A 57,671-nucleotide genomic window follows, 5' to 3' on the forward strand; every position below is an offset into this window, starting at 1 on the left:
ATTCAATATTGAATTAGTTTTCGGATGAATCATATTCCTCACGAGGTCTATTTGATACTAACTTTTGCAACCAGTAGCCATCATGCTTTTCAAAAATATTTAGCCCTTCTCTTGTGTTCACTAAAATATTATTACCAACAGTCGTGTAATAAAGCGGGTTTGGGTCAATCGATATTAATGCGTGCACTATACCAATCAAGTCATCAGAAAGGTGTTTTTCCAAAGCGTTCACATCTTTGATGCCCATTGTGATGTAATCATAAAGTTGCTTCGCTGTTATATCAGACTTTAATTTATGTACAGATGCGTCTGCTACACCTACGCACTTATCATAAAAGTCCATACCTAGCATAGTTTGCTTATCCTCACACAAAGATAAATCTGAAAACTGTGCAAAGCATGTACTTGGTAATAATAAAACTAAAAACTTTTTCATTGTGCCACCTGATAACGCTCTGCGATATTCCAGCTTCTCCAATCGGCGAATAACTTTTCAAACTGCACTGGGCTTTGCGCAAAGCTACTTTCAATCGCCTGTATATCCCACATGGTTTTAATTTGAATACCTGCACTTAATGCATTCAAAACAGCTGCTGTTTTAAATGCAGGTATACCAGTTTTTAATTCTAAAGTCTCGCCAGCGGCATCAGCTGATGCTTCGGACATAAAAGCTACTTTAGATAAATCTGAAGTTGGATCTGCAGCAGATAATAATTTGGGTATAGCTTTCTCTGTTATTAATCTAGTTAAATCTTTATATAAAGCGATTTTGATTAAATTACATCGCTGAGGGCTATTAACAATATGACTGTATTGTGACTTAGATAGTTTTGCACCAGATAACATATCCGCGCTCGTTGCAATCGCAACACAGCCCATAACGGTTTTTGTATCTGCATTTCTGATTTTATCGCGCAATACACCTATATTTCGTTCGATCATTTTTTCAGTTGACATAACATTCCCTCGTTAATAAAAGAAAAAGGGTACATCAATTTTTGATTGCTTTCTATACTTGAATGTTCTTGTTGGTCAAAAGCAAATACAGCTCGTAAATTATTTTAAAAATAGTTTGGGTAGTTTCTGTTAGTAGGTGTTTACTTGGAAAGCTTGTAAAAATGGTGGCCCCTCCCAGACTTGAACTGGGGACCTAACGATTATGAGTCGTGTGCTCTAACCAACTGAGCTAAGGGGCCATGCTATTAGCGAAAGCTAATTTTTTAGATGCGTTTGTAGACATAAGTCTCTAAAGCGGGTTGCAGTATAAAAACTTTTTTTAGCCTTGTCACTAGCAAAACTCTTTATTTTAACAATCAATACTCTAACTGCTCAAATAGTAAACTTATCTATTTTTCAATTACCTCTGCTATGCTGGCTAGTTTGTAGGCGTTGATATTGTCCTAGATCAAATAGCAGAATGAGTAAACTCGTTAAAATGGTCACTCTATTAATTGCGGAGTGCTGACTGTGATAAATTTACCAAGCTGGGATCAATCTTTGATCAACAAATACAATATTTCTGGGCCTAGATACACTTCTTACCCCACCGCATTGTCTTTAGCTGATGGTTATAAACAACAAGATATGATCAATGCGATTGCGGCCTCGAAGAGCCGTTCTTTATCTTTGTATATCCATATCCCATTTTGCAGTCAGCTTTGTTATTACTGCGGTTGTAATAAAGTGATCACTCGTCATCAATCGAAAGCCGATTTATACCTGGATAACTTGGCGCTTGAGATTGCTGAGCAGGCAACGCTATTTGCTGATTATAGCGTTGAACAACTGCATTTAGGGGGGAACACCAACCTTTCTATCGGCAGAGCAAATGAGCCGTTTAATGGCATTGGTTGAGCAGCACTTTAATTTTGCTGATGATGCCGAGCGCGGTATTGAAATTGACCCTCGTTCTTTAGCTGATGACATGCTAGTACACCTGCGCAAGCTTGGCTTCAATCGTGTCTCGTTTGGTATTCAAGATTTCAATGATGCTGTACAGCTGGCAGTTAATCGCCCGCAAAGCGTGCAGTCAGTAAAAGGTTTAATCAGTGAGGCTCGTGAGCTTGGCTTCAAATCAATTAATGCAGATATGATTTACGGTTTGCCACTACAAACTCCAGAGAGCTTTAAAGAGACGATTGCGCAGTTAATTGAATTAAACCCAGATCGCGTCTCGGTATTTAACTATGCTCATTTACCAGATAGATTTGCAGCGCAGCGTAAAATTAAGGATGCCGACTTACCGTCTGCTAGTGACAAGCTCACAATGTTTAAAAATACGCTTGAGCAGATGTTAGCTGCAGGCTATCAGTTTATCGGTATGGATCACTTTGCCCGTAAAGATAATGAGCTCGCTATTGCACAAAACGAAGGTCAGTTACACCGCAACTTCCAAGGCTACACCACACATGGTCAATGTGATTTATTAGGCTTAGGTGTGTCGTCAATTTCGCAAATTGGCAATGCCATTTTACAAAATGAAAAAGAGCTTAAGCACTATTATAAAGCTGTGCAAGAAGGTTTTGGCAGCGCGGTATGTAAAGGTGTTTTACTCAGTGATGACGATACCTTGCGTGCAGCTGTAATAAAACAACTGATTTGTCAGTTTGAGCTTGATATTCCTGTAATCGAGCAGCAGTTTAAAATTAACTTTACAAGCTATTTCAGTGAAGCTCTACTCGCTCTCGAGCCATTACGTGCTGATGGTTTAGTGTCAGTTAGCCAAGATAAAATCACGGTCACTGCACGTGGTAACTTATTTATTCGTATTATTTGTATGTGCTTTGATGCGCACTTACAACAACAAATCAAACAAACACGTTTTTCACGGGTTATTTGATATTTTCACGCCCAAACTAAAAAGCAGAGCAATAAAATGCTCTGCTTTTTTATAACGGCTTTACCAACCCGCTTAATTGAATACGACGTTTTCACTGCCAGGTGCAGCTTTAAATTCTTCGATCAAACGTGCACAATCTGCTTTTATCTCATCGCTATGTTGCTCTTCTGCACGCCAACGAGTTGTATCCATCTTGAAAACCTCTTTTTTAGAGTATTTTTTACGGGCATCGTGAGTTGGCATATCTTTGACCACTTCGTACATTTTAAAAATGCCAGGATAGCGCTCACTCAACTCGAACTCTTCAGCAAAGCTGTATTGAGACATCAATACCCAGATACGTAAGCAGCCTTCTGAAAATTCACACTGCTCTTCATTCATAGCACGCGCTATCAAGTGAATGCTATCAGCCAATTTGGCGTTACGTTTCATTTTTGATGCTGCAAGCTGCTGCTCATGCTCAGCCTGCTTCTTGGCGATCAGCTTATTTTGCTCTTTTAATTTATACAGAAGTTGTCCTGCATAAAACGCAAGCCCTGCGATAATTGCCGCACCAATTACTATGGCAATAATCAAGGTTATGCTCATCGCTCATCCTCATCGTCTTCATCAAACCACTCATTCGCTAAATCATCTGATAGGTACTTATCAAAATCAGACTCACCTTCAGCGTCAAAGTCATCTTCAAAGTCGTCTTCGTAATCATCATCTTCATCTTCAATACCTAAAAGCTCACAGAGCGCTTGGTGACGCGCAATACGGCTGTTAAAGTATTTGGCATCTTTGCCTGTTAGTAACTCGCCACGTTCATGACGCTCAACAAGCTTAAGCAGGCGCTCGTCACTTTCAAGTGCTTCTAACTCTTGCTCTGGCGTTAACTCAGGCTCATTCACCTTTTTGAGCTCAACCATTGGTTTTAAGTTACGTTTCATTTCAACTTTTGGTTCAGCTTTTGGTGCCACCAATGAAACAGGCTTTTTACTGCCCGTTCGCTTATCTTTAGGCTGACTGTTTGTTGTCGCTTTATCATCTTTTAAAGCATCAGGTGCATTGCGAGTACCGGCTTTTGCCCCTTTTGTTTTCTTTACTCGCTGCTCTTTTAATGCGCGCATTTCTCTAAGCTTTTCTTTACTTAGACGTACTGGACCATTCGATGGAATTTTACGCGACTTTTTCTTTCTACTCATATCTTGATCGTCTCACTTAAGAGGTTGTGCACAACGCCTCTAGGCATTGTAATGCTGGCATAACCAGAAGAATTTGGTGTGTGCGGATGATATTGGTCAACACGATAACCTGCGCACTTTTTATACTTATCGTATAAACGGGGGCTATTGTAACAGGACAAATAAAAAAGGCGGTAGAGAAAACATCTCTACCGCCTACTAATCTGAGCGCCAGTTATCTGGACACTTCTCCCTTCGACTTTTTTAGTCTTTATTATTTTTATTATTATTGTTTTCCATTTTGTTATTATTTTTACCTTCCGTGTAGCATTCCATTTTGTTTTTATTATTAAACTTCCATGAGCTTTTATTATTCTCGGTCAATCCTGACACTTTTTTGTTATTTCCTTTAGGACACCTAACCAGTGTCTACCCCTAAAGATTCGCCGCAATGACTTTCCTTATTAACATTGTCCATGTTGTTTTATTGTTTCAGCGACAGTGGTTAATTTACTTATTAATAATTTTGTTACAACTAATTTATATAACTTTTCTTACATTGAAGATATTGAAACGAGCTCATTTCATTCAATAACAATAAGTTACATTTAAAGATAAAATAAAAATAAGACTTAGCTCACACCAAGGTATGGTCAATGTCTCACACAAGAGTAGGATATTTCGACACAGGATAAAGATAAAAAAAGCAGCTTACGCTGCTTTTTCCAAACTAAATAAATTTTAGTGCGAAGCAATACAGCTCGCAATCAGACTTTAGTGTAAGCCACCTAAGTATTTTGAAAGCACTTCGATGTCTTTATCTGTTAGTTTTTTAGCGATGTCTTGCATCATACCGTTTAAGTCGTTATTACGCGTGCCATCACGGAACTTTTCAAGTTGCGACTTAATATATTCAGGATGTTGAAACGAAACTTTCGGGAATTTAGCAAGTGACGTGCCGTTACCACGAGGACCGTGACACGCCGCACATGCTGGAATGCCACGCTCAGCATCGCCTGCTTTATAAAGCTGTTGACCCACTTCGACTACATCTTTAGGTGTTGTACCTTCAGACATATTTAAAGAAGAGAAGTAAGCTGCTAGATCTTTCATGTCTTGATCGCTAAGTGGCATTGCCATGCCACTCATGACTGGATCCATACGACCTTCTTTGCCACCAGATGTCATACCTAATTTAAACTCTTGTAATTGTTTATAGATATAATCTGCGTGTTGGCCTGCAATTTTAGGGTAGATAGTAACCGGTGCATTACCGTCTGGGCCGTGACAAGCCGCACACGTTGCCGATTTCTCTTTACCTGCGTTTACATCGCCATCAAATGCTGTTGCGTTGCTTGCTGACAACGTACCAAGCAATATAGTTAAAGATAGTGCTATTTTTTTCATGGTGAATTCTCTGTTTCCGACCCTGTATCATCTACAATATGGATGTTGTGATTTCTATATTCTACACGATAATAAATTCTCTGGCACGTTTTCTGCCCACATTAAGCTCATAATTTATAGGGATTTGACTTAGATTAAGTTTCTACCTAGAAATTTTCCTCATTCAAAGCCAGCTTAGCACTCTTAAATACGCTTTTGAATGCTGCTTTAATAGTATAAAATACGAGCCTTGAGTGGATTTAGGCCACTGACAACCATTATTTTTAAAAGACTAGGAGAGCCTGTGCTCAAATCTCGTATCAAATATAATACTGCGTCCTTTGTTACTAGCGCACCTGATATCTCACGCTTACCTGCTGATACGGGGATTGAAGTCGCGTTTGCTGGTCGTTCGAATGCGGGTAAATCAAGTGCCCTTAATACCTTAACAGATCAAAAATTAGCACGTACTTCTAAAACACCAGGTCGTACTCAGTTGATCAATACCTTTGAACTTGATGCCGATAAACGCCTTATCGACTTACCGGGTTACGGTTTCGCTAAAGTTCCTATCGAAATGAAGAAAAAATGGCAAAAGTCGCTAGGTGAATACTTACAAAAGCGTCAAAGCTTAAAAGGTATCGTTGTTTTAATGGATATTCGCCATCCGTTAAAAGATTTAGACCGTGACTTAATCGACTGGGCTGTGGGCAGTGAAATTCCAGTGCTGGCACTATTAACCAAGTGCGACAAACTCAAACAAGGCGCACGCAAAGCGCAAGTTTTACACGTTCGCCGTGAGTTAAGTAGCTTAGAGGGTGATATTACAGTTCATGCCTTCTCTTCACTAAAAGGCACAGGCTTACCTGAAGTTGCTAAAAAGCTAGATGAGTGGTTTTTAGGACCAATTGAAGCTCAAGCACCTGAGTCTGAAGAACAACCAGAAGCGTAACCAATCAGGCTAAGTAATAACGCTTGGCTAATGATGCTATGTAATAGCCCTGCTCGTCTGAGCAGGCTATTTCCGCCCACTGATAATACACCTTTCTCGATACCCTTGCAGCCAAGCCATGGGCCAATTGTAAGTAAGGTACACTCACCCCAGCAAATTCACGTAGCTCTAATGGCTGTTTTTCTGATACCAACCAGTTGCGCTGTAAATTATCAACACAGCAAAGCGCACGACCTTGTTCAGTCTCTTCAAAACGCCAATCAACAATAATAAAGGGGACATCATCGACTGTGATAGCCATTTTCTCAACAGGCGTTTTTAAAAAATAGCTGTCAGCTTCTTGGCAAAGCACGGAGGCAAAGAGTTTAACCATTGCCTCGCGTTTTATTTCACTGCCGGCATAAAACCACCGCCCTTGCGCATCAATCGTTATTGGCAATTGCCCACAACTTTGTGGCTGCCATTGATCAAACGGTTTATCGGGTGTCTGAAGGGCGGCTTCTAACTCAGCAAGCGATTGCATTACTTTTCTTTATCAAGCGTGAGCGAAAAAGTAACAGGGACAGCTGTTGCAATGGATGGTAAACCCGCTAGCTTTTGTAATTCGCTGATGCCTTCTGTTACTTTGAAATCACTTGCATTAATAATAACTGGCGTAAGAGATGATACGGTTACATCGCCTTTCGGTGACATATTAGCAAGTACATCAATCGTTAACTCTTTCTTATTACCATGAAAGTCTAATTCAGCCTTTAAACCTTTTAGTACATGTTGGCCTGGTTTAAGGGTTGCAAGTGTTTTACTGAGATCTGCCGTCAAAATTGCGTTTGGAAATTCATGTGTTTCAAACAGTAATTTAGTCATACGCTCGTTACGAATTGGAATAAGAGTTTCCACAGACGTCAAATCAATCATTAATTTTAATTGACCTTGCTCGTTCAAGCCTCCTGATAGCTTTTTAAAATGGTGTGCTTCAGCGATTGAATTCTTCTTGATAGAGACAAAGCTCACTTTGCTTTGCTCATTATTAACTTGCCAGTTTGCGCTGGCTAAAGGGGCAACTAATAAACTCGATAATGAAAAGGCAGCAATTGCCATAGATTTAAACATAACGCATTCCTTCGAAAGTAAATAAGAATCACTTTTGATGGTATCATCTAGGTTAATTTGTGCAATGAATTGTATGATAAGACAAAGAAAAAGCGACTCACTCAACAAGGAGTGAGTCGGTATAGCAAACTGGGGAGAAGCTATCAATACGTTGCATCTTTTCAGATGCATCATCAACAGGATGTCCTACAGGATGAGGACGGCGCGGACTTTAGCAAATACTCAGTTAAAAATAAATTAAATCTGCTACTAAAAAACACGAATTGATAAACATATAACGAAACGATAAAACGGTCTTTTCTTGTTAACTTTAATTTTACAATAAAAGCCGTTTTACATTATCGGTTATTCAACGTGTGGCGTAAGTAACTTTTCCTTTATAAGGAGTCGTTTTGCCGTGAAGTACTTAATCATTTACGTGAGTAATCTTGTGGCTGTAAGTCGGCCAAACTGGAAGGAGTGATTGTATATCGCGAAATCTATAAAAGTGAAAGCGCGGGATAAACCCGCGACTACATTTTAATCCTGCAGAGCCACTTGTATTTTATACTCGCGGCTCCTAATTCAGCGATTAGTGAGCTTGTTGCCAGTTGTCACCACTGTCGGCTTCAACAATCAGTGGTACATCAAGCGTGGCGGCTTCAGACATTAGCTTACAAATTTCTGCTTTATAATCGTCCACAGATTCTTCTTTAATTTCGAACACTAATTCATCGTGTACTTGCATAAGTAATTTAACAGAACCTTCAGCTTGTGCGTTTACCCACTGGTGAACTTTCAGCATCGCTTTTTTGATGATATCAGCAGCGGTGCCTTGCATTGGTGCATTGATAGCAGCCCGTTCTGCCGCTTTACGACGAGCCCCGTTTCTTGCGTTGATTTCTGGTAAATGTAATCGGCGACCAAAAATAGTCTCTACATAGCCTTTATCAGCTGCTTTTTCACGGGTTGTTTCCATGTACTCAAGCACACCTGGGAAACGCTCAAAGTATTTATCAATATAATGCTGTGCTTCATGACGTGGTACATCTAATTGACGTGATAAGCCAAACGCCGACATACCGTAAATTAAACCAAAGTTAACAGCCTTTGCTTTACGGCGCATATCGCTGGTTACGTCTTCAAGATTTACCCCAAAGACTTCTGCGGCCGTTGCACTGTGTACGTCTAAACCATTAGCAAACGCGGTAAGTAGACCTTTATCTTGTGATAAATGCGCCATGATACGTAATTCAATTTGGCTGTAATCCGCAGCCACTATCTTATGCCCCTTTGCAGCAACAAAGGCTTCACGAATACGACGTCCCTCTTCCGAACGAATTGGAATATTCTGCAAGTTAGGATCCGTTGAGCTTAAGCGCCCTGTTGCTGTTACTGCTTGATGGTAAGAGGTATGTACTCGCTTTGTCCGTTCATTAACCATTAGCGGTAGTTTATCTGTGTACGTTGATTTTAGTTTAGATAAACCACGGTGTTCGATAATCACCTTAGGTAACGGATAGTCATGAGCCAGCTCTTGCAATACTTCTTCAGCTGTTGAAGGTGCGCCTTTTGGTGTTTTCTTAATAACGGGAAGTGCTAGCTTTTCAAACAAAATTGCTTGCAGCTGCTTAGGCGAGCCTAAGTTAAACTTTTCACCAGCCATATCATAAGCTTCTTGCTCAAGCTCTAACAGGCGTTCGCCTAAGCGTTGGCTATGAGCAGCAAGCATATTACTATCAATCGCTACACCGGTACGTTCAATATCAGACAGCACAGAAACGAGTGGTAACTCAATGTCTTCGAAGACTGATTTTAATTGGCTGTCAGCATCAATTTTTGGCCATAGCACTTGGTGAAGACGAAGTGTTATATCAGCATCTTCTGCGGCATACGGCGCCGCTTTTTCTAGCTCAATTTGATTAAACGTTAACTGTTTTTTACCTTTGCCTGCGATATCTTCAAAGCTGATATTTTTATGGCCTAGGTATTTAAGTGCCAACGAGTCCATATCATGACGGCTACCCACACTATTAAAAACATACGACTCCAACATAGTGTCGAACTTAATACCGTTTAATTCAAAGCCGGCGTTAGCTAATACGCTTTTATCGTACTTAAGATTTTGTCCGACTTTGGCTTTGTTTTCATCCGCGAGGATTGGGCCAATTTTTGCCATAACGGTTTCTAAGCTTAATTGCTCAGGCGCATCAGGGTAATCGTGAGCAACTGGAATGTACGCTGCTTCACCCGCTTTAACCGCAAAGCTCATGCCAACCAATTGCGCCTGCATATAGTCAAGGCTGGTTGTTTCAGTATCAAAAGCAAAAAGTTCAGCGTCATTTAATTGCTTTACTAAAGTATCAAGTTGCTCTTCAGTTAAAATAGTTTCGTAGTGTGCATCAGCGACTTTTGGTAGTTCGTTAGCTTCTGTTGGCACATCCAAGTGTGTGTCAGCGTCTTTAGGGTTATCCAGTAGTTCTGCCAACCAACGGCGGAATTCACATTCGCCGTAGAGTGCAATCAGTTCATCACGATTAGGCTCTTGTAGTTTGAAATTTTCAAGCTCCGATTCAACCTCAACATCACATTTAATCGTCGCTAGTTCATAGCTAAGTGGTAGATGATCAAGTGCTGCAGCAAGCTTTTCACCAATCTTGCCTTTGATTTCACTAGCATGATCAATCACCCCTTGTAATGATCCATATTTTTGTAGCCATTTCACCGCCGTTTTTGGACCACAACCATCAACACCAGGAATGTTATCGACTTTGTCGCCCATTAAGGCAAGGTAATCAATGATCAGCTCAGGCCCCACGCCAAACTTCTCAACCACGGTTTCTGGATCTGAAATGCTATCGGTCATCGTGTTAATAAGCGTTACGTGTTCATTAACAAGCTGCGCCATGTCTTTATCGCCCGTGGAGATCAGCACATGACGTTGTTGTTCAGAGGCAATACGTGCAAAGGTACCAATCACATCATCCGCTTCAACACCTTCAATACTAATAAGTGGAAAACCCATTGCTTTAATAATGTTATGCAGTGGTGCGATCTGTGTGCGTAAGTCATCCGGCATTGGTGGGCGGTTGGCTTTATATTCGCTGTACATGTCATTTCTAAAGGTTTTACCTTTGGCATCGAACACTACCACCATGTGTGATGGATCATATTGTTTGATCAAACTTTTCAGCATATTAACTACGCCATAGATTGCGCCTGTCGCTTCACCTTTTGAGTTAGTAAGGTGTGGTGGCGAATGATATGCACGGAATAAATAAGAAGAACCATCAACAAGAACAAGTGGATTTTCAGGGATCTGAGCCATGGTGAAATTGGATCCTAATTGAATAACATTAAATTGTCTGTAAGCATGCCATAAGGCTATGAAGAAAACGACTGTGAATTATTAACCAATAACGGTTTCTATAATAGCAAGCTGTGGATAACTTTGTAGATAAAACCCACAAGCAATCCTCCCGAAGAAGATTTACACTTAGGAATTTTATGTAAGTTTATGTTTTTATTTAAAAAAGATAATACGAGGTTCTTTTTTTATTATTTTACCCAATGTGGAAAACGGTTTTATCTATTCACTTCCTGTGTCTATTCGACAACGAATATAACGTCCCTTTCCATAACCGGAGGAGTATTCTAGCACAATGGATCAAAGATCATAGCGATCCTTTATACTTTTTTTAACGTTAGTATTTTATGAAAAGGCATAAACAGCGATTCATCGTATGTTGCGAGCATTTTAACGACAAAATTATTTTATTTTGTGGTCTTACTTAGATACTTGCTACACTAAACCCAGTTGCATTAAGGAGAGATATCAAATGAAAAAAGTGGCTGTTATTTTAGCAGGTTGCGGTGTTTACGATGGCGCAGAGATTAACGAAGCAGTACTTACCCTGTTGCACATTGCAAAAGCAGGTGCGTCTTATCAATGCTTTGCACCCGATATTGACCAACTACACACAATCAATCATTTAACCGGTGAAGAAATGGCGCCTAATCGTAATGTGTTAGTAGAAGCTGCTCGCATAGCTCGTGGTGATATAAAAGCAATTACAGAGTTAAAGGTAAATGAATTTGATGCGTTAATTGTCCCAGGTGGCTTTGGTGCCGCTAAAAATCTATCTGACTTTGCAGTAAAAGGCCCTGCAGCTCAGGTGCAAAATGACGTACTAAAAGCCTGTACAGATTTTGTTAAAGCTAATAAAGCCGCAGGTTATATGTGTATTGCGCCCGCTATGCTACCTCTTATTTACGGTCAAGGTGTTAAAACAACCATTGGTAATGATACAGACACAGCCTCTGCCATCGAAAAGCTAGGCGGCGATCACCAAGCGTGTGCTGTTGACGATATTGTTATTGATGAGCAACATAAAGTCGTCACCACACCCGCCTATATGTTAGCGCAGAGTTTATTAGATGCTGATGCAGGGATTCAAAAACTCGTTAAAAAAGTACTCGAATTGGCATAGTGCGCTATTTAAGCAGCTAATTTTTATTGCGCTAACGCAAAAAATGACGCTTTTTATAAAGAAAAAGCCTTTCAGATCATTTTATAAATTGTGGCTTAGCGTTATAATCGTTCTAATTTCCGTCATATATATCGTGATTGATCACGTTCAAATCGAAGTGAGCAAGGCAAAATGAAAAAACTATCAGCTGCATTATTACTGCTAGCAACAACGGCATATGCGCAAGCATATGACAACTCTTTGACTGAAGATGCCATTAAAAAGCGTCTAGCGCCAATTGGTTCTGTATATCTAGAAGGTGATAAAGCGGCTGCTGCTGCTGAGCCAACAGGTCCACGTTCTGGTGAACAAGTTTATCAAGCCGCATGTTTTGCATGTCACGGCACAGGTGCTCTTGGCGCACCTAAATCAGCAGATGACTGGGCTCCTCGAATTGCGAAAGGTAAAGATACCTTATTAGATCACGCAATCAATGGTTTCAATGCCATGCCGCCGAAAGGGACGTGTATGGACTGTTCTGATGAAGAAATCAGTGCAGCAATCGACTTTATGACTAGCAAATAATTGCTAAATAAATAACGACGAAGGGCTTAACTCTGTTAAGCCCTTTTTTTTGCTCTTTAACTCCTCTCAAACCCAAGCAATTCGTACCTATAATCGCATATCTTCACTACTAATAGAGACCATCATCTACTTGACGATCTACGAAAAAAGTGGAACTATAGAGAACAATAAATAAACAAAAATAATAACTGGTTCTAAATCATTGGAAGATTCAGCAACACACATTGAAAAGCTAGCCCATAAAAATGCTCGCTTAAAATCGCTTATAAAGAAATATAAGCAATCACATCACTTGCAGCATGCTCTACTACAACTTTCAGAGCAAGCAAGTACTGTTGCCGAATTAACCCTGCTCTACCCTGCTATTCATAATATTCTTCAAGACTTTATACCCAGTAAAAGCTTTTATGTCGTACTAAATAACCCTGTTACAGATAACCTTGAACTTTCTTATTTTGCCGATGAAAAAGATGGCCTGTCTGTCCCTCTAAAATATGAACATTTCTTCAAAGATGGTTTAACTGGGTACGTATTTAAGCACGGCAAAACAAGCTATTTTTCTAAACAGCAAACACAAGAAGCCGTTGAGAAGGGGTTGTTTAAAGCATACGGCACGCCAGCAGAGCATTGGGTAGGCGTACCCGTTTACCGTGAGAAAGCCATCATTGGTGTCATGGTCGCGCAAAGTTATGACAAGGCACAAAACTATACAGAGCAGCAAATAGAACTACTAGAAGTCATGTCGCTTTACCTTGCAACAGCAATCGAACGGGTGAAAAAACGCGAGTTACTTGAGTCTGAAGTAAAAATTCGCACCCGTGCACTGACGCAAAGTAACCAAGCTTTAAATGATGAAATTTTACAACGTAAAAAAGCACTCGATCGCCAACAAATTTTATTCAAAATCTCAGAGCTGGCAACTTTGAGTAAAAACGTTGAAGACGTCTATGCCCATGTGCATGAAATTATTAAAACCATCACCTATGCCGATAACCTATACATTGCCTTGTATGATCAAACAACTAATTGGTTAAGCTTCCCCTATTGCGTCGATGAATTTAATGACAACGCAAAACCTAGGCCTTTCGCCAAAGGCTACAGTGAATTAGTACTTAGTACAGAAAAGTGCCAAGTGATAGATGAGCAAAGAGCAAAAGATTTAATAAAACTAGGCGTCATTGAACGCCCTATCGATGTCCCACCACAAAGAAGAGCAACCAGTTGGTTAGGCGCACCACTAAAAACGTCACAAGGGGTCATTGGTCTTATTGTTTGCCAAGCTTATTGTAATAAACATGAATTTAGCCAAGATGATTGCGAATTAATTACTTTTGTATCACATCAAATAGCAAGCGTAATTCAGGCTCATTTAGCAAGCCAAGAGTTAAAGCTGAGCCACCAAAAACTTGAGCAACGGGTTACAGAAAAAACGAAAGAACTCCGCCAAGCAAATATGCATTTACAAATGCAAATTGAAGAGCGTAAAAAAATAGAACAACAGCTATATCATGATGCACATCATGACTCACTAACCAGCTTGCCCAATCGTAGCTTATTCTTAACTCAACTTGAAAAAACATTACAACATTATCAACGTTATCCTGAGCAACAATTTGCGGTTTTATTTATTGATTTAGATAAATTTAAAGATATAAATGATCAACTTGGTCACCAAGCAGGGGATCAATTTTTAATTGGTGTTGCCGAGTCTTTCTCACATTGTATAAGAGAGCACGACTTATTAGCTCGCCTAGGCGGTGATGAGTTTGTGGTACTGTTAAATCATTTAACCGAAAGACAGCAAGCAGAAGATGTTGCAAAACGTATTATTGAGATAATGAAAAAACCTTTCTGCATGAAAGGTCAGTGCGTTCAAAGTGGCGCAAGTATTGGCATTACTTACTCAAAAGCAAGTTATAAACATACCGATGAAATTATTCGTGATGCAGATGCTGCGATGTATTATGCAAAAAATGCAGGGCGTAACCGTTTTGAGTGCTTCCACCCTTTATTGAATACAACCACTTCTCAACATGAAACCGAGAGTATGCATCATCTTGATGATCTGCCAATGCATTTTAGAAGCGCAGAAATCATCACACTCAATGAGGAATCTAGAGCTGAGTCATTATTGGAAGCATTTGGTGAACACCCCGTGCTTGGCAGTACCAGTTTTGAGGTATTGAAAAAGTTTGCAACCGATAAAGTTCAACATTTCGAAGTGGAGCTTAGCTTATTAAAACAAGCTTTCGAATTAGCCCATAATGCTAACTTACAAAAAGTACTCTTCCCCTGTTCAGGCTTAGTGTTAGAACGTATTAATTTTCAATCGTTACGCCAATTATTAAATGCACACAACGCACAGAGAATGTGTTTGTTATTTAATGAGCAAGAAATACGTTATGCATCTGCGGTACAAATTGAAAACTTAAAAAGCTTAATTGAACAAGGGTTTTCGGTAGGACTAAACGAGTTCGCAAAAGACAGATGTGAGCTTAATTTACTGACTGAGTTTAACTTTGATTACTTACTACTTAGTTCTACTTTCAGTAAACGTGTGCTCCAACAAGATAATTATCACCTACAATTGCAAGGCGTGTTGGCCATTACGAATATCCAAAATATTCAGGTAATCGCCAAGGGGCCATCGATTTTTAACTACCGCACCTTGTTAGATAAGCACGGTTTATCCTTGTTTATAGGCAAACAACACGCCCTAGCCCCTTTTAGTCCTTTTTCACAAACAGTACAAAGTATTACTTCTTAAGCATGGCTCTTAGATTAGCGACTCGTGCTTGGCCTTTCTCCATACGCTCAGCCTGTGAAGACGGTGGTTTCTTCGCTTCAAAGGCTAGATCATCTTGTGGTAATTCTTGCACAAAGCGACTCAGCTCTGTGTCTGAGGTTTCACCAAATTGACGGCGTAACTTAGCATAGGTCATGACCAGCTCTTGCTGAGCACGCGTGATCCCTACATAAGCAAGACGACGCTCTTCTTCAACGTTATCTTCATCAATACTCACTTGGTGCGGTAATAAGCCCTCTTCCATGCCTACCATGAACACATACGGATACTCCAAACCTTTTGAAGCATGCAGAGTCAGCAATTGTACCGCATCAGATTCATCTTCTTCTTCGTTACGCTCAAGCATATCGCGTAAGGTCAGTTTACTAACCACCTCGGCAAGGTTCAGTGGTGGATTGTCTGCGTCCCCTGTTAACATATCGGTGATCCAACGATAAAGCTCAGAGACGTTTTTCATGCGCATTTCAGCGGCTTTTGCACTCGGTGACGACTCATATAGGTATGCTTCGTAATTAATTTGCCTAACTAACTCTTTTACAGCTTCAAGGGTATCGCCCCGTACCGCATTATCAGAAAGCTCAACCACCCAGCGGGCAAAGCCAGCTAAGGCATTAAAGCCACGCCCTTTTAATCGGTGCGCAAGCTCAGGTTCAAAACAGGCAGCAAATAAACTAATGTGTTTTTCATTAGCTAGGGTGCCTAACTTTTCCAGTGTCACCGTACCAATCTCACGGCGAGGCGTATTTACAATACGTAAAAAGGCATTGTCGTCATCTTGGTTCACTAACAAACGTAAATACGCCATGATGTCTTTGATTTCTGAACGAGAGAAAAACGACATGCCGCCGCTGATCTTATAAGGAATGCGGTTGCTCATGAGTGCTTTTTCAAACACACGCGCTTGATGGTTACCACGGTATAAAATCGCGTAATCTTTATAGCTAGTGCGCTTCATAAATTTATGTGAAATGATCTCAGCGACCACTCGTTCAGATTCATGCTCTTCATCACGACAGCCAATCACTTTAATAGGCTCACCATAACCTAGCTCACTGAATAGCTTTTTATCAAACTCATGAGGATTATTGGCAATCAAAATATTCGCCGCTTTAAGAATTCGCCCAGCACTTCGGTAATTTTGTTCAAGCTTAATTAAACGCAAGCCCGGAAAGTCTTTACTCAATAGCACAAGGTTTTGTGGCTTAGCACCACGCCAAGAGTAAATAGACTGGTCGTCATCGCCTACCACGGTAAAACGAGCGCGTTCACCCACCAATAGCTTAACCAGTTGATACTGACTGGTATTAGTATCTTGATACTCATCCACCAGCAAGTAACGAAAACGCTGTTGCCAACGTTCACGTGCCGTAGCATTTTGGCCTAACAATAAGGTGGGGATCATGATCAGATCATCAAAATCAAGGGCGTTGTAAGCACGCAATTGATTTTGATAACGCGCATACAGCTGAGCAAACAACGCTTTTTGTGGCTCACGGGCTTCTCGAATAGCACGCTCAGGTAGAATCAATTCGTTCTTCCAGCTACCTATTTGCATCTTCAGAAGGTTGAGTAGATCTTTGTCTTTTTTAAGCTCTTCTTCGGTCAGTTCAGCTAATAGCTGGTTGGTATCTTGATCATCAAATAATGAGAACCCAGGTTTAAAACCTAACGTCGTTAACTCTTTTTTGATGATCTCAAGCCCAAGGGTATGAAACGTTGAAACCCATAAGCCTTTCGACTCCTGCTTGCCAAGTGTTTGCGTTACACGCTCACGCATTTCTTTCGCCGCTTTATTGGTAAAGGTTACCGCAGCAATATTGCGTGCTTGATACTCACACTTTTGCACCAAGTAAGCGATTTTATTAGTAATAACACGCGTTTTACCTGAGCCCGCACCGGCTAATACTAAGCACGGCCCACTAATATACTTTACCGCTTCATCTTGTTTTGGGTTGAGTTTCATAAGCCCCTAAAGAAATTATCCAAAGACAGGACGGGCAATTTTACCGTAATCACTACACTACGCCTAGCCAATAAGGTAAGATTGTTTTTTTACGTGACTCAAAGGACGAAGATGATCAACCCAGCAAAACTTGAAGAAATCGCTAAGCAAATCACCGATAACATGCCGCAAGGCGTGAAAAACCTTGCCGAAACAGTCGAAGGTAAAACCAAGCAAGCTATTCAAAACAAACTTGCTGAGATGGACTTTGTAAGCCGTGATGAATTTGATATTCAAAGCCAAGTACTTATTCGTACTCGTGAAAAACTCACTGAGCTTGAAGAAAAAGTGGCTTTATTAGAGCAACAACTTGCTAGCAAACAAGACGAACAATAAAAAAGGAGAGCGAATTCGCTCTCCTTTTTTCTATCTAGCTAGTTTTGCTTATTAGCTTTTTTCAGCAACACGTTCAAAAACGCGCTTTACTGCAATGCCATAGGTATCACTGGCTTCTTCAGCACAGGTTACGACCGACTCTAGGTCGTTCAAATGACCATTTGCTAAACCATACACCCAACCATGAATTGTTAACTCTTGGCCTTTCGCCCAAGCATCTTGCACAATATTAGTACGGCATACGTTACGCACTTGTTCGATAACGTTTAGTTCGATCAAGCTATTTAAACGCTCTTGCTCTGGTAATGCATTGAGTTGTTCGATATGTTTTTCTTTTACATCACCCACATGGCGTAGCCAGTTATCGATTAAGCCAAAACGTGCTTCGTTTAATACCGCTTGTACACCACCACAGCCATAGTGACCTACTACCATGATGTGCTTTACTTTTAGCACTTCAACAGCGTATTGCATCACTGAAAGGCAGTTATGGTCGGTATGAACAACGACATTTGCTACGTTACGGTGGACAAATAACTCACCCGGTAACAAGTCTACGATTTCGTTTGCAGGTACACGCGAGTCAGAACAACCGATCCATAAGTACTCTGGATTTTGCTGCATTGATAGAATTTTAAAAAACTCAGGGTCATTTTCACTCGTACGTGCTGCCCAACGTCTATTATTTTCGAATAAATTTTTTAACTTTCTCATTGCGCCTCTTTACGGTTTTTAATAATTAGCTTGGATCAAGATATTTCTTGGTGTCAGCTGTTTCTCGCAAAACGTGCTCACCGTTACTTGATATCCTTGTTGTTGCAAATATAAAGCACGATCGAGCACGAGCCAAACTTCAATTGCCCTTCTGAACACATGTCGGACGAGTTCAACTCGCTCGGTGACCCTTTTGCGCTTTTTGCCTACCTCTAAAAATTCATTGTAATCAATACCTTTAGGTAGGGGTAATGATTTTTTCTCAGCCGCCCATAAACAAAATGATTCAAAAGAATCAGAGAAGATTGCCTTGTTCACTGACGGCACACTCACATAGTGTAATTCACCAGTGATTGATTTACGTAACGCATCAAACCCAAGACGCCATTCAACCTCTGTTTTTCTTACCTTATCGACGCGACTCGGTGCCGTTACCGTTTCTTGTAGTGCCAGTTTTAAATCACGATGCGTAAGCGCAAGCTGACTTTGTTTTGCTGGCTCGCTCATTGCTTGATAAGCGTTATCTGTGAATAAATGATAACAGCATGGTGAAAAGCTGATTTGCTGGGTTTTCGCTTTGCTTGCTTGCTGCATAAATGTTTGATGCAAACGACCACAGGCATGGAGAGCCACAGCATGCTGCTGGCTTTCAAAAAAATCATCGGTGTTGTCGGTTAATACATCAGCTTGTGAAAACTGCATTGCCAAGTGCTGTTGTGTAGCACTGTGCTGGCCTTGTTCACATAAGTGCTGTTGCAGCTCAATGCTATGTACACTTGGCGCACCATTGAATGCCAGCATACGACCTAAATGCCCTTTACCTGCACACCACTCTAAAACAGGCCGGTTTAATGACTGCTGACTAATCGCTGCAACAAAGTCTTGTAGTTGCTCAAATTTACGACCTTTAATGCCATTACTTATCCAAAACGGAAACTCATTACGGGCAGTACTGATAGCTGGCAGTTCACACAACAGAGCCAACTGGTCGATGCCCTCAATTGCCTCAGCAAAATAACGATATAAAGCTGGCTGATCGGCATCAAGCTCGCTAACTTGTTGGTCATCCAGCGTCCATAGTAAGTTGGCTAATTCAGGCCAAGGAAGATCATCAAAATCGAAGGCGGTGCATTGCCAGTATTGGCGAGTTTTAAAAAGCAGCGTATCTAAGGCAATAAATTGCTGAGCAAGCGTCATAACTTCTAAACGACAAAAAATAAAAGTGATTATAACAGTTTTTCACCCTTTAACGCCTACCACTGCTGATTAAACGGATATAAAGAGGGATGCATAAAATACTCAGTACAATAGCTAGAATAAGCATCCAAGATAATTCAAAGCCGCCATCATCTTGATGTTGATACATAAAGTTTTTAAACGCGCGGTCAAACTCGGTTTGATCTAGGCCATATAATTCAGCAATTAAACGCCACTTTGCCATCGACATACTGCCAAGATTTACGCCTGGCGGCTTAATATAACTCGTTAATACATTTGCTTCATAAGCAAGCTCTTGTAAGCTTTTATGAGTAGCATAATCATGTTGAGTAACGGCAATACTCTCTTCTAAATGTAATAACGCGTAACGCCAGCCTTTAATACTTGCATGATAAAAGCGCTCAACGATATCTGGATTTTTTTCAACCATTGCTTCGCTGGTATATAAAATATCACCATACACATTCAAACCAAACTTTTGCGGACAAATGAGTCGATGACCCACTCCTTGTAATGTCATCGTGTAGGGCTCATTGGTGACATAAACTTGCACCGCATCTAAGTCACCGGCAAGCCACTGTTCAATGCCCCCTTCATGACTTGCAGCTATTAAACTTTGTTGATCAAGCCCCGCGCGTTGCAACATTACCAATAACTCTGCATTTTCAACTGAACCGATTTTACTAAGCTTCTTATCAGCAAAGTCTCTGGGCTGAAAAATATCTGAGTTATTTTTTACCATCCAACAATATGGCGAAAACTGCAGTATGGCTCCAAGGGCAACAACTGGCGCGCCTTGCTGGCGCTTTTGTAATATGCCTGAGTGAGTGATGGCAAAATCGGCTTCGCCACTTAACAGTTTTGGGAAGGTATCTGGCGCATTCGGATCGGCAGGTATTATGGAAACATCAAGGCCCGCTTCCTTATAAAAGCCTTTCTTTGCAGCCATATAGTAGCCTGCAAATTGAAACTGGTGAGTCCATTTTAGTTGTAGGCTAACTTTATCAGCGCATTGTGCGCTCATAGAGAACATTAAACAGGTTAACCCTAGTAGGCCTTTTATACCTTGCACGCAACATCCTTGCTTGAAACCGTGCATTAACTATAGGAAAAATAGAGGGAAAATCAAGACTCCTCATTAGCAGTCTTGATTATATTTAGTTACTGATTAGCTGCTTTGACTTCACTCAATTCTTGACCTTGGCTAGTTAAGAACTGGGTGAAACATGGATTGTTCGTTTCATCTTGAACGTTGTATCCCAAACGGTTCAAATGCTCATTGAATACCTCATAATCACTCGGTTCAATCGCAAAGGCAGCCAGCACATTACCAATCGATCCACCATGATTGCGGTAATGGAATAAAGTGATATTCCAATTGCTACCAAGGGTATCTAAAAATCGTGCTAATGCACCTGGGTATTCAGGAAACTCAAAGCGCAGTAATCGCTCATGAAGTTGGGCTGGCGCTTTACCTCCCACCATATAACGAATATGCAATTTAGCCAGCTCGTTATCTGATAGATCGCAAAATGTATAATCATTTTCTGTCAGTGCCGCTTTTAGCTCATCAAGCTCTTGTTGGCCTTGCCTTAGTGCAATACCGACAAAAATTTGCGCTTCGCCAGGACCTGCATAGCGATAATTAAACTCGGTGATGGCCCTGCCGCCTAACGAGTTACAAAACTGCTTAAAGCTGCCCTTCTCTTCTTTAATCGTCACAGCAAGGAGTGCTTCGTTCTTTTCACCTAGCGCCGTTCGCTCAGCAACATAACGTAAGCGGTCAAAGTTTAAATTCGCACCCGATAAAATCGCAGCCACGTTTAAGCCTTTCACCCCATTTTGTTGGCACCACTTTTTCAGACCCGCTGTTGATAGCGCCCCTGAAGGCTCCGCTATAGCGCGGGTTGAAACAAAGATATCTTGCATTGCGGCGCAGATTTCATCGCCCGTTACAGTGACAACCTCATCGCAAAATTTTTGTGCTAAACGAAACGTTTCTGTGCCGATAACTTTTACGGCTACGCCATCTGCAAAGCTACCAACACGATCAAGCTCAACGGGCTTGCCTGCTTCAAGCGCGGCTTTTAGGCAAGCACTCTCATCAGCTTCAACACCTATGACTTTGATATCAGGACGTAACGACTTTATATACACAGCCATGCCTGCAAGTAAGCCACCACCGCCAACAGGAATAAAGACGGCATCAAGGTCATTCAGTTGCTGCATTAATTCACGGGCAACCGTACCTTGGCCAACAATCACATCGGGATCATCAAACGGTGGCACAAACACCCCATTACGCTGCTCAGTAAGCTCTAAAGCATGGGCTTTTGCTGCATCAAAATGATGGCCGTGTAATACCACTTCACCACCTAACGCACGCACTGCATTCACTTTAATTTCTGGTGTTGTGACTGGCATTACAATCGTTGCTTTATGCCCTAAAAATGAGGCACTGAGTGCGACACCTTGCGCATGGTTACCCGCTGAAGCGGTGATCACATCAGAGCCTTTTGGCAACTTGCTCAGTTTATGAAAGGCACCACGAAGTTTAAATGAATAAACCGGTTGTTGGTCTTCACGCTTTAACCACACATGGTTGCCTAGCCGTGCACTAAGATCAGCCATTTCGCTGACCTCGGTGACTTTTGCAAGCGGCTCCATGTTCGCTTGAATGATAGCGCGAAAATAATCGAGCTCTTGAGAAACCATAATTAACTAAGCTCCTCAAGTTTTGCTAAATCGCGCACAGCCCCTTTGTCTGCACTGGTTGCAAGTAACGCATAAGCTTTAAGTGCAGATGAAACATAGCGATCACGGTCCAGTGGTTTATACGCATCTTTACCGCGTGCTAATTGCTTTTGTTTACGTGCTTCAAGCTCTTCATCAGACAGGGCTAAGGTGATTTCACGGGTTGCGATATCAATTACTATTTTATCGCCATTTTCAACATAGGCGATTGCCCCACCGCTTGCTGCTTCTGGTGAAACGTGACCAATAGATAAACCCGATGTACCACCCGAGAAACGGCCATCTGTGATAAGCGCACACTTTTCACCTAAGCCCACTGATTTTAAGTAACTCGTTGGATACAGCATTTCTTGCATGCCTGGGCCGCCTTTGGGTCCTTCGTAGCGAATAACAACCACATCACCCGCTTTCACTTCACCGTTAAGAATCCCTTCAACTGAATCATCTTGTGATTCGTATACAACTGCGGGGCCTTCAAAGTGCAGCATTTCTTCAACGACACCGGCACTTTTAACAATACAGCCATCAAGGGCTAAGTTACCTGATAGTACTGCTAAGCCGCCATCTTGACGAAAGGCATTTTCAACACTGCGGATACAGCCGTTTTCACGGTCATTATCAAGTTCTGGCCAGCGGCATTCTTGACTCATTGCTTTTGTAGTACGGATACCCGCTGGGCCTGCTTTATAGAATTTTTGCGCCACTTCATTATTAGGGTCAGTCGCATCCCATTTAGTCACCATTTCAGCCATAGTATGACCCGCCACGTGATCAACAGATAAATCGACAAGGCCTGCCTTACCTAATTCACGGATAATTGCCATCATGCCACCAGCGCGGTGTACATCTTCAATGTGATATTTATTGGTTGCGGGTGCCACTTTACAAAGGAAAGGAGTTTTGCGAGAAAGCGCATCGATGTGCGACATATCAAAATCAACACCTGCCTCTTGCGCTGCAGCTAATAAGTGTAAAACCGTATTTGATGAACCACCCATGGCAATATCAACCACCATGGCATTCATAAAGGCAGTGCGATTAGCAATAGCACGCGGTAATACTGCTGCATTATCTTTTTGATAATACTCACGGCATAAATCAACAATTCGCGCACCCGCTTCAACGTAAAGTTGTTTACGGTCTTTATGCGTTGCAAGTGTGGTACCGTTACCCGGCAGTGCCAAGCCAATCGCTTCTAATAAGCAGTTCATTGAGTTGGCAGTGAACATGCCCGAACATGAACCACAAGTAGGACAGGCAGAGCGCTCAACTTTGTCTGAGTCTTCATCGCTTACTGAGGTATCAGCGCCTTTTACCATGGCATCCACTAAATCAAGTTTAATGTCGATATCAGCAAGGCGTGTTTTACCCGCCTCCATTGGACCACCTGATACAAAAATAACGGGGATATTTAAACGCAGTGCTGCCAGCATCATCCCTGGGGTGATTTTGTCGCAGTTAGAAATACAGATCATGGCATCGGCACAGTGTGCATTAACCATGTATTCCACTGAGTCAGCAATTAAATCACGCGATGGGAGTGAATACAGCATGCCGCCGTGACCCATTGCGATACCATCATCGATTGCAATGGTATTAAATTCTTTTGGTACACCACCCGCTTCGGTGATGGTTTCGGCCATTAGCTCACTGAGTTGGTTAAGATGAACGTGCCCTGGTACAAACTGAGTGTACGAGTTAACAACAGCGATAATTGGCTTACCAAAGTCTTTATCTGTCATCCCTGTTGCACGCCATAAAGCACGCGCCCCAGCACGTTTGCGACCTTCTGTTGTTGTTGCACTTCTTAATTTAGCCATAATTACCTCAGTTGTTGCAGTGGCATGCCACTGACTTCCTCATTCCTAATTTATTTCTCACTAAAACATCAATCTGATTGCTCTAGTTACCTGTTGATTTTTTTACTAGATTGCTTGTTGTTGAAATTGGTTTTCAACATTAACGTGTTTAACATCGACCAATTTATTTAATTGTGATGTTAGTAGATAAATTGGCTTATCGCTGTCTACCGTCATAGTGACGTGAAACGCTTCGTCAGCCATTTCTAAATTCATGGTTGTTAGGTCAAAGCCGCGATGACGCGCTACGCGTAAAAAGCGCTCTACCGCAACACTTTGATTCTTTAGTGCAATCGTTAGGGTGTGTTTCATTTTACTGTCTCCGTCATCATTTCATCATTGGCAGCACCGGGCGGTACAAGCGGCCATACATTTTCTTTATCATCTATACAGGCATGCAGAATGTATGGGCCTTCACTATTTACTAACGCATCAACCGCAGCATCAACTTCATCTGCTTTAGTGATGGTTTGACCTGGAATGCCGAACACCGCTGCTAACTGCACAAAATCAGGATTATCTGAAAGGTTTGTTTCAGAATAACGACCTTCAAAAAATAGCTGCTGCCATTGACGTACCATGCCTAAGCGCTGGTTATCTAGGATTAGAATTTTAACTGGCAGATTGTTACGGCGAATTGTTGCCAGTTCTTGAATGTTCATCATGATTGAACCATCACCCGACACTGTGATCACAAAATCTCTTGGGCGAGCAACTTGTGCGCCAATAGCGGCCGGCAAACCAAAACCCATGGTACCTGCACCACCACTACTTAAATGATTACTTGGGTGGCTAAACTTCATATGCTGCGCCACCCACATTTGGTGCTGACCCACATCACAGCACACCACACCCGTTGATGGCATTTTTTGGCTTAGCTGGTTTAACAAGTAAGGTGCAAATACTTTCTCGCCTGGATAGTCATAACGCCATGCATGCTCTTTCATCATGCTTTCGATATGCGTTAGCCACTCATCTGGTGTAACAAAACAATCAAGTTGCGGTAAAGACGTTTTTAAATCTGCCACTAATGATGCTTTTGCAGGCTTACGCTTACCAACCTCTGCCGCGTCAATATCAAGGTGAATAACCTTTGCTTTTGCCGCAAACTTGCTTAAGTTGCCAGTGACACGGTCGTCAAAGCGGGCACCAATACAGACCAAAACATCACACTCTTGCACCGCTAAGTTAGCCGCTTTACCGCCATGCATACCTAGCATGCCAAGGTCATATTCATAATCAGGTAATACACTGCCAAGGGCTTTTAATGTTGATACTGCTGGCATATGTGTTTTTTCTAAAAACTGCATTAATTCATCTTGCGCATTGGCAGCTTGTACACCACCACCGATATACGCTACAGGGCGCTGCGCTTCACTTAAGATTTGATTGGCAATAGCAACTTGGTTTGAATCTAATGTTGGTAAGTGATCTTCGGCGGCTAACCAAGGGTGGAATGGTACTTGCGCCATTTGGATGTCTTTAGGGATATCAACTAACACAGGGCCTGGGCGGCCGCTTTGTGCTATATGGATGGCTTCTTGTAGGATTTCGGCTAAGTCTTCAGCTCTTTCAACCATGTAACTATGTTTAGTGCATGATAACGACATGCCTAACACATCCACTTCCTGAAAGGCGTCGGAACCTATCGCTGCGGTTGGTACTTGACCTGTGATAGCAAGTAATGGCACCGAATCCATCATCGCATCGGCAAGCGCGGTTATTAAGTTGGTCGCCCCTGGACCGGAAGTTGCAAAACACACGCCTAACTTACCTGTGCTTCGCGCAAAGCCCACCGCTGCAAAGCCAGCCCCTTGCTCATGGCGCGTCAAATAATGTTTGACTGGCGCACCATACAAAGCGTCGTAAATAGGCATGATGGCACCACCTGGGTAACCAAAAACATCCTTAACGCCATGTTTGGCCAATAAATCGATTGTTAACTCTGCGCCTGTCATCGTAAATCCTCATTCCTCAGTGACATTGTGTATTTGCTGCAACTCAAACCTTAAAACGAAAAAGCCCCCCGAACTGTTAAGTGCGGGGGGCTTTTTAAATGCTTCACTTTTCTCTAAGCACTAACTCGCCCCCGCGGTAATAATAATCACCACGACGTTAATCAGAATTAGAGAAAGTTTGTTTGTAAGCATTTATCTGTAACCAAATTTTGTTCATTTGTAGCGGAAATCTAGCCATCCCGCTGCCTTTTTCTATTAGTACCGCGCTAAGCCCTTCAAGTCAACAATAAAATTAATTCAAAAAAACATATAAAAAACACTTAAAAAGGAATTAATATTCAAAATATGATTTAAAAAGGGTTTATATTTCACTTTTATACAAATATGGAAATTTCATACCTGTTTATTAGCTATTCTATAGCTGATTAATTTTTAGCTCTTGTCTGGTATTTTTTCTGCTTTCATTCGATTTAATTTAACTGCTTGTGGAAAATTAGTTTAGTATTGAAAACAGTCACAATTTGAAAGAGAAAATTATGAGATTCATTCAGCGCTTTAATGCTCTGTTTTTTATGGTGCTATTACTTGGTTTTAGCCAATGTGCATTGGCAGAGCCAGGACTATGGAAAATAGAAAAAAACGGTATTTCGTCCTATTTATTTGGCACTGTGCATGTGGGTGATAAAAGCATGCAAGGTCTACCAAATAAGGTTACATCTGCAATTGAGGATAGTGATGAAGTGATTGTTGAGGTCGATATCAGCACCATTTCAGCAACCGAAATGCAGCGCCGCTCATTGCCTTTTATGATGCTTAAAGATGGAAAAACACTGCAATCAGAGCTTTCTGTAGATAACTTCAATAAGCTACAAAAATACTTTGCCGATAAGTCTATCGATATCGCAATGTTTAAAAACTTAGCGCCTTGGGCTGTGATGGTCACCATGATGCAAATGGAGTTTCAAAATGTGGGATTCTCTGACCAGTATGGTATAGACAAACAAGTACTTGCTTATGCGCAAGCACACAATAAACCTATCGGTGAATTAGAAACTCTTGAGCTACAAATGGAAATGTTTACTCATTTAGCAGTTATGAACGATAAGATGATTGAAGAAACATTTGAGCAGCTAGCTGATGTAGACACTTACTTTTTTGGCCTTATCAATGCGTGGAAATCTGGCGATATGAAAACGCTAGCAAAGTTTTATAACGAAAGTTTTGATGATTCTCAATATGGTGAACTAAGTGAGCAAGTAATGCTAATCGATCGCAATAATAATTGGGTAAAGCAACTTTCATCACGTATTGGCAAAGAAAAACTATTTATTGCCGTTGGTGCTTTGCACTTGCCTGAACAACATGGTTTGCTAAAGCAGCTAACCGATAAAGGCTTCACGGTTACACGTATCTAAATGTTCTATAATCAAATTCAAATTTTATAAGCGCCTTTTATGGCGCTTTTTTTGTGAAATCAGCCATCTCTAAGTAGTGTTCGATACCTTTGATTTTGTCACTTGCATGATGATTAACGTACACAACAGTACTTGTCCCTGCGGCGCAGATTTTTTCTATAAGTAATAGCACTCGCTGCCTATTTGCTTCATCAAGGCCAAGGCAAGGCTCATCTAAAATTAATAAATTAGGGTGTTTTATCATTGCCCTCGCAATCAATAATAATCGCTGATCACCAAAGGATAGCTGACTAAAAGAGCTATTTTTTTTGTCACTTAAACCCAGCAAAGCTAACCACTTGGTAGCAATTTCTAGCTGTTTATCAGTGGCTTTTTGATAAAGGCCAATACTGTCATAAAAACCCGATATAAGGGTATTGAGTGCAGTGATACTAACCCGATAATCCATATGCAGCGCATTAGAGATATAACCAATGTGCTGTTTAATTTGCCAAATACTCTCACCACTGCCACGCTGAAAACCAAACACCTTAATATCGTTGTTATAACACTGCGGGTTATCGCCAGTGATAAGGTTCAGCAAGCAGGTTTTACCTGAGCCATTTTTGCCTGTTAACTGCCAATGTTCGCCTTGATTTATTTGCCAGTTTAGGTTTTCAAAAACTGCCTCACCACCATAACTCACTGAAGCATTATTTAGTCTTACCAGCATAGGTTCTGTGAGCGGGGGTGCTTGATGATCAGTATCTGCGTTAGGTATTTGTAACTCCGTATGAGTGAGATGCAATAGCTTTAGTAAATCATCGCGCTGCTCGGTTGTTGGCTTTGCTAATTGCTGAGCCACATGACCTTCTTTAACATAGCCGTAGTGATCAACAAAGTCAGGTATTTCAGTTAATCTATTGAGTACAAAAATGAGGGTTGTTGTTTTACTAAGCTCTGCGAGTAACAGATTAAGTTCGGCCATTGCCGTGACATCTAAGCCATCAAACGGCTCATCAAGCACAAGTAAATCTGGTCGCCCTACCAAAGCCTGAATTAACAATAATTTACGGGTTTCTCCGGTTGATAAATCGCGAAATGCCTTGCTAAGCTTATCTTTAAAATCAAACATGGCAATTAATTGTTGTAGCAACTCATTATCAAGCTGCTGCTCATCACGGCCTGCAATAATAATCTCGTAAACGGTGCTAGAGACAGTAACACCCTCAACAATGTCATCTTGATCTTTTGTTAGCTCCGCCGCGAGTAGCTGCTTTTGGCTGTCTGGTGAGACCAATGCAACGCGCTCAAAGCTATTCTCATAGTGGCCTTGCTCTATTTTAGCAAAACCGGCAATGGCTGCAGCCACTGCTGATTTACCCGCGCCATTGGCGCCAAGTAAAACCCATTGCTGCAATGCCGATACATTAATATTGAGATCATCTAAAAAATAAATATCATTACCCGGCCCCTTTAGGCTGGCTTTAACATTAACCAACTGCACTTGTTGCACGTTGAATCCTCATTCTAAGTTACCGTTAGCTTGACGTTACCCCATTCGATAAAAAATTAAAAATCGTTTAAACCTTTTTTGAATACAGCTGCGACTAAGGTATAAAAGGTCATTTACAGGAAAAAAAACAATGAAAAAATTACTTTGTGTGGCTGCAATAGGCCTGATACTGGCAACTTCAGACTCTACAGCAAAAGATTCACGAGAGCTCAATCACACCTTTGCAATTAATGGCACAAGCCAGCTTGAAATCGATTTTCCAGTTGGCAGCTTAGAAGTACAAAACTACGCAGGCAGCGAAGTAGTGGTCACAGTGCGTATTGAGCCCAAAAACGATACAGGTTGGTTTGACTCTGAGATGGACTTATCAGATATTAAACTAAGTCACTCACAAAACGCAGGCTCACTGAGCTTAAAGCTTGATAACGATGATATTCAACAAAATTGGTTAGTAAAAATGCCCAGCACTATGGCGATTGATGTAGAGCTAGGTGTGGGTGACATTGAAATAAATGATACAAGTAACTCTGTGGATATTGAGCTTGGAGTGGGAGCGGTGCGTATCGATAGTGCACTTGATGACTACAAACGTATTGAGCTGGAAACAGGTGTGGGTGATACAAAAATTCGTGGCATGCTAAATGAAGCAAAACAAAGCAGAAAAATTGTCAGTTCACACTCAAACTATAGTGGTAATGGGCAATTTGAGATTGATGTTGAGGTGGGCGTCGGCGATATAAAAGTCAGTAATTAAAACCTTTAATGGCGCTTATTCTGGTCTATTTTCAGCAAACATAATCGTCAAGGCTTTTTCTACTGTTTCGGCTGTTATTGGTTTATATAAGTGAAGGTTTGCACCTAACGCATAGATGCGTTGCAAATCTTCACTGGAGGTATTGGCTGTTACAGCCAAAATAGGCGTCAGTTGACATTGCTCATTTCTAATTATGTCGATTGCTTGAAAGCCATCCATCACAGGCATGTTGAGATCCATGAATATCACATCATATGGCTTAGTTTCGGTCATATCTGTCGCGATTAAACCGTTTGGCGCTATATCATAAGTATAATTAAATTGGCTCAGAATGCGGCCTAATATTGTCGCATTTAAAGTGTTATCTTCAACAATTAAACAATGCAAGCTACTAGGTAATAATGCCTTAGTTGCCTCTTTGGGTGCTTGCTTAAAGGCTAGCTTTACTACCACTTTCACGCCATGGGGCTGGACATTAAAAAACTGAATATCCCCTTCAAGCGCTTTAATAATTTGTTTTACCCTGAGCAGTCCCGTTTTTAAACCTTGAAAATTCTGCTCTGCATCTTGCTCGTCATTTAAAAAATCACTGGATGAGTGGTCAAACCCTTTACCATTATCTTGCACCTCAAATATAAAACCTTTCTCACCTTGGCAACTGGCTGTAACCGCTATACGCCCTTGTGTTGGAGTGAACTTGACAGCATTGTTTACAAGCTCTGCAAATACTTGTTGGAGTCGCCCATGATCACTAATAACCTCTTTGTTTACTGATTCTGCAAAGTTAATCGTAAAAGTAATTTTTTTATCATTACACGCATATTCAAACGGAGTAACGGCCTGCTGAAGGCTAGTTAATAAATTGCCTTGTGCTAAATTCAGCTGCCACTCCCCTGTAGTAAGCTTCTGCAAATCAAGTAGCTCATCCAGCATTGAGACTAACCTATTTACGCAGTATAAAGCCTGCTTTTTTGTGAGTTGCTGATTATCATTAATATCCAGCGCCCCTATTGACGCTGTCAATCCTTGCAATGGTGTTCTAAATTCATGACTGGCGCGAGCTATAAAACGCTCTTTATTATGGCTAACACGCTCTACCACTTCTTTTTGTTGCTGATATTGTTTTATGGTTTTTGCAATGAGCTTTTCCATTGGTTTGAAGATAAATATAAGCTCCACAATCAGCAATCCAATCGCAATAACCCAAAAAGCAATCTCTAATATAGAAATGACTTTTACCTTGGTAACAGCGCTTTGCTCTAAGAGATAAACAGCTTTATCTAAGTCCATTAAAAGCTTTTCTAAATGTTCACTGCTAAATGGGGAGCGACCTTGAGTACCATAATTAGAGCGACTATTTAATAGCTGCTGCGCTTTGCTAATGTATTGCTTAACGTGCAAGTCTAGCTGTGTTGGAGAAGAGAAATAGTGAGCCTTTAGCGCATCATTTAAATAAAGAAACTGTCCACTGCTATCTTTTTGAAGTAAAAACTGATGGCCCGCCACGAATTGCTCTACAGCGTGCTGCAATAGCATGCGATGCTGCTGTGTTTGCCCTGATTGTTCGAAGATAAGCGCATTTCCATAAAGCGCTATTTTTTGTGACAACATGCGCTGTTTACCAGCGATGTTAATAACTTGCGCATCACCTTTTTGAATATAAAGTAAATACTGCATCAAAGACACAGATACCGAAATTAAAATGGCGATTGCCAACAATCCCCAGCGATATCGTTTTCTGATATCTACAACCAGATCTAACATATCCGACTCAAGTATTTTTTATATTCAGTGTAGTATAAAAAGATTTATAAAGCCTATAGCTGTAGGCTTTATAAATCAGACTACTTACTCGTTATTACCTATTCTCTAAGCGGTTGTAATCGAATAGGCCAAACTCAACACCACGGTATTCTTTCGCTGTTTGGTGCAAAATATCACTGTACTGCCAAAACTGCGGATGGGTTCGGCGAATTGCAAACTCACTTTTTAAATCTCGATATGCAGCTTCATCCGTCACTTTTGCAAGTCCAGATGCAAACGCAGCGACTTGCTGTTCATTGTGTAGATACCAAATAGCTTCAGGGTAATCACCAATAAAACCAGGCACAATAGTGACAGTGTCTTCTGCATAAGCACGTTGCCCTTCTTCATTCAACAAGCTCGAAATATTATAGTGAGCATTATGATGAATAAGTGTGTATGCCTTGTGTTTATCGCTGCCATTTTTTACTAACACAAACGATATTTGTGGCAATAGATTCACTGCCTTAACAGGTAAATGATTAATACTGGCTAACGGCTCTGGTACCTTTGTATAGTCAAATCGAGGGCTCAAAACAGACTGCAACTTTGCTTTTAACATAGTGAACAACTCAGCTTGCGGATCTGATGTTTTATAATCAATGCCTGTTGGTTGACTAAACGATAACTCATCTTCGAAGAAGTTAGTTAAGCTAGGTGGCGATTTACGATACCACTGCGCTTTAATTTCCTTACGTTTTGCCTCTGGTAGCAATGCCAAATAATTCGCTTCACCTTCTAAACGTAAAAAGTCCATATATAAACGGGTAAGTAACTGATGGCCTATATTGCCATACACGTCGAAGCCTGCCACCAGCAAATAGTGAATACGTTCAAACAACGCATAATCAAGCACCCACGCTGTTTTTGGCTGCTGGCCTATCCAACCTTTGACAACCGTTGCGCTATCAAAATGACGGAAAACTGTTAGCGCCGCATTTTGGTTATGTCCGTCACCTTGCCAAAGTAGATCCGTTGTTAAATGTTGGCCATTTTCAAACATTTTATTGGCCAGCGCGACTTTTGCCGACAAATACTGGTTTTGACGTTTAGAGTATTTTACCCAACTGGAAATTGGTAAAGCATTACTCTCTTCTTCAGCAGGCAATGCAAGTGCATCTTCGTGCTGTAATAATAACTCACCCACTTTAGGTGTAGCTGCCATTTCAGGCTTAGCAAAAGCCACCCAAAATTGATCATTAATAACATTTAAGGCTATTTGACCACGGCATACAGGCCCTTTTATGAAGCCCATAATTATCAGCTCAGCTTCATCAAGCATAAATTGATAGCGTGAGTTAACAGGGATTGCAGCAAATGCTTTAAATGGGTTTGATGCAACTTCAGGTTTATAACTCGGTAGCTTATTTACCTGATAGTCAGCCTCAATGAATTGCGAATGTAAGCGTTCAAGCTTCTCATCATTAAGTGCTAAAGGCAGGTGCGTTTTCGCTAAAATAGTTGAGCGATCATGCATTAAGCGATAGTAAACTCGTTCAACTTTAGGATCTTCATAAGGACGACGAGTACTTATTACTTTGATATCTTGCCCTGGCGGAGTTGATGAACGCACGAGTTTAAAATAACTATGCTTATCAGCATGCTCAGGGAAGTAAATATGAGCCAAATACCAATGTTCATAAATATAGCGCGCAGCTAGCTGAGCTTTTAGATCATCTTGATTAAAAAATGCCTCCCAACGCTTAACCTGCTCAAGAACATCGGGCTCTGGTGGCTCGATGTGAGCTAAATAGCCCCCCTTTCTTAACCATTTAGCAAGATGCTGAAACTCTTCAGTTGAAATCCCCGGTAAACCATAAGGCATACCACTGTGAGGGTTATTTTTAGCAAATGAATCGAATTCACCCATTGTGGTACAAGTTTGCTCGCGATCAAGGCTGAAATCAAATTCATCGCCTAAAATTGCTTGCGCAGGTAATGGGCTGCTTTGTTTAAGCACTAGGGCATTATAAAGCACACTGCCTGCAAGGTTGGCTTCTTCAGTTTGAATGCGCTCATTGAGCACCGGAGTAAAACCTTTTTCACGCCACTGAGCAGTATCAAGTGCGTCAAACAGTAGTCGGCTAGGCTCCTGAGCAAGTAAACGTGTCCCATCATAAACGCGCTCTTTACTAAGGCCACGATCAATTCCTTCTACTGATGACAGTTTTAACTGACACGGTGCATCATAACAGCCATGGCACACAACACATCGGCTATCAAGCACAGGTTTTACATCCGTTAAAAACTCTACACCTTCAGCTGAGGCTGCAGCGACTACTCGTTCTTGAGGCTGCTCTTTGCCAAAAAGTTCATCGTAATGCGCTGCACCTAAATAAGCACAACCGCTTAATAATATTAAACCAAACAGCGTGGTTAAGGCCTTTTTCATCCTTCTTCCTCACTATCTTCGATGTCATCACCCAAATCAAATGTTGGCATCATATCGACTTGTGGCGATACAAAGCTATGCTCCCCTTCGGTGCTTAACATTGCACTTAGTAAGGGGCCTCGAACAAGGGTTAATTGGGCATCGTGTTCTGTATCAATAAGCGATTGGTAATCAACGCTAAGAACATCAACACGGTAATCTGTCAGCGTTATAGCTACGCTGCTATCTTGCGCAGGGTTTTGACAAAGCTGAGTCAGCAACTCTTCACTGAGCGTGACATGCAAAAGTAAATCTGGGGACTCAATGTCACGACGGTGAAGGTTCTCGTCAAAATAAAAAAGGGGAAGAGTTAAATCGCTATTCTGCTCTAATTCCATGTGCTGCTCTCTACATCGATATGGCTTTCAATTGTACGAGTATAGCAAACAATAAGTTCAAAAATTAGCGAAAGTTATCAGTAGTTAGCAGCAATTTAACCACTAACTACCCTATTTTTAAACAAGGTGAGCTTGCCTTACCAAGGCAAGGTTTCACCATTGGAATGCCAAAAGCCTCCGGTATTACTCAGGTTTAGTTCATCAATACGTTTTATTAAACGCTCTACTGCTGTGTCGGGGCTAATATCACCTGCAAAATTAACCATTTGCGTTTGCACAAACCCAGGATGAAATAATCCAACCGCAATTTTTTTATCTTTAAGCTCGTGCGCCAAACTTACTCCTGCGGCATTCAGTGCAGCCTTAGACATACGATAACCAATATAACCACCAGAACTATTGTCGGCAATTGACCCCATTCGTGATGTGATCATCGCAACCTTCGCATTAAGGCCCAAACTTTGTAGTAGTGCGTGAGTGACTCGAACAGGGGCGATAGCATTCACGTGAAGTTGTTTTTCAATTGCACTAAAGTCCATATCGTCTAAAGTTTCGTTATGAAAAACACCAGCGTTATTAATCAAAATATCAATTTTGTCACCATGGAGGTGATTTGCTAACGTGGTAACATCATCGGCGTTGGCCACATCAATATCACTAATGATTTTGATATCTAATGCTTTAAGCTCTTCACTAGGGGAACGAACAACGGCGGTTACTCGATACCCTTTCGTCACGTATTGCTTGCAAAAATTAAGGCCAATACCTTTATTTGCACCTGTTACCACAACATGCTTTGTCATCACACACTCCTAAAATTATCTTGTATCCTATAACCTTGGGGTTAATAAGAAAAAACCAAGAGCTAAAGCCCATAAGCAATTATGGCCAATAACTCTTATTAATGATGATGTTTGTGTGAGCCTTGTAACTGGTTACCTTGAGCATCATAAAAACCACTGGCGCCATGTTCAACAAAGCCTTGGTTAATCATTTTTGCGAGGAATGGGTCGTTTTCATTGTCGCCAATGTCTGCGTAATCTGTGGTTTGATAGTTATCCCACTCTGCAAACTGTGCCTTCACCTTTTGTTGATTATGATTGCTGGCTGTTAAAACAATTTCACGACTATAGCGTGGTGATGAAATGCGAATTGATTTTAGTAATTTTTGATTCGCAAGCCAGCTTAGCTCTATCTTGCTCTCACCTTGCTGCTTTGTATAATACTCCACCAGCTCACAGCCTTCACCTGTACTTTTCTGGTGCGTCATTGAGGCTAAAAGCTTATCGCTGACTAACTGATACTTACTACTCCAATCTTGCTTGCCTTGCACTTCTGAGGGTTGATACTCAATACCGCGCTGCGCCTCTTGAAAGTAACGAATTGGTCTTATTTGTTGATTCCGTAACTCTTGCCATAATTCAATAAACTGTGGGTTTTGTTTAGCCACTTGATGCGGCGTACGCCAAAGAGTAAAAATGCTTTCTGTGTGCTGTTTATTAGTAATAGTACCTGTCGTCACTTTGTAGTTGGCTTGCGTAAAACCTGTGTTCATGTTGCATTGGCCAGCAACGGCGAGTGGACTCATTAATGTGGCAATTAAGATAGCTGCTTTCACGGTATTCTCTTTTTATCTGCGGTTTTCTATCAATAACTTACAGAGTAAGGGAGGCTCTAAGTGCCTCCCAAAAACTCATTACTGTGCTAATTTAGCATCGGCTTGTTTAACAAGGTCAGCGGCATAATCCATTACATGGAAAATAAGGCTTTGCTCATTAGTACCCGTTACTAAATGCGCGCCAGGGCCTACTGCATACACACCCACATCTTCTGCAGCATGTGTTTCGGAACCCAATGGTACAACAGCCTCTTGGTGGAAGCCTGGTGTTGTTGTGTCAACATCGGTAAGGTCAACGCGACCTGTCACCGGTGCAAAGTTATAACCTGCATCAGCATCGGTTTCATCACCTAGGTCACGGAAACCACCGCCATTGGTATAACCAACCGTTGTGTACGGCATATTATCGGCGGCAAGTGATGGTTCATCACTCCCCACTGGTACCACTTTACCTAGTATTGGGTTACCACGTTTTGGGTAGCCTGCAATGGTAAATACGTGGCTGTGGTCAGCTGTTACGATTATTAACGTGTCTTCAATACTGGTTTTATCAAGGGCAACTTGCACAGCTTTTGAAAGCTCAACTGTGTCGCTTAATGCATTGTATGCATTGCCCGCATGGTGAGCATGATCAATACGACCAGCTTCAACAGTTAAGAAGAAACCATTGTCGTTGTTATCGAGTACATCAATTGCTTTTGCGGTCATTTCAGAAAGTGACGGCTCACCAGCAACATCGTTCGCGCGGTCTGCTTCGTATTGCATATGTGATTCATTAAACAGACCAAATACGCGCTCTGTTGTATCTGCATTGATTGCATCAAAACCTGCTTGGTCCATCACGTACTGACCCGCTGGGTATTTCGCTTTCCATTCTGCAGTTAGGTCGCGACCATCGGTACGGTCGCCTTCCACAGAGCTCACAGCATCTGCTGAGTTAAATGCAGCGTCTTTAGGTAAGAAATGACGACGACCGCCGCCCATCACAACTTCTAAACCATCAACATTTAAGCCGGCATAGCGTGCTTCTAAGTTTGCCTCAAAATTAACTAACTGCGATGCAATATCTTCACAGCCAGCAGTAACTGCAGCTTCAGGCATATCTGATACGTCTTCCCAGTTACGATCTGCCGATTTTGCATACGTTGCAGCAGGCGTTGCGTGTGTAATACGCGCAGTCGATACAATCCCTGTCGACTTACCAGCAATCTCAGCCAGCTCCGTTGCCGTTACCAGCTCATTGCCCGCAACCGTTGCACAGTTGCCACGTTCGATATCTTCATCAACGCCGATAACACCTGCATCGGTTTTTACACCTGATGCCATTGCCGTCATCGTGCCCGCTGAATCAGGTGTTTGCGCATCCACGTTATAGGTTTTAGCAAAACCAGAAAACGGTAAAGCTTCAAAGCTAAGTTGGTGCTCTTCACCTAGCTTACCTTCTAGCTGACCTGCCATAATACGTGCAGCAGTCACGGTCGAAATACCCATGCCATCACCTACAAACAGGATCACGTTTTTCGCTTTACCTGAGTCTTTCGCAACTGCAGCAATGTTTTCTTCGCTAGTAGCCACTTTGACTTGCGCTTCTTTAAACCAGTCATTATCCGTAAGCGGCGCTAGCTGTGCTGCTGTTAAGGTGGTTGCCGGTGCATTACATGACAAAGTTGTATCGGTAACTTCTGCTGAGTCTAATGTACCGTTATCATTGCTATCGGTGCCAGTTAGCGTTTCTGTACCACCGTTTACACACTGCTCTGACCCCACAGCGAGTGTGTTTTCAACCGTTAACGTTTTTGGTGAGTTGTCATCATCATCAGAACAACCCGTTAATGCCACTACTACAGCAAGAGAAATTAAATTTAGTTTTTTCATCGTCGTCGCCATTATTCTTCAATTAGTTCGAGAGCTTGATTAATGATGTGGAAAATTACATTCTGCTCCACAACCCCTTGCGCAAGTTGCGCACCTGGACCTTTCGCATGCAGTGAAATATCTTCACCAGCATGAGTCTCTGAACTTAACGGCACGATGGCTTCTTGGTGATAACCTGGTGCAGTCGTATCAACCCCCACTAAATCAGCGCGGCCTGCAAAAGCAGCGTCGTTATATGATGCATCTGCATCAGTTTCATCGCCTAAATCACGAAACCCTAAACCATTTGCATAACCAACGGTGGTATAAGGCATACCATCTGCAGCAAGACTTGGCTCTTCGCTACCCACTGCAACTACTTGACCTAGGATTGGATTACCACGCTTGGGATAGCCAGCAATCGTAAATACATGGCTGTGATCAGCAGTAACAAGGATTAATGTTTCTTCAGGGTTCGTGTTATCGACTGCTGATTGCACCGCTTTAGCAAATTCAATAGTATCGTTTAACGCGTTATAAGCGTTGCCTGCGTGATGGGCATGATCAATACGACCTGATTCAACAGTTAAAAAGAAGCCTTTTTCATTATTCTTCAATATATCGATTGCTTTAGTTGTCATTTGTGAAAGTGAAGGCTCACCTGCAACGTCATTATCACGATCTGCTTCATACTGCATATGTGATTCGTTAAACAATGCAAAAACTTTTTTCTCATCGCCAACCAGTGCATCGAAGCCAGCTTGGTCCATCACATACTTGCCATCAGGGTACATTGCTTGCCATTCAGCAGTTAAGTCACGCTCATCGGTACGGTCACCTTCAACACTGCTGACAGCATCAGCCGAATTAAATGACACATCTTTTGGTAAGAAGTGGCGACGACCGCCGCCCATTACCACATCAAGACCATCTACATCCGTACCAACGAAACGCGCTTCTAGATTTTTCTCAAAATTAACCAGTTGTGAGGCAATATCTTCACAACCAGCTTCTATTGCATCCGCTGGCATATCTGATACATCTTCCCAATTACGATCAGCCGATTTTGCATAGGTCGCTGCTGGTGTTGCGTGTGTGATACGTGCTGTTGATATTACCCCAGTTGCTAGGCCCTTAATTTCAGCCAGTTCAGTCGCCGTGATTAACTCATTGCCAGCAACTGTCGCACACTTGCCACGTTCAATATTTTCATTAACCCCAATTACGCCAACATCCGTTTTAACCCCTGAGATAATGGCCGTCATCGTCCCCGCTGAATCAGGGGTTTGCGCATCAACGTTATACGTTTTAATTTGCGCAGAATAAGGAAACTCCTCAAAGCTAAGTAGGCCTTCTTCACCCGTCTTACCTTCCATTTGCCCTGCCATGATGCGGGATGCAGTGAGCGTTGAGATACCCATACCGTCACCAACAAATAGAATGACATTCTTCGCTTTAAACGTTTGCTCAGCCTGAGCTACCGCTTCTTTTTTTGTTACTTTAGCTTCTGCGGCACTATACCAATCATTTTGTTTTTGACTATCTGGTAACACGCCCGCATTGGCGGTGGCTGAGAATGCCAACGTTAAGCCAATTGCAGTGGCAATTTTATTAATTTTCATCGTTACGTTCCGTTAGTACGTTATTTTTAAAGAGTTAGAGTGCTAACTAAACTGCACAAGAGTAATCAGCGCGGTTATGGTAAAAAGGTTTTGTTACTTAAAAAGTGACTTTTCATGACGAAATGATGAAACAAAAGAGGAAGCCTAGGGGCAAGTTAAGCTATTAGTTTTAGAGGAATAAAAAGTAGTAGTAATGATGAGTGAATGCTCAACTCATTTTTCTTTAACCATTAAAAAAGGCCGCCTAGGCGACCTTTTTATGAGCTGTGAAGCTCTATCTGTTGATATTACTCAACGATAGTAGCTACAACACCAGCACCAACTGTACGGCCACCTTCACGGATAGCGAAGCGTAAACCTTCGTCCATCGCGATTGGAGCGATTAGCTCTACAGTCATCTTGATGTTGTCACCAGGCATTACCATTTCAACGCCGTCTGGTAACTGTACGTCACCTGTTACGTCAGTTGTACGGAAGTAGAACTGTGGACGGTAACCTTTGAAGAATGGCGTGTGACGACCACCTTCATCTTTAGAAAGTACGTATACTTCTGAAGTGAACTTCGTGTGTGGAGTGATTGAACCAGGCTTCGCTAGTACTTGACCACGTTCAACGTCTTCACGCTTAGTACCACGTAGAAGTGCACCGATGTTCTCACCCGCACGACCTTCGTCTAGAAGCTTACGGAACATCTCAACACCTGTACACGTTGTCTTCGTAGTTTCTTTGATACCTACGATTTCAACTTCGTCATTCACGTTGATGATACCAGCTTCAACACGGCCAGTTACAACTGTACCACGACCTTGGATTGAGAATACGTCTTCGATAGGCATGATGAATGGCTTATCGATGTCACGCTCTGGCTCTGGGATGTAAGAATCTAGTGCTTCTGCAAGCTCAACGATTTTGTCTTCCCACTCTTTCTCGCCTTCTAACGCTTTAAGCGCAGAACCTTGGATTAGTGGTAAGTCATCACCTGGGAAGTCGTACTCAGAAAGAAGTTCACGAACTTCCATCTCAACTAGCTCAAGTAGCTCTTCGTCGTCAACCATGTCACATTTGTTCATGAATACGATGATGTAAGGTACACCAACCTGACGAGAAAGTAGGATGTGCTCACGAGTTTGTGGCATAGGACCGTCAGTCGCAGCAACTACTAGGATTGCGCCGTCCATTTGAGCAGCACCAGTGATCATGTTTTTAACATAATCGGCGTGTCCTGGACAGTCTACGTGTGCGTAGTGACGAGTTGGTGTATCGTACTCAACGTGTGAAGTTGAGATTGTGATACCACGCTCACGCTCTTCTGGAGCGTTATCGATTGATGCGAAGTCTTTCGCTACACCACCGTATACTTTTGCAAGTACGTTAGTGATTGCTGCAGTTAGGGTAGTTTTACCGTGGTCAACGTGGCCGATTGTACCTACGTTTACGTGCGGTTTTACGCGTTCAAACTTTTCTTTTGCCATCTTAAAAAATTCCTATAAAGAAATTAACGCCTGACCCACTATTGGGCCAGACAAGCTAAATCATGTAACAGCGCGAGCTGCAATTATTGCATCTGCAACATTCTTCGCGGCTTCTGCATACTTTAAGAACTCCATAGAGTACGATGCACGGCCTTGTGTTGCAGATCGCAGATCAGTTGCATAACCAAACATTTCAGAAAGTGGTACTTGCGCATTAATTTGCTTAAGACCACCAAATGCTTCTTCCATGCCTTCGATCATGCCGCGGCGACGATTTAAGTCACCAACTACATCACCCATGTTTTCTTCAGGAGTGATAACTTCAACCTTCATTACTGGTTCCAGAAGAGCAGGATTTGCTTCAAGCGCACCTTTCTTCATCGCCATTGAACCTGCAATCTTAAATGCCATCTCATTCGAGTCTACATCATGGAATGAACCATCAAATAGAGTCGCCTTGACGCCAAGTAATGGGTAGCCTGCCAGCACACCTTGAGTCATTTGCTCTTGGATGCCTTTATCTACCGCAGGGATGTATTCCTTAGGAACCGCACCACCAACGATTTCGTTAACGAACTCGTAAGTTGGCGCTTCATCTTCCGAAATATCCATCGGTTCAAGTTTAAGCCAGACGTGACCATATTGACCACGACCACCTGATTGACGTACGAACTTTCCTTCAACTTCAACAGCTGAGCGGATAGCTTCACGGTATGCTACCTGCGGCTTACCAACGTTACATTCAACACTGAATTCACGTTTCATACGGTCGACAATGATATCAAGGTGAAGTTCACCCATACCAGAAATAATAGTCTGGCCTGATTCTTCGTCAGTTTGTACGCGGAAAGACGGATCTTCTGCAGCTAGTTTACCCAGCGCAATCCCCATCTTATCTTGGTCAGCGATTGTGCGAGGCTCAACCGCAACAGAGATAACTGGCTCTGGGAACTCCATACGCTCAAGCGTAATGATTGAGTTCGGATCACACAGTGTTTCACCTGTTGTTACGTCTTTAAGACCAATAGCCGCCGCGATGTCGCCTGCGTAGACTACTTTGATCTCTTCACGTGAGTTTGAATGCATCTGAACGATACGACCAAGTCGCTCACGCTTACTTTTAACTGGGTTATATACCGCGTCACCCTGTTTAACTGTACCAGAGTAAACACGGAAGAAGGTCAAGGTGCCAACGAACGGGTCTGTCGCAATCTTAAAAGCAAGTGCGGCAAACGGTGCGTTGTCATCAGCAGGACGTTCTTCCTCAGTACCATCTTCAACGATACCTTGGATTTGTTTCACTTGTGTTGGTGCAGGCATATATTCAATAACAGCATCAAGCACAGCTTGAACACCCTTATTTTTAAATGCACTACCACACGTCATGGGAACAATTTCGTTTGCTAATGTGCGCTGACGTAAAGCTGCTTTAATTTCAGCTTCAGTCAGGTCTTCACCTTCTAAGTATTTTTCCATCAGTTCTTCAGATGCTTCAGCTGCACTCTCAACTAAGTGAGAACGCCATTCTTCAGCTAATTCCTGAAGGTCTGCCGGAATAGCCTCATAAGTGAAAGTCATTCCCTGGTCTTCTTCATTCCAGTTAATGGCTTTCATCTTGATAAGGTCTATAACACCTTTAAAGTCGTCTTCAGCCCCAATTGGAAGCTGAATTGGAACAGGCGTTGCTCCAAGACGAGATTCCACCTGCTCTACAACCGTTAAGAAGTCAGCGCCTGTGCGATCCATTTTATTTACGAAGATCATTCTCGGAACTTCGTATTTGTTCGCTTGACGCCAGACTGTCTCAGTTTGCGGCTGTACACCAGATGAAGCACAAAGAACAACTACCGCACCATCTAGTACGCGTAAAGAACGCTCTACTTCGATAGTGAAATCTACGTGTCCTGGCGTATCAATAATATTGATACGATGGTCGTCAAATTGAGCGTCCATCCCTTTCCAGAAACACGTTGTTGCAGCAGAAGTGATTGTGATACCACGCTCTTGTTCCTGCTCCATCCAATCCATAGTTGCAGCGCCATCATGTACTTCACCGATCTTATGAGAAAGACCCGTGTAGAACAGAACTCGTTCTGTTGTGGTGGTTTTGCCTGCATCTACGTGAGCACAAATACCAATATTACGGTAACGCTCAAGTGGAGTTGTACGTGCCATATGATCCTCTTAAAGGTTAAGGGCAGATTACCAACGGTAATGAGCGAATGCTTTATTCGCTTCAGCCATACGGTGAACGTCTTCACGTTTCTTAACCGCAGTGCCTTTGTTGTCAGCAGCGTCAACGATTTCTTGAGCTAAACGTAAGCCCATAGATTTTTCGCCACGCTTACGTGCAGCGTCTACTAACCAACGCATACCTAATGCGTTGCGACGTACTGGACGTACTTCAACTGGTACTTGGTACGTTGAACCACCAACACGGCGAGATTTAACCTCTACCTGTGGGCGAACGTTTTCAAGTGCAGCTTCAAAGATTTCTAGGTGCGACTTGCCTGATTTCTCAGCAGCCACGTCTAACGCACCATAAACGATTTTTTCAGCAGTAGATTTCTTGCCGTCTAACATTACTACGTTAACGAATTTAGCAAGAAGTTCCGATCCGAACTTAGGATCTGGAAGAATTTTACGTTGACCTATTACGCGTCTTCTAGGCATTTTGTATCTCCGGTATCTTCAGGTTTGCTCTTTTAGAGTCAATACCCAAAACAATTAATTTAAAAATTTAGTGCTTGGCCTTACTAACGGAGAACCATTAGCCCTTAGGGCGTTTAGCACCGTATTTAGAACGAGCTTGACGACGGTCGCTAACGCCTGCACAGTCAAGTGCACCACGTACAGTGTGGAAACGCACACCTGGTAAGTCTTTAACACGACCACCACGGATTAGGATTACACTGTGCTCTTGTAGGTTGTGGCCTTCACCACCAATGTATGATGTTACTTCGAAACCGTTAGTTAAACGAACACGCGCTACTTTACGTAATGCAGAGTTTGGTTTCTTAGGTGTAGTTGTATATACACGAGTACATACACCACGCTTTTGCGGACACGCTTTAAGCGCAGCTGAGTTACTTTTAGTAACCTTGCTACGACGTGGCTTACGCACTAGCTGGTTAATAGTTGCCATTTAAATAGCTCCTGAAATTAAAATTACTACTGAAAAAATAAAAAAATCCGCCCTGTTTACATGCTCGTTACAAAACGTGCAGGCAAATGGGTGGCGGAATTTTAATGAGCAAAGTTTAACCTGTCAACCTTAACTCATCGTAAGGCAGCAGATAACTGCCTTACGATTACTTAATCTATTGATTAAGCTGAGATTATTGGTTTCCAGAGATATCAGCATTAAGTGCGTCAGTAAGTGCTTGAGTTGCCTCTTCAGCGCTTACTGTTTGCTCTTCGATGATTTCACCTTGCTTGCGACGATTCAAACGGTCTTGGTGATACGCAAAGCCAGTACCAGCTGGGATCAGACGACCCACGATTACGTTCTCTTTCAGACCACGAAGTTCATCGCTCTTACCATTTACAGCTGCTTCAGTTAGGACACGAGTTGTCTCCTGGAATGATGCTGCAGAAATGAAAGATTCTGTTGCAAGTGACGCTTTAGTGATACCCATTAACTGGATTTCAAACTTCGCTGGGATCTTACCTTGTTTCTCAAGTTCACGGTTCGCGATGTTAACGCGTGCCACTTCAACTTGTTCACCGGCTAAGAACTCAGTGTCACCGCCGTCAAGAATGATACATTTACGTAGCATCTGACGAATAATTGTCTCAATGTGCTTGTCATTGATCTTAACGCCTTGCAAGCGGTAAACCTCTTGCACTTCGTTAACGATGTAGTTAGCTACATGAGTTACACCACGTAGGCGTAAGATGTCATGTGGTGACTCAGGACCATCGGCGATAACCTCACCTTTAGACACTTGCTCACCTTCGAACACGTTAAGTTGACGCCATTTAGGGATCATCTCTTCGTATGCGTCACCCTCAGCTGGCGTGATTACAAGACGCTTCTTACCTTTCGTTTCTTTACCGAAGCTGATTGTACCTGTGATTTCTGCAAGGATTGCAGGATCTTTCGGCTTACGTGCTTCGAATAAGTCAGCTACGCGAGGTAGACCACCCGTGATATCACGAGTCTTCGAACCTTCTTGCGGAATACGTGCAAGTACGTCACCTGGGTTTGCAGTTGCGCCGTCTGTTACTTCAATCGTGGTGAATGAAGGTAGACGTGTTTCTTGCAGACCACGCTCATCGCTTTCGATGATTAGTTTCGGCTCTTTCGCATTCGCTTTACCTAGGTCTTTAACAACCACACGTGTTAAACCAGTTAACTCGTCTGTTTGTGCTTCGGTATTTGAGTCATCAATATCGCTGAATGAGATTTTTGACTTGTGCTCAAGAACAATTGGGTGACTATGCGGGTCCCAAGTAGCAACAATGTCGTTACCTTGAACTTCTGCATTATCTTGTACTGTTAACACCGCACCGTAAGGTACTTTATAACGCTCTTTCTCACGACCGAAGCTATCAATGATAGTGATCTCTGTTGAACGAGACGTGATAACAATCTTACCGTCTGTGTTTAATACGTACTTCGCATTGTGTAACTTCAATGTACCGTTAGTTTTAACTTGTACACTGTTTTCAGCAGATGCTCGAGACGCCGCACCACCGATGTGGAAGGTACGCATCGTAAGCTGTGTACCCGGCTCACCGATTGATTGTGCCGCGATAACACCTACTGACTCACCTGGGTTGATGATATGGCCACGTGCAAGGTCACGACCGTAACACTTAGCACATACACCAAAGTCATTATCACAGGTGATAACTGAACGAACGCGTACTTCATCCACTGAGTGCTCTTCTAAAAGATCACACAGTTTTTCGTCAAGCATAATGTTACGCTCAACAAGTACTTCGTTCGTACCAGGAATAACAACATCTTCAGCAACAACACGACCAAGTACACGCTCGCGAAGTGCTTCTACAACGTCACCACCTTCGATAAGCGGTTTCATTGTTAAGCCATCTTCTGTGCCACAATCGTCTTCATTGATTACTAAATCTTGTGCAACGTCTACTAGACGACGCGTTAAGTAACCCGAGTTTGCTGTTTTAAGTGCTGTATCGGCAAGACCTTTACGCGCACCGTGCGTCGAGATGAAGTACTGTAGTACGTTTAGACCTTCACGGAAGTTCGCCGTGATTGGTGTCTCGATGATTGAACCATCTGGACGTGCCATTAGACCACGCATACCCGCTAGCTGACGGATCTGAGCGGCGCTACCACGGGCACCTGAATCGGCCATCATAAACACTGAGTTAAATGAAGATTGCTCTTCTTCTTCGCCTTTCGCGTTGATTACAGTATCTTTTGATAAGTTCGCCATCATCTCACGTGATAAGTTTTCATTTACACGTGACCAGATATCGATAACTTTGTTGTACTTTTCACCAGCCGTTACAAGACCTGATTGGAATTGTTGGTTGATTTCAGTAACTTCAGCTTCTGCTGATTCAATGATTTCTGCTTTAACCGGTGGGATAACTAAGTCATCGATACCGATTGAAACACCTGACTTCATCGCGTAGTGGAAACCGGTATACATTACTTGGTCAGCAAAGATAACTGTATCTTTAAGACCTAGACGACGGTAACACTCGTTTAATAAGCCAGAAATTTGTTTCTTACCTAGGGCTTGGTTGATTAGCTCAAACGGCATGCCTTTTGGTAGGATGAGTGAAAGAATCGCACGACCTACTGTTGTTTCAACAATAGATACTTGCTCAACTGCATCACCCTCTTCAGTACTAACTGTCTCGCTGATACGTACTTTTACGCGTGCATGTAACTCAGCGTTACCGCTGCGGTATGCTTTTTCAGCTTCTTTAGGATCTTTAAATACAGTACCTTCGCCTTTCGCATTAATGCGATCACGAGTCATGTAATAAAGACCTAATACAACGTCCTGTGAAGGAACGATGATTGGCTCACCATTCGCTGGAGATAGGATGTTGTTAGTAGACATCATTAGAGCACGTGCTTCTAACTGTGCTTCAAGCGTTAACGGTACGTGTACCGCCATTTGGTCACCATCGAAGTCAGCGTTGTACGCCGCACAAACTAATGGGTGTAAATGGATCGCTTTACCTTCGATAAGCACAGGTTCGAACGCTTGGATACCCAAACGGTGAAGTGTTGGTGCACGGTTAAGTAATACTGGATGTTCACGAATTACTTCGTCTAATACATCCCATACCTCTGCCACTTCACGCTCTACCATCTTCTTCGCAGCTTTGATAGTCGTAGCCATGCCGCGACGCTCTAGTTTGCCGTAGATAAATGGTTTGAATAGCTCAAGTGCCATCTTCTTAGGAAGACCACACTGGTGTAGTTTAAGCGTAGGACCCACTGTGATTACAGAACGGCCTGAGTAATCTACACGTTTACCAAGTAAGTTCTGACGGAAACGACCTTGCTTACCTTTGATCATATCAGCAAGCGATTTAAGAGGACGTTTGTTAGAACCTGTGATCGCACGACCGCGACGACCGTTATCAAGTAGCGCATCTACCGCTTCTTGTAACATACGTTTTTCGTTGCGTACGATAATGTCTGGTGCTGCTAAATCTAATAGACGCTTAAGACGGTTATTACGGTTAATAACACGACGGTATAGGTCATTCAGATCAGAAGTCGCAAAACGACCACCATCTAGTGGTACTAATGGACGTAGATCAGGTGGCAGTACTGGAAGTACAGTCATGATCATCCACTCAGGGTTGTTGCCTGACTGGTGGAACGATTCCATTAATTTAAGACGTTTAGTGATCTTCTTACGCTTCGTTTCAGAGTTAATTGTTGGTAACTCTTCACGCATTTCAGCAATTAATTGGCCAAGATCAAGTTCACGAAGCAAGTCTAAAACTGCTTCAGCACCCATCTTCGCTTCAAACTCATCACCGTGCTCTTCTAGTGCATCTAGGTACTCTTCTTCACCTAAAAGCTGACCACGCTCAAGCGTTGTCATACCAGGCTCAGTTACAACGAATGATTCGAAGTAAAGTACGCGTTCGATGTCACGAAGTGTCATGTCTAGCATTAAGCCGATACGTGACGGTAATGATTTTAAGAACCAAATGTGCGCAACTGGGCTCGCAAGCTCAATGTGACCCATACGGTCACGACGCACTTTAGTTAGCGTTACTTCAACGCCACACTTTTCACAAATAACACCACGGTGCTTAAGGCGCTTATATTTACCACATAAACACTCATAATCTTTCACTGGGCCGAAAATACGGGCACAGAATAAGCCGTCGCGCTCAGGCTTGAAAGTACGGTAGTTGATTGTCTCAGGTTTCTTTACTTCACCGTATGACCATGAACGAACCATATCTGGCGAAGCAAGACCAATGCGAATTGCATCGAATTCTTCGGTCTTATTTTGTTGCTTCAGAAACTTAAGTAAGTCTTTCACCTTAGCTCTCCTGTCGGAGGTTAATCTTGAGGGCGAACCAATCGCCCCTACATTCTATTCGGCCTAACAGGTGCGGCTTACGCCGCACCTAAATGGCTTAATTTTCTTCCAACTCGATGTTGATACCCAGTGAGCGGATTTCTTTCAACAATACGTTGAACGATTCTGGCATACCTGGTTCCATCTTATGGTTACCATCTACGATGTTCTTATACATCTTAGTACGACCGTTCACGTCATCCGATTTCACTGTTAGCATTTCTTGTAGAGTATATGCAGCACCGTAAGCTTCTAGTGCCCACACCTCCATCTCACCGAAACGCTGGCCACCGAACTGCGCTTTACCACCCAGCGGCTGCTGAGTAACAAGGCTGTAAGAACCAGTTGAACGTGCGTGCATCTTGTCATCAACCAAGTGGTTAAGTTTCAACATATACATGTAACCAACAGTTACTTGACGTTCGAACTGATCGCCAGTACGGCCATCATAAAGTGTAACTTGACCGCTTCTTGGATAACCACCAAGCTCAAGTAAGTCTTTGATTTCGCTTTCACGAGCACCATCAAAGGCTGGAGTTGCGATCGGTAAACCACCTTTCAAGTTTTCAGCTAAGCGACGAACTTCATCATCAGAGAACGAGTCGATATCGACTTTCTGACGACAATCACCTAATTCGTAAACTTTCTTAACGAAGCTACGGATTTCGTGCAGTTCACGCTGCTCTTTCATCATTTCTTCTAAGCGCTCACCCACACCACGTGCAGCAAGACCCATGTGTGTTTCTAGGATCTGACCGATGTTCATACGTGATGGTACACCTAGCGGGTTCAGAACGATGTCTACCGTACGACCTTTGTCATCGTATGGCATATCTTCTACTGGTACGATAGTCGAGATAACACCTTTGTTACCGTGACGACCCGCCATCTTATCACCCGGTTGGATACGACGTTTAACAGCTAGGTATACTTTAACAATCTTAAGTACGCCTGGTGCTAAGTCGTCACCTTGAGTGATCTTACGACGTTTGTTTTCAAACTTCTTATCGTATTCAGCTTTAAGCTCATCGTACTGAGCGGCTAGTTGCTCAAGCTCAGCTTGCTTGTCTTCTTCAGCAAGGCTTTGAGTAAGCAGCTTTTCAGCATTTAGTGATGCAATTGAATCTGCGTTCAGACCAGCGTCAACAAGTAACTTACGAGCACGGTCTAATACACCGGCTTCTAAGATACGGAACTCTTCGTTGAAGTCTTTCTTCGCTTCGCGAAGCTGCATGTCTTCAACTTCTAACGCACGCTTATCTTTTTCAACACCGTCACGGGTGAAAACTTGTACGTCGATTACAGTACCCGTTACAGAGTTTGGTACGCGTAAAGAGCTGTCTTTAACGTCTGACGCTTTCTCACCGAAGATAGCACGTAGTAGCTTTTCTTCTGGCGTTAATTGCGTTTCGCCTTTCGGAGTCACTTTACCTACTAGGATATCGCCGCCTTTAACTTCAGCACCGATATAAACAACGCCTGATTCATCAAGCTTGCCTAGTGCAGACTCACCCACGTTAGGGATATCTGCTGTGATCTCTTCAGGACCTAATTTAGTATCACGTGCGATACATTGTAGTTCTTGAATGTGGATAGTCGTTAGACGATCTTCTTGAACTACACGCTCTGATAATAGGATTGAATCCTCGAAGTTATAACCATTCCATGGCATGAATGCCACGCGAAGGTTTTGACCTAGTGCTAAATCACCTAAGTCAGTCGAAGGACCATCTGCTAATACGTCACCACGTGTTACCGGCTCACCAACCATACACGTTGGTTTTTGGTTAATACATGTATTTTGGTTTGAGCGTGTGTATTTAGTAAGGTTGTAAATATCGATGCCCGCTTCACCAGGGATACGCTCATCTTCATGTACATTTACAACGATGCGGCTTGCATCCGCATACATTACTTCACCACCACGCTTAGCAACGATCGTTACACCAGAATCTTTCGCTAGTGTAAGCTCAATACCTGTACCTACTAGCGGTTTGTCCGCAATAAGCGTTGGTACAGCTTGACGTTGCATGTTTGAACCCATCAATGCACGGTTAGCATCATCGTGTTCTAAGAACGGGATAAGTGCGGCCGCTACAGAGATCACCTGCTGTGGTGATACGTCCATATATTGCTGGTCCATTTTGCCCATAAAGGTTGATTCACCTTTGTGGCGACATGGAATGAGTTCATCAACAAACTCATTGTTGTCGTTCAAGTTTGAGTTCGCCTGAGCGATAACAAACTGACCTTCTTCAATGGCTGATAAATAATCTACTTCATCAGTTACGACACCGTTTACCACTTTACGGTAAGGTGTTTCTAAGAAACCATAGTCGTTAGTACGTGCGTACGTAGACAATGAGTTAATTAGACCGATGTTTGGACCCTCAGGCGTTTCGATTGGACATACACGACCATAGTGAGTTACGTGAACGTCTCGTACTTCGAAGCCAGCGCGTTCACGTGTTAAACCACCCGGACCTAATGCAGAAATACGACGCTTGTGCGTTACTTCTGAAAGCGGGTTATTTTGGTCCATGAACTGTGACAACTGAGATGAACCAAAGAACTCTTTAACGGCTGCCGAAATAGGCTTAGCGTTAATAAGATCTTGTGGCATTACCGCATCAAGGTCACCTAAGCTTAAACGCTCACGTACAGCACGCTCAACACGTACTAGACCAACGCGGAATTGGTTCTCAGCCATTTCGCCAACACTACGGATACGACGGTTGCCTAAGTGGTCGATATCATCAACATCGCCAACACCGTTACGAATAGCGATAAGCACTTTCATAACAGCTACGATGTCTTCTTTCGATAATGTGCCAGGGCCTGTATCTGAGTCATAACCTACACGGCTATTGAACTTCATACGACCTACTGTTGATAGATCATAACGCTCTTCAGAGAAGAACAAGTTATCAAACAAGGCTTCAGCCGCGTCTTTCGTCGGTGGCTCACCTGGGCGCATCATGCGATAAATTTCTACTAATGCTTCTAAACGGTTGCTTGTTGTGTCGATACGTAATGTATCTGACATGTAGGCGCCGCTGTCCACTTCGTTGATATATAATGTATCAATCTTAGTGTGACCTGCTTTAACCAATTCAGCCATTAGCTCAAGTGATAGCTCATCATTCGCGTTAGCGATGATCTCACCCGTTGATTCGTCAACATAGTTTTTAGCTACAACACGACCAATGATGTACTCATGCGGTACTTCTAATTGGTTAATACCTTTTTTCTCGATGTTCTTGATGTGACGCGCAGTAATACGACGACCCGCTTCAACAAGGACTTCACCGTCTTCGCCTTTGATATCAAAAGCGGCAGTTTCACCGCGTAAACGTGAAGGTACAAGTTCCATAAGAACTTTACCGTCAGTTACTTCAAACGCAGTGGTATCGAAGAAGATATCTAGGATTTCTTCCGTAGAGAACTCTAGAGCACGTAAGATAATTGACGCCGGTAATTTACGACGACGGTCAATACGTACATATAGGTTATCTTTTGCATCAAACTCGAAGTCTAACCATGAACCACGGTAAGGAATTACACGCGCGTTATAAAGTACTTTACCTGACGAGTGAGTTTTACCGCGGTCGTTATCAAAGAATACACCAGGGCTACGGTGTAGCTGAGAAACGATAACACGCTCTGTACCATTGATTACAAAGGTACCGGTATCAGTCATGAGCGGAATTTCGCCCATGTAAACTTCTTGCTCTTTTATGTCTTTAACTGTGCCTGGTGCTTCTTTGTCCATCACCACAAGACGCAATTTTACGCGAAGTGGAGCAGAATAAGTCACACCGCGAATTTGACATTCTTTTACATCGAATACTGGCTCACCAATACGATAACTGACGTATTGTAGCTCAGAATTTCCCGAGTAGCTTTTGATCGGAAACACAGAACGGAAAGCAGCTTCCAAACCGTGATCGCCATCAGCGTCAGGGACTAAGAATTTTTTAAACGATTCTAACTGCGTCGACAGTAAGAAAGGTATATCCAAAACTTGTGGACGTTTACCAAAATCCTTACGGATACGTTTCTTTTCAGAATAAGAGTAAGCCATGGGGTTCCTCAGCTTGCTGATCTTTGACCCGACCTGTTCTTGTAAGAACAGACTTAACTGGCATCTATGCCAAGATGTACAACATTAAATTGTTGTTCTATTTTGCTCTGTCACTTTCAATACCAAAAAAGGTAACAACTTGAAAATAAAGAGAAAACTAGATTTTATTTGCGCTACAGGATTGCATCGCTCCATAGCGCAAAAAGGCCGGTGATTAAATAATCACCAGCCCTTGCCTGATTACTCAGGCAGCGAACCTAGCGTAAGCTAGATTACTTAACCTCAACTTCAGCACCAGCTTCAGTAAGGTCTTTTGCAAGCGCTTCAGCTTCTTCTTTAGATACACCTTCTTTAAGAGGTGCAGGAGCTGATTCAACAAGAGCTTTCGCTTCTTTAAGGCCAAGACCAGTTGCACCACGTACAGCTTTGATTGCAGCAACCTTGTTAGCGCCAGCGCCAGTAAGGATTACGTCAAACTCAGTCTTTTCTTCAGCTGCTTCAGCAGCAGGACCAGCAACAACAGCAGCAGCTGCAGTTACGCCGAATTTCTCTTCCATTGCTTCAACTAGAGCAACAACGTCCATTACTGACATTTCAGCAATAGCATCAAGGATTTGGTCTTTAGTTACAGACATTACAAATTTCCTAATTATTACGGACTAATACTAGCCCAAAAAAAATATTACACCGAAAGTGAACAAAAAAACAGCTTAAAATTAAGCAGCTTGCTCAGCTTTCTGTACACGTACTGCTTCAATTGTTTTACACAATTTGCCAGCAGACGCTTCTTTCATAGCGCTCATTAAGCGTGCAACAGCTTCGTCGTAAGTAGGTAGAGTTGCTAGCATAGCTGCGTCTACTACATTACCTTCAAATGCAGCCGTCTTAACTTCGAATTTCTCATTCTTTTTCGCGAAATCTGAGAAGATACGCGCAGCAGCACCTGGGTGCTCTGATGAGAAAGCGATTAAGCTTGGACCAACAAGTGAGTCAGAAAGGCACTCAAAATCTGTACCTTCAACAGCACGTTTAGCTAATGTGTTACGAACAACTTTCATCCATACACCAGCTTCACGAGCTTCTTTACGAAGGGCAGTGATAGCACCAACTGTTACACCACGAGAATCTGCAACAACTGCAGAAAGAGCACCAGTGGCTGCTTCGTTGACTTCAGCAACAATTGCTTTTTTGCCTTGAAGATTTAAAGCCATGGGTGTTACTCCTGGTTTAATGGGTCGCCTACATAGGCTTCCCTGTTCTACTCTTCCCCATCAATGATGGAGATGCTTTTTACGGCGAGAGCCAGAAGATTAGGAAAAATCTATCTGGGGATTCACACCGTCTACGTAGGTAAAATTCATTAAGGCCGAAGCCGCCTACGGTCTTGGACGGAAGCCCAATTTATCGTTTTTACCCGAAGGCAGTACGAAATTATGGACTTCAACCCGAATTCTTTACTTGTTTCGAAATTAACTTTCTCAACAAAATGGCGCAAAATTATAGTTTAAATTTCGCGCCATGTAAACTCTTAATTAAGCAACAACTGTGCTTAAAGAGTTTTGGTCAACAGCAACACCTGCGCCCATTGTTGTAGAGATAGTTACTTTTTTCACGTAAGTACCCTTTGCTTGAGAAGGTTTAGCCTTCTTAAGCGCAACAATAAGAGCTTCAAGGTTTTGTTGAAGTTGCTCAGCAGTGAAATCAACCTTACCGATAGTAGTATGGATGATACCGTTCTTGTCGTTACGGTAACGAACTTGACCTGCTTTCGCGTTTTTAACTGCTTCTGCAACGTTAGGTGTTACAGTACCAGTTTTAGGGTTTGGCATTAGACCACGTGGGCCTAAGATTTGACCTAGTTGACCAACAACACGCATAGCGTCTGGAGATGCAACAACAACGTCAAAGTTCATCTCGCCTTTCTTAACTTGTTCAGCAAGATCTTCCATGCCCACTAATTCAGCACCAGCTTCTTTCGCAGCATCTGCGTTAGCGCCTTGTGTGAATACAGCAACACGAACTTCACGACCAGTACCGTTAGGTAGTACAGTTGCACCACGAACGTTTTGGTCAGATTTACGAGCATCGATACCAAGGTTAACAGCAACGTCAACACTTTCTACGAATTTAGCTGTCGCTAACTCTTTTAAAAGAGCAACGGCTTCGTTGATTTCGTAATCTTTAGTCGCATCCACTTTTTCGCGGATTGTACGCATACGTTTAGTTAATTTTGCCATTATCTTAGTCCTCTACGTTCAAGCCCATCGCACGCGCAGAACCTGCGATAGTGCGAACTGCAGCGTCCATATCAGCCGCTGTAAGGTCAGGTCGTTTTGTCTCAACGATTTCTTCAAGTTGAGCACGAGTAACTGTACCCACTTTTTCAGTGTTAGGACGGCCAGAACCTGATTTGATACCTGCAGCTTTCTTAAGTAAGTAAGCAGCCGGTGGAGTTTTCATGTCGAACGTGAAAGAACGGTCACCGTAAACAGAGATCACTACAGGAACTGGAGCGCCTTTTTCGATAGACTCTGTACGTGCGTTGAACGCTTTACAGAATTCCATGATGTTTACACCGTGTTGACCTAGTGCTGGACCTACTGGAGGACTAGGGTTAGCCATACCAGCGGCAACTTGTAGCTTGATAATAGCTTCAACTTTTTTAGCCATAATAAATACCTCATTTGGTGGGTCATAGCCTTGTGCGCGCGAGGACGCGTACTCTAACGGCTTCCCAGTTTAAAAATTGGTTCTCACTTTTCGTGATAAAACAAGTGATAACTTGCCCTAACACAAAAAGGCCGCTGATTATAAGTTAATCAACGGCCTTTTTCAAGCTTATTGCCAAATATATTAAACGATTTTGGCAGCTTTAATTTTTTTACTTATTTGTCTTGTTCAACTTGACCAAATTCAAGCTCAACCGGTGTCGAACGACCAAAGATAAGTACAGATACTTTCACGCGGCTCTTTTCGTAATCCACTTCTTCAACGACACCGCTGAAGTCAGCAAATGGACCATCAATAACACGAACAACTTCGCCTGGTTCAAATAATGTTGCAGGCTTAGGTGCTTCAGCATTTTCTTGCAGACGATTTAAGATGCGATCAGCTTCTTTTTTGCTGATTGGTGCAGGACGGTCTGATGTACCACCAATAAAGCCCATTACACGCGCAGTGCTGTTCACTAAGTGCCAGCTTGCATCGTTCATGTCCATTTCTACTAATACGTAACCTGGGAAGAATTTACGCTCAGATTTACGCTTTTGACCAGCACGCATCTCAACAACTTCTTCAGTTGGTACTAAAACTTCACCAAAACTATCTTCCAAACCTTCGATCTTGATGTGCTCAAGAATAGTTTGTGCAACACGCTTCTCATAACCCGAGAAAGCTTGTACTACGTACCAACGTAGTTTCTTTTCGTTCTTCTCATCCGACATGGGATCAGATCTCCAATCCAGTTAAAAAGCCTACAGCGCGGAATAAAATGCCATCTAATCCCCACAGGATAAGTGCCATAATCACAGTTGCAACCATTACAATTAATGTTGTATGGGTTGTTTCTTGGCGCGTTGGCCAGACAACTTTACGCACTTCAATACGTGCCTCTTTTGCAAACGCAATAAAAGTACGGCCTTTTTCAGTAAGTGAGGCAATACCTAAACCTGCTGCAACAGCAACCACTACGCCAATTGCACGTAATAATACAGATTGGTCTGCGTACATGTGGTTACCAACGACTGCGCCTGCTAGTAGCGCTATCGCTACAATCCACTTCACTGAATCCATCGCACTTGATGGTGTTTCTACATTCGTGCTCATAATATTATTACCTTAACTACAGACACAACAACCCTGCTCTTTGGCAGGGTTAATCCATTAAAATCTAAACTTAAAAACTGACTATTTAAACCGATTTTTAATTTTAGACTTCACACACAGTGTAAAAGTGGCAGGGGCGGAGAGATTCGAACTCCCAACCGTCGGTTTTGGAGACCGCTGTTCTACCAATTGGAACTACGCCCCTGCAAAGTGGATGCCTATTATACTTACGCAATTCATTAACACAAGTGTAAAAGATACCCAGAAGTTAAATTCTCGCCAGTCTATTTAAAAATCAATATTAACATTGATTAAAAAGCAGTTTATTATAACCCAATAAAGGAACTGAAAACGACATGGATACATGTGTTGCCGTTAAAATTTGCCCGCTACGTTGTATTGTTTACTATCACTTTGCTTGTTAGTCAGCTTGCTAATGCTCGCCCATTACACCTGACAACTTTTAATAGTCAGCAAGGTTTAAGTCAAAACTCCATCAATTGCAGTATAACTGATCAACAAGGCTTTTTATGGCTGGCCACACAAGGTGGGTTAAATCGTTTTGATGGTTATGAATTTAAACGTTTTAAAGCCAACAAGCATAGCAAAAGCATCTCGGGAAATTGGATCACTTCCTGCCAAAAAGATCAGCATCAACAACTCTGGTTTGCAACTGCAAGTAAGGGGCTCAACCGCCTTAACACGCATACTGGCGAGTTCGAAGTATACTCCTCAGGCAAGAATTCAGGGCTGAGTGACGATAAAATTTGGTCGATGGCATTCACACCAAGGGGTAATCTTTGGCTTGGTCATGAGCAAGGTAAATTAAGCTATTTTGATTTAAGCACTAACGAGTTCAAACATTTTCAATTTAAAGCACATGCTCAACAAAACACCCTCATTCGCGATATCATCGTTACTGATAAACGGCTTTGGCTTGCTACCAGCCAAGGGTTACTTTCATTTAATCCAAATACGCAGCAATTTACTCAATACGCTAATATCAGCTCACCGTTATGGCATCTCAATTTACTTAATCACGAGAAGTTACTCGTTGGCGGCAAGCAAGGACTCTATACGCTTAATCTAACAACGTTAGTGAGTGAACCAATTAAGCACTTTAAAGGTATCTGGATCACTGACAGCCTTATTGATGCTCAAAACAATCTTTGGCTAACAAGCTATGGGCAAGGTTTATACTTTTTGCCTGCTGAGGCAGACTTGCAAAAAGAATACATTCAATATCGCCATGATAAACAAGAGCAAAATAGTTTAAG

General features: G+C 42.3%; 44 protein-coding genes, 2 tRNA genes and 1 pseudogene (1 of these 47 running past the window's edge). 9 read left to right on the top strand and 38 right to left on the bottom strand.

All coding sequences use genetic code 11. The features are described from left to right. Positions 1-13: 13 nt before the first annotated feature. The 3 genes from L0Z67_RS15030 to L0Z67_RS15040 form a co-directional block, all read right to left on the bottom strand. Complete coding sequence (locus L0Z67_RS15030) at positions 14-436, bottom strand: hypothetical protein (protein ID WP_062568516.1); 423 nt, start codon at positions 434-436, stop codon at positions 14-16. After that, complete coding sequence (locus L0Z67_RS15035) at positions 433-957, bottom strand: hypothetical protein (RefSeq protein WP_062568515.1); 525 nt, start codon at positions 955-957, stop codon at positions 433-435. Before L0Z67_RS15035 ends, L0Z67_RS15030 begins: the two co-directional genes overlap by 4 nt. Positions 958-1,119: 162 nt before the next feature. Further along, positions 1,120-1,196 (bottom strand) — tRNA-Ile (locus L0Z67_RS15040). 271 nt (positions 1,197-1,467) lie between these two features. Here L0Z67_RS15040 and hemN point away from each other — a divergent pair. Next, positions 1,468-2,839 (top strand): annotated as a pseudogene (hemN, locus tag L0Z67_RS15045) (oxygen-independent coproporphyrinogen III oxidase). Between the two features lie 72 nt (positions 2,840-2,911). Here hemN and L0Z67_RS15050 read toward each other — a convergent pair. From L0Z67_RS15050 to L0Z67_RS15060, 3 genes are all read right to left on the bottom strand, one after another. Continuing rightward, complete coding sequence (locus L0Z67_RS15050) at positions 2,912-3,427, bottom strand: DUF2489 domain-containing protein (RefSeq protein WP_193987880.1); 516 nt, start codon at positions 3,425-3,427, stop codon at positions 2,912-2,914. Further along, positions 3,424-4,026 carry a Der GTPase-activating protein YihI gene (yihI, locus tag L0Z67_RS15055; protein WP_062568512.1) on the bottom strand — a complete coding sequence of 201 codons (603 nt, stop codon included), beginning with the start codon at positions 4,024-4,026 and terminating at the stop codon, positions 3,424-3,426. Before yihI ends, L0Z67_RS15050 begins: the two co-directional genes overlap by 4 nt. A 753-nt stretch (positions 4,027-4,779) precedes the next feature. Continuing rightward, positions 4,780-5,412: a cytochrome c gene (locus L0Z67_RS15060; RefSeq protein WP_062568511.1), complete on the bottom strand. Its 633-nt coding sequence runs from the start codon at positions 5,410-5,412 to the stop codon at positions 4,780-4,782. Positions 5,413-5,695: 283 nt separating this feature from the next. Here L0Z67_RS15060 and yihA point away from each other — a divergent pair, with 283 nt between their 5' ends. Further along, on the top strand, positions 5,696-6,343 hold the full coding sequence (yihA, locus tag L0Z67_RS15065) for a ribosome biogenesis GTP-binding protein YihA/YsxC (RefSeq protein WP_062568510.1): 648 nt from the start codon (positions 5,696-5,698) through the stop codon (positions 6,341-6,343). A gap of 4 nt (positions 6,344-6,347) precedes the next feature. On the opposite strand, the gene L0Z67_RS15070 is transcribed toward yihA, so the two are convergent. The 3 genes from L0Z67_RS15070 to polA all read right to left on the bottom strand — a co-directional run bounded on the left by L0Z67_RS15070 (position 6,348) and on the right by polA (position 10,760). Further along, complete coding sequence (locus L0Z67_RS15070; RefSeq protein ID WP_237114515.1) at positions 6,348-6,866, bottom strand: DUF1285 domain-containing protein; 519 nt, start codon at positions 6,864-6,866, stop codon at positions 6,348-6,350. Then, complete coding sequence (locus L0Z67_RS15075; RefSeq protein ID WP_062568508.1) at positions 6,866-7,453, bottom strand: YceI family protein; 588 nt, start codon at positions 7,451-7,453, stop codon at positions 6,866-6,868. The genes L0Z67_RS15070 and L0Z67_RS15075 overlap by 1 nt, the downstream gene beginning before the upstream one ends. A 571-nt stretch (positions 7,454-8,024) precedes the next feature. Beyond that, complete coding sequence (gene polA, locus L0Z67_RS15080; RefSeq protein ID WP_062568506.1) at positions 8,025-10,760, bottom strand: DNA polymerase I; 2,736 nt, start codon at positions 10,758-10,760, stop codon at positions 8,025-8,027. Between the two features lie 511 nt (positions 10,761-11,271). On the opposite strand from polA, the gene elbB reads away from it, so the two are divergent. From elbB to L0Z67_RS15095, 3 genes are all read left to right on the top strand, one after another. After that, positions 11,272-11,922, top strand: a complete 651-nt coding sequence (gene elbB / locus L0Z67_RS15085) for an isoprenoid biosynthesis glyoxalase ElbB (protein ID WP_062568505.1) — start codon at positions 11,272-11,274, stop codon at positions 11,920-11,922. Between the two features lie 171 nt (positions 11,923-12,093). Beyond that, positions 12,094-12,486, top strand: a complete 393-nt coding sequence (locus tag L0Z67_RS15090; protein WP_062568504.1) for a cytochrome c5 family protein — start codon at positions 12,094-12,096, stop codon at positions 12,484-12,486. Positions 12,487-12,688: 202 nt separating this feature from the next. Further along, positions 12,689-15,253 (top strand): diguanylate cyclase domain-containing protein, encoded by a 2,565-nt coding sequence (locus L0Z67_RS15095; protein WP_062568503.1) that lies wholly within the window; start codon positions 12,689-12,691, stop codon positions 15,251-15,253. Here the strand turns inward: L0Z67_RS15095 and rep are convergent. After that, the gene (rep, locus tag L0Z67_RS15100) at positions 15,243-17,255 is read right to left on the bottom strand and encodes a DNA helicase Rep (protein WP_062568502.1); all 2,013 of its coding nucleotides are present in this window, start codon (positions 17,253-17,255) and stop codon (positions 15,243-15,245) included. The two genes, L0Z67_RS15095 and rep, sit on opposite strands and share 11 nt — an antisense overlap. Positions 17,256-17,366: 111 nt before the next feature. On the opposite strand from rep, the gene L0Z67_RS15105 reads away from it, so the two are divergent. Then, entirely contained in the window at positions 17,367-17,630 is a 264-nt protein-coding gene (locus L0Z67_RS15105) for a ubiquinone biosynthesis accessory factor UbiK (RefSeq protein WP_054561163.1), read from the top strand. Positions 17,631-17,681: 51 nt separating this feature from the next. Here the strand turns inward: L0Z67_RS15105 and can are convergent, their stop codons facing one another. From can to ilvG, 7 genes are all read right to left on the bottom strand, one after another. Further along, the gene (gene can, locus L0Z67_RS15110; protein WP_062568501.1) at positions 17,682-18,344 is read right to left on the bottom strand and encodes a carbonate dehydratase; all 663 of its coding nucleotides are present in this window, start codon (positions 18,342-18,344) and stop codon (positions 17,682-17,684) included. 18 nt (positions 18,345-18,362) lie between these two features. Next, a complete protein-coding gene (locus L0Z67_RS15115) occupies positions 18,363-19,541 on the bottom strand; it encodes a methyltransferase (RefSeq protein WP_062568500.1) in 1,179 nt (392 codons plus the stop codon). Between the two features lie 49 nt (positions 19,542-19,590). After that, positions 19,591-20,595: an ABC transporter substrate-binding protein gene (locus L0Z67_RS15120; protein WP_193989001.1), complete on the bottom strand. Its 1,005-nt coding sequence runs from the start codon at positions 20,593-20,595 to the stop codon at positions 19,591-19,593. Positions 20,596-20,723: 128 nt separating this feature from the next. Continuing rightward, complete coding sequence (ilvA, locus tag L0Z67_RS15125) at positions 20,724-22,277, bottom strand: threonine ammonia-lyase, biosynthetic (RefSeq protein WP_062568499.1); 1,554 nt, start codon at positions 22,275-22,277, stop codon at positions 20,724-20,726. Positions 22,278-22,279: 2 nt separating this feature from the next. Next, a complete protein-coding gene (ilvD, locus tag L0Z67_RS15130; RefSeq protein WP_405128204.1) occupies positions 22,280-24,136 on the bottom strand; it encodes a dihydroxy-acid dehydratase in 1,857 nt (618 codons plus the stop codon). 105 nt (positions 24,137-24,241) lie between these two features. Further along, on the bottom strand, positions 24,242-24,487 hold the full coding sequence (gene ilvM / locus L0Z67_RS15135) for an acetolactate synthase 2 small subunit (RefSeq protein WP_054554110.1): 246 nt from the start codon (positions 24,485-24,487) through the stop codon (positions 24,242-24,244). Continuing rightward, the gene (ilvG, locus tag L0Z67_RS15140; RefSeq protein ID WP_062568497.1) at positions 24,484-26,133 is read right to left on the bottom strand and encodes an acetolactate synthase 2 catalytic subunit; all 1,650 of its coding nucleotides are present in this window, start codon (positions 26,131-26,133) and stop codon (positions 24,484-24,486) included. Before ilvG ends, ilvM begins: the two co-directional genes overlap by 4 nt. A 536-nt stretch (positions 26,134-26,669) precedes the next feature. Here ilvG and L0Z67_RS15145 point away from each other — a divergent pair. Then, positions 26,670-27,548, top strand: a complete 879-nt coding sequence (locus L0Z67_RS15145; protein WP_237127252.1) for a TraB/GumN family protein — start codon at positions 26,670-26,672, stop codon at positions 27,546-27,548. A 37-nt stretch (positions 27,549-27,585) separates the two neighbouring features. Here the strand turns inward: L0Z67_RS15145 and modF are convergent, their stop codons facing one another. Then, a complete protein-coding gene (modF, locus tag L0Z67_RS15150) occupies positions 27,586-29,043 on the bottom strand; it encodes a molybdate ABC transporter ATP-binding protein ModF (protein WP_405128205.1) in 1,458 nt (485 codons plus the stop codon). A 130-nt stretch (positions 29,044-29,173) separates the two neighbouring features. Between modF and L0Z67_RS15155 the strand changes: the two genes are divergently transcribed. Next, positions 29,174-29,797: a hypothetical protein gene (locus L0Z67_RS15155; protein WP_405128206.1), complete on the top strand. Its 624-nt coding sequence runs from the start codon at positions 29,174-29,176 to the stop codon at positions 29,795-29,797. A gap of 15 nt (positions 29,798-29,812) precedes the next feature. Here the strand turns inward: L0Z67_RS15155 and L0Z67_RS15160 are convergent, their stop codons facing one another. The 20 genes from L0Z67_RS15160 to L0Z67_RS15255 form a co-directional block, all read right to left on the bottom strand. Next, a complete protein-coding gene (locus L0Z67_RS15160) occupies positions 29,813-31,561 on the bottom strand; it encodes a response regulator (RefSeq protein ID WP_405128207.1) in 1,749 nt (582 codons plus the stop codon). 94 nt (positions 31,562-31,655) lie between these two features. After that, positions 31,656-33,992 (bottom strand): fatty acid cis/trans isomerase, encoded by a 2,337-nt coding sequence (locus L0Z67_RS15165; RefSeq protein ID WP_193987887.1) that lies wholly within the window; start codon positions 33,990-33,992, stop codon positions 31,656-31,658. Then, positions 33,989-34,369, bottom strand: coding sequence for a hypothetical protein (locus L0Z67_RS15170; protein ID WP_062568491.1), 381 nt, complete (start codon positions 34,367-34,369; stop codon positions 33,989-33,991). The genes L0Z67_RS15165 and L0Z67_RS15170 overlap by 4 nt, the downstream gene beginning before the upstream one ends. Positions 34,370-34,506: 137 nt before the next feature. Continuing rightward, entirely contained in the window at positions 34,507-35,172 is a 666-nt protein-coding gene (locus L0Z67_RS15175) for an SDR family oxidoreductase (RefSeq protein ID WP_062568490.1), read from the bottom strand. 98 nt (positions 35,173-35,270) lie between these two features. After that, positions 35,271-35,987, bottom strand: a complete 717-nt coding sequence (locus L0Z67_RS15180) for a hypothetical protein (protein WP_062568489.1) — start codon at positions 35,985-35,987, stop codon at positions 35,271-35,273. 78 nt (positions 35,988-36,065) lie between these two features. Next, positions 36,066-37,862 (bottom strand): alkaline phosphatase, encoded by a 1,797-nt coding sequence (locus tag L0Z67_RS15185; protein WP_193987888.1) that lies wholly within the window; start codon positions 37,860-37,862, stop codon positions 36,066-36,068. Between the two features lie 11 nt (positions 37,863-37,873). Further along, entirely contained in the window at positions 37,874-39,463 is a 1,590-nt protein-coding gene (locus L0Z67_RS15190) for an alkaline phosphatase (protein WP_405128208.1), read from the bottom strand. A gap of 287 nt (positions 39,464-39,750) precedes the next feature. Beyond that, positions 39,751-40,935 carry an elongation factor Tu gene (tuf, locus tag L0Z67_RS15195; protein WP_062567544.1) on the bottom strand — a complete coding sequence of 395 codons (1,185 nt, stop codon included), beginning with the start codon at positions 40,933-40,935 and terminating at the stop codon, positions 39,751-39,753. Positions 40,936-40,995: 60 nt separating this feature from the next. Further along, positions 40,996-43,110, bottom strand: a complete 2,115-nt coding sequence (gene fusA / locus L0Z67_RS15200; protein ID WP_062568388.1) for an elongation factor G — start codon at positions 43,108-43,110, stop codon at positions 40,996-40,998. Positions 43,111-43,137: 27 nt separating this feature from the next. Continuing rightward, positions 43,138-43,608, bottom strand: a complete 471-nt coding sequence (rpsG, locus tag L0Z67_RS15205) for a 30S ribosomal protein S7 (protein ID WP_054554834.1) — start codon at positions 43,606-43,608, stop codon at positions 43,138-43,140. Between the two features lie 97 nt (positions 43,609-43,705). Next, on the bottom strand, positions 43,706-44,080 hold the full coding sequence (gene rpsL, locus L0Z67_RS15210; protein WP_002958885.1) for a 30S ribosomal protein S12: 375 nt from the start codon (positions 44,078-44,080) through the stop codon (positions 43,706-43,708). Between the two features lie 193 nt (positions 44,081-44,273). Further along, positions 44,274-48,446, bottom strand: coding sequence for a DNA-directed RNA polymerase subunit beta' (gene rpoC / locus L0Z67_RS15215; RefSeq protein WP_062568389.1), 4,173 nt, complete (start codon positions 48,444-48,446; stop codon positions 44,274-44,276). Positions 48,447-48,543: 97 nt separating this feature from the next. After that, a complete protein-coding gene (gene rpoB, locus L0Z67_RS15220) occupies positions 48,544-52,569 on the bottom strand; it encodes a DNA-directed RNA polymerase subunit beta (RefSeq protein WP_062568390.1) in 4,026 nt (1,341 codons plus the stop codon). Positions 52,570-52,841: 272 nt separating this feature from the next. Further along, the gene (gene rplL, locus L0Z67_RS15225) at positions 52,842-53,204 is read right to left on the bottom strand and encodes a 50S ribosomal protein L7/L12 (protein ID WP_062568391.1); all 363 of its coding nucleotides are present in this window, start codon (positions 53,202-53,204) and stop codon (positions 52,842-52,844) included. An 81-nt stretch (positions 53,205-53,285) separates the two neighbouring features. Further along, entirely contained in the window at positions 53,286-53,780 is a 495-nt protein-coding gene (gene rplJ, locus L0Z67_RS15230) for a 50S ribosomal protein L10 (protein ID WP_062568392.1), read from the bottom strand. A gap of 321 nt (positions 53,781-54,101) precedes the next feature. Then, entirely contained in the window at positions 54,102-54,806 is a 705-nt protein-coding gene (rplA, locus tag L0Z67_RS15235) for a 50S ribosomal protein L1 (protein ID WP_062568393.1), read from the bottom strand. 4 nt (positions 54,807-54,810) lie between these two features. Further along, a complete protein-coding gene (rplK, locus tag L0Z67_RS15240; protein ID WP_054554827.1) occupies positions 54,811-55,239 on the bottom strand; it encodes a 50S ribosomal protein L11 in 429 nt (142 codons plus the stop codon). Positions 55,240-55,454: 215 nt separating this feature from the next. Continuing rightward, positions 55,455-56,012 (bottom strand): transcription termination/antitermination protein NusG, encoded by a 558-nt coding sequence (nusG, locus tag L0Z67_RS15245; protein ID WP_062568394.1) that lies wholly within the window; start codon positions 56,010-56,012, stop codon positions 55,455-55,457. A 4-nt stretch (positions 56,013-56,016) separates the two neighbouring features. Further along, a complete protein-coding gene (gene secE, locus L0Z67_RS15250; protein WP_062568395.1) occupies positions 56,017-56,394 on the bottom strand; it encodes a preprotein translocase subunit SecE in 378 nt (125 codons plus the stop codon). 128 nt (positions 56,395-56,522) lie between these two features. Continuing rightward, positions 56,523-56,599 (bottom strand) — tRNA-Trp (locus tag L0Z67_RS15255). A 161-nt stretch (positions 56,600-56,760) separates the two neighbouring features. Between L0Z67_RS15255 and L0Z67_RS15260 the strand changes: the two genes are divergently transcribed. Continuing rightward, positions 56,761-57,671 carry the 5' portion of a two-component regulator propeller domain-containing protein gene (locus L0Z67_RS15260; protein WP_405128209.1) on the top strand. The gene runs 3,034 nt beyond the window's last position, so only the first 911 of its 3,945 coding nucleotides appear in the window; it begins with the start codon at positions 56,761-56,763; the stop codon falls past the right edge of the window.

Source organism: Pseudoalteromonas sp. PB2-1 (assembly GCF_045040605.1).
Lineage (GTDB): Bacteria > Pseudomonadota > Gammaproteobacteria > Enterobacterales > Alteromonadaceae > Pseudoalteromonas > Pseudoalteromonas arabiensis.

Bases quoted from the DNA above. Each gene is read 5' to 3' on its own strand.
- L0Z67_RS15115 (WP_062568500.1), bottom strand. From the start codon at position 19,541: ATGACGCTTGCTCAGCAATTTATTGCCTTAGATACGCTGCTTTTTAAA.
- L0Z67_RS15175 (WP_062568490.1), bottom strand. From the start codon at position 35,172: ATGACAAAGCATGTTGTGGTAACAGGTGCAAATAAAGGTATTGGCCTT.
- L0Z67_RS15060 (WP_062568511.1), bottom strand. From the start codon at position 5,412: ATGAAAAAAATAGCACTATCTTTAACTATATTGCTTGGTACGTTGTCA.
- rpsG (WP_054554834.1), bottom strand. From the start codon at position 43,608: ATGCCTAGAAGACGCGTAATAGGTCAACGTAAAATTCTTCCAGATCCT.
- L0Z67_RS15105 (WP_054561163.1), top strand. From the start codon at position 17,367: ATGATCAACCCAGCAAAACTTGAAGAAATCGCTAAGCAAATCACCGAT.
- rpsL (WP_002958885.1), bottom strand. From the start codon at position 44,080: ATGGCAACTATTAACCAGCTAGTGCGTAAGCCACGTCGTAGCAAGGTT.
- fusA (WP_062568388.1), bottom strand. From the start codon at position 43,110: ATGGCACGTACAACTCCACTTGAGCGTTACCGTAATATTGGTATTTGT.
- L0Z67_RS15030 (WP_062568516.1), bottom strand. From the start codon at position 436: ATGAAAAAGTTTTTAGTTTTATTATTACCAAGTACATGCTTTGCACAG.
- L0Z67_RS15035 (WP_062568515.1), bottom strand. From the start codon at position 957: ATGTCAACTGAAAAAATGATCGAACGAAATATAGGTGTATTGCGCGAT.
- L0Z67_RS15165 (WP_193987887.1), bottom strand. From the start codon at position 33,992: ATGAAAAAGGCCTTAACCACGCTGTTTGGTTTAATATTATTAAGCGGT.
- L0Z67_RS15160 (WP_405128207.1), bottom strand. From the start codon at position 31,561: ATGTTAGATCTGGTTGTAGATATCAGAAAACGATATCGCTGGGGATTG.
- L0Z67_RS15120 (WP_193989001.1), bottom strand. From the start codon at position 20,595: ATGTTCTCTATGAGCGCACAATGCGCTGATAAAGTTAGCCTACAACTA.
- L0Z67_RS15070 (WP_237114515.1), bottom strand. From the start codon at position 6,866: ATGCAATCGCTTGCTGAGTTAGAAGCCGCCCTTCAGACACCCGATAAA.
- L0Z67_RS15090 (WP_062568504.1), top strand. From the start codon at position 12,094: ATGAAAAAACTATCAGCTGCATTATTACTGCTAGCAACAACGGCATAT.
- L0Z67_RS15155 (WP_405128206.1), top strand. From the start codon at position 29,174: ATGAAAAAATTACTTTGTGTGGCTGCAATAGGCCTGATACTGGCAACT.
- rplJ (WP_062568392.1), bottom strand. From the start codon at position 53,780: ATGGCTTTAAATCTTCAAGGCAAAAAAGCAATTGTTGCTGAAGTCAAC.
- ilvD (WP_405128204.1), bottom strand. From the start codon at position 24,136: ATGGCTAAATTAAGAAGTGCAACAACAACAGAAGGTCGCAAACGTGCT.
- L0Z67_RS15190 (WP_405128208.1), bottom strand. From the start codon at position 39,463: ATGAAAATTAATAAAATTGCCACTGCAATTGGCTTAACGTTGGCATTC.
- can (WP_062568501.1), bottom strand. From the start codon at position 18,344: ATGAGAAAGTTAAAAAATTTATTCGAAAATAATAGACGTTGGGCAGCA.
- rplL (WP_062568391.1), bottom strand. From the start codon at position 53,204: ATGTCTGTAACTAAAGACCAAATCCTTGATGCTATTGCTGAAATGTCA.
- L0Z67_RS15185 (WP_193987888.1), bottom strand. From the start codon at position 37,862: ATGAAAAAACTAAATTTAATTTCTCTTGCTGTAGTAGTGGCATTAACG.
- rplK (WP_054554827.1), bottom strand. From the start codon at position 55,239: ATGGCTAAAAAAGTTGAAGCTATTATCAAGCTACAAGTTGCCGCTGGT.
- rpoB (WP_062568390.1), bottom strand. From the start codon at position 52,569: ATGGCTTACTCTTATTCTGAAAAGAAACGTATCCGTAAGGATTTTGGT.
- nusG (WP_062568394.1), bottom strand. From the start codon at position 56,012: ATGTCGGATGAGAAGAACGAAAAGAAACTACGTTGGTACGTAGTACAA.
- L0Z67_RS15145 (WP_237127252.1), top strand. From the start codon at position 26,670: ATGAGATTCATTCAGCGCTTTAATGCTCTGTTTTTTATGGTGCTATTA.
- polA (WP_062568506.1), bottom strand. From the start codon at position 10,760: ATGGCTCAGATCCCTGAAAATCCACTTGTTCTTGTTGATGGTTCTTCT.
- secE (WP_062568395.1), bottom strand. From the start codon at position 56,394: ATGAGCACGAATGTAGAAACACCATCAAGTGCGATGGATTCAGTGAAG.
- ilvA (WP_062568499.1), bottom strand. From the start codon at position 22,277: ATGGTTTCTCAAGAGCTCGATTATTTTCGCGCTATCATTCAAGCGAAC.
- elbB (WP_062568505.1), top strand. From the start codon at position 11,272: ATGAAAAAAGTGGCTGTTATTTTAGCAGGTTGCGGTGTTTACGATGGC.
- rep (WP_062568502.1), bottom strand. From the start codon at position 17,255: ATGAAACTCAACCCAAAACAAGATGAAGCGGTAAAGTATATTAGTGGG.
- L0Z67_RS15075 (WP_062568508.1), bottom strand. From the start codon at position 7,453: ATGTTTAAATCTATGGCAATTGCTGCCTTTTCATTATCGAGTTTATTA.
- rplA (WP_062568393.1), bottom strand. From the start codon at position 54,806: ATGGCAAAATTAACTAAACGTATGCGTACAATCCGCGAAAAAGTGGAT.
- tuf (WP_062567544.1), bottom strand. From the start codon at position 40,935: ATGGCAAAAGAAAAGTTTGAACGCGTAAAACCGCACGTAAACGTAGGT.
- ilvG (WP_062568497.1), bottom strand. From the start codon at position 26,133: ATGACAGGCGCAGAGTTAACAATCGATTTATTGGCCAAACATGGCGTT.
- yihI (WP_062568512.1), bottom strand. From the start codon at position 4,026: ATGAGTAGAAAGAAAAAGTCGCGTAAAATTCCATCGAATGGTCCAGTA.
- ilvM (WP_054554110.1), bottom strand. From the start codon at position 24,487: ATGAAACACACCCTAACGATTGCACTAAAGAATCAAAGTGTTGCGGTA.
- L0Z67_RS15170 (WP_062568491.1), bottom strand. From the start codon at position 34,369: ATGGAATTAGAGCAGAATAGCGATTTAACTCTTCCCCTTTTTTATTTT.
- L0Z67_RS15050 (WP_193987880.1), bottom strand. From the start codon at position 3,427: ATGAGCATAACCTTGATTATTGCCATAGTAATTGGTGCGGCAATTATC.